58 protein-coding genes (2 of these 58 cut by a window edge) are annotated in these 54720 nt (G+C 72.3%); 18 read left to right on the top strand and 40 right to left on the bottom strand.

What is annotated here, in order from left to right; all coding sequences use genetic code 11:
* The 3 genes in view from F7Q99_RS35595 to F7Q99_RS35585 are tightly spaced (at most 42 nt apart) and all read right to left on the bottom strand, a layout consistent with a single transcriptional unit that may run on beyond the window.
* Positions 1–649 carry the 5' portion of a DNA alkylation repair protein gene (locus F7Q99_RS35595; RefSeq protein WP_230211241.1) on the bottom strand. Its footprint begins 452 nt before the window's first position, so the window shows 649 of its 1101 coding nt (coding positions 1–649); the start codon lies at positions 647–649; its stop codon lies beyond the left edge, outside the window.
* 42 nt (positions 650–691) lie between these two features.
* Positions 692–1609 carry a TauD/TfdA dioxygenase family protein gene (locus tag F7Q99_RS35590; RefSeq protein WP_153470100.1) on the bottom strand — a complete coding sequence of 306 codons (918 nt, stop codon included), beginning with the start codon at positions 1607–1609 and terminating at the stop codon, positions 692–694.
* A 27-nt stretch (positions 1610–1636) separates the two neighbouring features.
* Positions 1637–2530, bottom strand: a complete 894-nt coding sequence (locus F7Q99_RS35585; protein ID WP_230211240.1) for an amino acid--tRNA ligase-related protein — start codon at positions 2528–2530, stop codon at positions 1637–1639.
* Between the two features lie 437 nt (positions 2531–2967).
* On the opposite strand from F7Q99_RS35585, the gene F7Q99_RS42880 reads away from it, so the two are divergent.
* From F7Q99_RS42880 to F7Q99_RS35540, 10 genes are all read left to right on the top strand, one after another.
* A complete protein-coding gene (locus tag F7Q99_RS42880; RefSeq protein WP_268267712.1) occupies positions 2968–3102 on the top strand; it encodes a hypothetical protein in 135 nt (44 codons plus the stop codon).
* A gap of 116 nt (positions 3103–3218) precedes the next feature.
* Complete coding sequence (locus F7Q99_RS35580; protein ID WP_153470097.1) at positions 3219–4295, top strand: fatty acid desaturase family protein; 1077 nt, start codon at positions 3219–3221, stop codon at positions 4293–4295.
* Between the two features lie 113 nt (positions 4296–4408).
* Positions 4409–5548, top strand: a complete 1140-nt coding sequence (locus F7Q99_RS35575; RefSeq protein WP_153470094.1) for an inosamine-phosphate amidinotransferase 1 — start codon at positions 4409–4411, stop codon at positions 5546–5548.
* 75 nt (positions 5549–5623) lie between these two features.
* Positions 5624–6907 carry a hypothetical protein gene (locus F7Q99_RS35570; protein ID WP_153470091.1) on the top strand — a complete coding sequence of 428 codons (1284 nt, stop codon included), beginning with the start codon at positions 5624–5626 and terminating at the stop codon, positions 6905–6907.
* A complete protein-coding gene (locus tag F7Q99_RS35565) occupies positions 6904–7767 on the top strand; it encodes a DUF3865 domain-containing protein (RefSeq protein WP_326847499.1) in 864 nt (287 codons plus the stop codon). Before F7Q99_RS35570 ends, F7Q99_RS35565 begins: the two co-directional genes overlap by 4 nt.
* Complete coding sequence (locus F7Q99_RS35560; RefSeq protein ID WP_326847498.1) at positions 7767–8228, top strand: GFA family protein; 462 nt, start codon at positions 7767–7769, stop codon at positions 8226–8228. Before F7Q99_RS35565 ends, F7Q99_RS35560 begins: the two co-directional genes overlap by 1 nt.
* Positions 8229–8349: 121 nt before the next feature.
* On the top strand, positions 8350–9222 hold the full coding sequence (locus F7Q99_RS35555) for a dimethylarginine dimethylaminohydrolase family protein (RefSeq protein WP_326847497.1): 873 nt from the start codon (positions 8350–8352) through the stop codon (positions 9220–9222).
* Between the two features lie 162 nt (positions 9223–9384).
* Positions 9385–10488, top strand: coding sequence for an SAM-dependent methyltransferase (locus F7Q99_RS35550; RefSeq protein ID WP_153470088.1), 1104 nt, complete (start codon positions 9385–9387; stop codon positions 10486–10488).
* Between the two features lie 161 nt (positions 10489–10649).
* A complete protein-coding gene (locus tag F7Q99_RS35545) occupies positions 10650–11966 on the top strand; it encodes a cation:proton antiporter (protein WP_230211239.1) in 1317 nt (438 codons plus the stop codon).
* Complete coding sequence (locus tag F7Q99_RS35540) at positions 11963–12553, top strand: nitroreductase family protein (RefSeq protein ID WP_153470085.1); 591 nt, start codon at positions 11963–11965, stop codon at positions 12551–12553. The genes F7Q99_RS35545 and F7Q99_RS35540 overlap by 4 nt, the downstream gene beginning before the upstream one ends.
* Positions 12554–12597: 44 nt before the next feature.
* Here F7Q99_RS35540 and F7Q99_RS35535 read toward each other — a convergent pair whose 3' ends face one another.
* From F7Q99_RS35535 to F7Q99_RS35440, 20 genes are all read right to left on the bottom strand, one after another.
* On the bottom strand, positions 12598–13917 hold the full coding sequence (locus F7Q99_RS35535) for a transcriptional regulator (RefSeq protein ID WP_153470082.1): 1320 nt from the start codon (positions 13915–13917) through the stop codon (positions 12598–12600).
* 30 nt (positions 13918–13947) lie between these two features.
* The gene (locus F7Q99_RS35530; RefSeq protein ID WP_153470079.1) at positions 13948–15162 is read right to left on the bottom strand and encodes a hypothetical protein; all 1215 of its coding nucleotides are present in this window, start codon (positions 15160–15162) and stop codon (positions 13948–13950) included.
* Positions 15159–19727, bottom strand: coding sequence for a DEAD/DEAH box helicase (locus F7Q99_RS35525; RefSeq protein ID WP_153470076.1), 4569 nt, complete (start codon positions 19725–19727; stop codon positions 15159–15161). The genes F7Q99_RS35530 and F7Q99_RS35525 overlap by 4 nt, the downstream gene beginning before the upstream one ends.
* Positions 19724–20494: a response regulator transcription factor gene (locus F7Q99_RS35520; RefSeq protein WP_153470073.1), complete on the bottom strand. Its 771-nt coding sequence runs from the start codon at positions 20492–20494 to the stop codon at positions 19724–19726. Before F7Q99_RS35520 ends, F7Q99_RS35525 begins: the two co-directional genes overlap by 4 nt.
* A 154-nt stretch (positions 20495–20648) precedes the next feature.
* Positions 20649–20822, bottom strand: coding sequence for a hypothetical protein (locus tag F7Q99_RS35515; RefSeq protein WP_153470071.1), 174 nt, complete (start codon positions 20820–20822; stop codon positions 20649–20651).
* Positions 20819–21373, bottom strand: a complete 555-nt coding sequence (locus F7Q99_RS35510) for a hypothetical protein (protein ID WP_153470068.1) — start codon at positions 21371–21373, stop codon at positions 20819–20821. Before F7Q99_RS35510 ends, F7Q99_RS35515 begins: the two co-directional genes overlap by 4 nt.
* Positions 21370–23307 (bottom strand): glycoside hydrolase family 15 protein, encoded by a 1938-nt coding sequence (locus F7Q99_RS35505; protein ID WP_153470065.1) that lies wholly within the window; start codon positions 23305–23307, stop codon positions 21370–21372. Before F7Q99_RS35505 ends, F7Q99_RS35510 begins: the two co-directional genes overlap by 4 nt.
* A gap of 110 nt (positions 23308–23417) precedes the next feature.
* Entirely contained in the window at positions 23418–25541 is a 2124-nt protein-coding gene (locus tag F7Q99_RS35500) for a tetratricopeptide repeat protein (RefSeq protein ID WP_153470061.1), read from the bottom strand.
* Entirely contained in the window at positions 25538–26188 is a 651-nt protein-coding gene (locus F7Q99_RS35495) for a helix-turn-helix domain-containing protein (RefSeq protein ID WP_153470058.1), read from the bottom strand. Before F7Q99_RS35495 ends, F7Q99_RS35500 begins: the two co-directional genes overlap by 4 nt.
* A gap of 129 nt (positions 26189–26317) precedes the next feature.
* Positions 26318–27145 (bottom strand): hypothetical protein, encoded by an 828-nt coding sequence (locus tag F7Q99_RS35490; RefSeq protein WP_153470055.1) that lies wholly within the window; start codon positions 27143–27145, stop codon positions 26318–26320.
* Entirely contained in the window at positions 27145–27987 is an 843-nt protein-coding gene (locus tag F7Q99_RS35485) for a hypothetical protein (RefSeq protein WP_153470052.1), read from the bottom strand. Before F7Q99_RS35485 ends, F7Q99_RS35490 begins: the two co-directional genes overlap by 1 nt.
* The gene (locus F7Q99_RS35480) at positions 27984–28475 is read right to left on the bottom strand and encodes a hypothetical protein (RefSeq protein ID WP_153470049.1); all 492 of its coding nucleotides are present in this window, start codon (positions 28473–28475) and stop codon (positions 27984–27986) included. Before F7Q99_RS35480 ends, F7Q99_RS35485 begins: the two co-directional genes overlap by 4 nt.
* On the bottom strand, positions 28472–28996 hold the full coding sequence (locus F7Q99_RS35475) for a hypothetical protein (protein ID WP_153470047.1): 525 nt from the start codon (positions 28994–28996) through the stop codon (positions 28472–28474). The genes F7Q99_RS35480 and F7Q99_RS35475 overlap by 4 nt, the downstream gene beginning before the upstream one ends.
* Positions 28993–29178 carry a DUF5999 family protein gene (locus F7Q99_RS35470; RefSeq protein ID WP_153470044.1) on the bottom strand — a complete coding sequence of 62 codons (186 nt, stop codon included), beginning with the start codon at positions 29176–29178 and terminating at the stop codon, positions 28993–28995. Before F7Q99_RS35470 ends, F7Q99_RS35475 begins: the two co-directional genes overlap by 4 nt.
* Before the next feature lie 50 nt (positions 29179–29228).
* On the bottom strand, positions 29229–29720 hold the full coding sequence (locus tag F7Q99_RS35465) for a hypothetical protein (protein WP_153470041.1): 492 nt from the start codon (positions 29718–29720) through the stop codon (positions 29229–29231).
* A 48-nt stretch (positions 29721–29768) separates the two neighbouring features.
* A complete protein-coding gene (locus F7Q99_RS35460; protein ID WP_153470038.1) occupies positions 29769–30152 on the bottom strand; it encodes a roadblock/LC7 domain-containing protein in 384 nt (127 codons plus the stop codon).
* Positions 30149–31177, bottom strand: a complete 1029-nt coding sequence (locus F7Q99_RS43495) for an ATP-binding protein (protein ID WP_153470035.1) — start codon at positions 31175–31177, stop codon at positions 30149–30151. The genes F7Q99_RS35460 and F7Q99_RS43495 overlap by 4 nt, the downstream gene beginning before the upstream one ends.
* Before the next feature lie 56 nt (positions 31178–31233).
* The gene (locus tag F7Q99_RS35450) at positions 31234–31581 is read right to left on the bottom strand and encodes a hypothetical protein (RefSeq protein WP_153470032.1); all 348 of its coding nucleotides are present in this window, start codon (positions 31579–31581) and stop codon (positions 31234–31236) included.
* An 89-nt stretch (positions 31582–31670) separates the two neighbouring features.
* The gene (locus F7Q99_RS35445) at positions 31671–32291 is read right to left on the bottom strand and encodes a DUF6624 domain-containing protein (RefSeq protein WP_153470029.1); all 621 of its coding nucleotides are present in this window, start codon (positions 32289–32291) and stop codon (positions 31671–31673) included.
* On the bottom strand, positions 32288–32803 hold the full coding sequence (locus F7Q99_RS35440) for a LuxR C-terminal-related transcriptional regulator (RefSeq protein ID WP_153470026.1): 516 nt from the start codon (positions 32801–32803) through the stop codon (positions 32288–32290). The genes F7Q99_RS35445 and F7Q99_RS35440 overlap by 4 nt, the downstream gene beginning before the upstream one ends.
* Positions 32804–33681: 878 nt before the next feature.
* Between F7Q99_RS35440 and F7Q99_RS35435 the strand changes: the two genes are divergently transcribed.
* Together F7Q99_RS35435 and F7Q99_RS35430 are read left to right on the top strand one after the other, a co-directional pair.
* Complete coding sequence (locus tag F7Q99_RS35435) at positions 33682–34140, top strand: ATP-binding protein (protein WP_326847496.1); 459 nt, start codon at positions 33682–33684, stop codon at positions 34138–34140.
* Positions 34140–35180 carry an aldo/keto reductase gene (locus F7Q99_RS35430; RefSeq protein WP_153470020.1) on the top strand — a complete coding sequence of 347 codons (1041 nt, stop codon included), beginning with the start codon at positions 34140–34142 and terminating at the stop codon, positions 35178–35180. Before F7Q99_RS35435 ends, F7Q99_RS35430 begins: the two co-directional genes overlap by 1 nt.
* A 12-nt stretch (positions 35181–35192) precedes the next feature.
* On the opposite strand, the gene F7Q99_RS35425 is transcribed toward F7Q99_RS35430, so the two are convergent.
* Genes F7Q99_RS35425 through F7Q99_RS35405 form a run of 5 tightly spaced genes read right to left on the bottom strand, consistent with a single transcriptional unit; the run spans position 35193 to position 40018 of the window.
* On the bottom strand, positions 35193–35705 hold the full coding sequence (locus F7Q99_RS35425) for an NUDIX hydrolase (RefSeq protein ID WP_326847495.1): 513 nt from the start codon (positions 35703–35705) through the stop codon (positions 35193–35195).
* Entirely contained in the window at positions 35702–36955 is a 1254-nt protein-coding gene (locus tag F7Q99_RS35420; RefSeq protein ID WP_153470018.1) for a hypothetical protein, read from the bottom strand. The genes F7Q99_RS35425 and F7Q99_RS35420 overlap by 4 nt, the downstream gene beginning before the upstream one ends.
* 14 nt (positions 36956–36969) lie before the next feature.
* Positions 36970–37449: a PPC domain-containing DNA-binding protein gene (locus F7Q99_RS35415; RefSeq protein WP_153470015.1), complete on the bottom strand. Its 480-nt coding sequence runs from the start codon at positions 37447–37449 to the stop codon at positions 36970–36972.
* A 35-nt stretch (positions 37450–37484) separates the two neighbouring features.
* Positions 37485–38486, bottom strand: a complete 1002-nt coding sequence (locus tag F7Q99_RS35410; RefSeq protein WP_407697915.1) for an asparaginase — start codon at positions 38484–38486, stop codon at positions 37485–37487.
* A 38-nt stretch (positions 38487–38524) separates the two neighbouring features.
* Positions 38525–40018, bottom strand: a complete 1494-nt coding sequence (locus tag F7Q99_RS35405; RefSeq protein ID WP_153470010.1) for a hypothetical protein — start codon at positions 40016–40018, stop codon at positions 38525–38527.
* Positions 40019–40201: 183 nt separating this feature from the next.
* Between F7Q99_RS35405 and F7Q99_RS35400 the strand changes: the two genes are divergently transcribed.
* Together F7Q99_RS35400 and F7Q99_RS35395 are read left to right on the top strand one after the other, a co-directional pair.
* The gene (locus F7Q99_RS35400) at positions 40202–41107 is read left to right on the top strand and encodes a DUF5753 domain-containing protein (RefSeq protein ID WP_153470007.1); all 906 of its coding nucleotides are present in this window, start codon (positions 40202–40204) and stop codon (positions 41105–41107) included.
* The gene (locus F7Q99_RS35395; protein ID WP_326847494.1) at positions 41104–41415 is read left to right on the top strand and encodes a DUF397 domain-containing protein; all 312 of its coding nucleotides are present in this window, start codon (positions 41104–41106) and stop codon (positions 41413–41415) included. Before F7Q99_RS35400 ends, F7Q99_RS35395 begins: the two co-directional genes overlap by 4 nt.
* Positions 41416–41558: 143 nt before the next feature.
* Here the strand turns inward: F7Q99_RS35395 and F7Q99_RS35390 are convergent, their stop codons facing one another.
* The 6 genes from F7Q99_RS35390 to F7Q99_RS35365 all read right to left on the bottom strand — a co-directional run bounded on the left by F7Q99_RS35390 (position 41559) and on the right by F7Q99_RS35365 (position 45694).
* Positions 41559–42194, bottom strand: a complete 636-nt coding sequence (locus F7Q99_RS35390; RefSeq protein ID WP_153470004.1) for a hypothetical protein — start codon at positions 42192–42194, stop codon at positions 41559–41561.
* Positions 42195–42431: 237 nt separating this feature from the next.
* A complete protein-coding gene (locus F7Q99_RS35385) occupies positions 42432–42944 on the bottom strand; it encodes a hypothetical protein (protein WP_153470001.1) in 513 nt (170 codons plus the stop codon).
* A 128-nt stretch (positions 42945–43072) separates the two neighbouring features.
* Positions 43073–43630, bottom strand: coding sequence for a hypothetical protein (locus F7Q99_RS35380; protein WP_153469998.1), 558 nt, complete (start codon positions 43628–43630; stop codon positions 43073–43075).
* Between the two features lie 398 nt (positions 43631–44028).
* A complete protein-coding gene (locus tag F7Q99_RS35375) occupies positions 44029–44868 on the bottom strand; it encodes a hypothetical protein (protein ID WP_153469995.1) in 840 nt (279 codons plus the stop codon).
* An 83-nt stretch (positions 44869–44951) separates the two neighbouring features.
* Positions 44952–45164: a hypothetical protein gene (locus F7Q99_RS35370; RefSeq protein WP_153469992.1), complete on the bottom strand. Its 213-nt coding sequence runs from the start codon at positions 45162–45164 to the stop codon at positions 44952–44954.
* 71 nt (positions 45165–45235) lie between these two features.
* Entirely contained in the window at positions 45236–45694 is a 459-nt protein-coding gene (locus F7Q99_RS35365; RefSeq protein WP_153469989.1) for a hypothetical protein, read from the bottom strand.
* A gap of 452 nt (positions 45695–46146) precedes the next feature.
* Here F7Q99_RS35365 and F7Q99_RS35360 point away from each other — a divergent pair, with 452 nt between their 5' ends.
* Together F7Q99_RS35360 and F7Q99_RS35355 are read left to right on the top strand one after the other, a co-directional pair.
* On the top strand, positions 46147–46671 hold the full coding sequence (locus tag F7Q99_RS35360) for a hypothetical protein (RefSeq protein ID WP_153469986.1): 525 nt from the start codon (positions 46147–46149) through the stop codon (positions 46669–46671).
* A gap of 50 nt (positions 46672–46721) precedes the next feature.
* Positions 46722–48212, top strand: a complete 1491-nt coding sequence (locus tag F7Q99_RS35355) for a hypothetical protein (RefSeq protein WP_153469983.1) — start codon at positions 46722–46724, stop codon at positions 48210–48212.
* A 100-nt stretch (positions 48213–48312) separates the two neighbouring features.
* Here F7Q99_RS35355 and F7Q99_RS35350 read toward each other — a convergent pair whose 3' ends face one another.
* On the bottom strand, positions 48313–48882 hold the full coding sequence (locus tag F7Q99_RS35350; RefSeq protein ID WP_153469980.1) for a hypothetical protein: 570 nt from the start codon (positions 48880–48882) through the stop codon (positions 48313–48315).
* A gap of 303 nt (positions 48883–49185) precedes the next feature.
* Between F7Q99_RS35350 and F7Q99_RS35345 the strand changes: the two genes are divergently transcribed.
* Positions 49186–50079 (top strand): hypothetical protein, encoded by an 894-nt coding sequence (locus F7Q99_RS35345; protein ID WP_153469977.1) that lies wholly within the window; start codon positions 49186–49188, stop codon positions 50077–50079.
* A 222-nt stretch (positions 50080–50301) separates the two neighbouring features.
* Positions 50302–50892, top strand: a complete 591-nt coding sequence (locus F7Q99_RS35340; protein WP_153469974.1) for a hypothetical protein — start codon at positions 50302–50304, stop codon at positions 50890–50892.
* Positions 50893–50923: 31 nt separating this feature from the next.
* Here the strand turns inward: F7Q99_RS35340 and F7Q99_RS35335 are convergent, their stop codons facing one another.
* The 5 genes from F7Q99_RS35335 to F7Q99_RS35315 all read right to left on the bottom strand — a co-directional run.
* Positions 50924–51223 carry a hypothetical protein gene (locus F7Q99_RS35335; RefSeq protein WP_326847493.1) on the bottom strand — a complete coding sequence of 100 codons (300 nt, stop codon included), beginning with the start codon at positions 51221–51223 and terminating at the stop codon, positions 50924–50926.
* A gap of 30 nt (positions 51224–51253) precedes the next feature.
* On the bottom strand, positions 51254–51667 hold the full coding sequence (locus tag F7Q99_RS35330) for a hypothetical protein (RefSeq protein ID WP_153469971.1): 414 nt from the start codon (positions 51665–51667) through the stop codon (positions 51254–51256).
* Between the two features lie 138 nt (positions 51668–51805).
* Positions 51806–52111, bottom strand: a complete 306-nt coding sequence (locus tag F7Q99_RS35325; protein ID WP_153469968.1) for a hypothetical protein — start codon at positions 52109–52111, stop codon at positions 51806–51808.
* 60 nt (positions 52112–52171) lie between these two features.
* On the bottom strand, positions 52172–54028 hold the full coding sequence (locus F7Q99_RS35320) for an RNB domain-containing ribonuclease (protein WP_195911392.1): 1857 nt from the start codon (positions 54026–54028) through the stop codon (positions 52172–52174).
* Positions 54029–54168: 140 nt separating this feature from the next.
* On the bottom strand, positions 54169–54720 hold the 3' portion of the coding sequence (locus F7Q99_RS35315) for a hypothetical protein (protein WP_153469962.1). The gene runs 120 nt beyond the window's last position; 552 of the gene's 672 nt are visible here — the last part of the coding sequence; its start codon lies off the right edge, out of view — the gene reads right to left on this strand; the stop codon is at positions 54169–54171.

Here is a 54720-nt window from a genome sequence, read left to right as displayed (position 1 = left end):
TGCGCCACCTGGCCAGGGTGGCCAGGACGAGGTCGGGTTGGGTGCGGGCGATGTCGCGCAGATGGTTGGCGACCGACGTGGTCACGAAGCGGCTGCTGTCGGCGTGCAGCGCGTCGAGCAGCGGCAGGGCGGTGTCGACGGGCAGGCCGGTGCCGACGGACCAGGGCAGGTGGGGGCGCAGGGCCTCGCTGGCCAGGCGCCGCACCCGGTGGTCGGCGGCGGTGGCCCACGTCGCGGCGGCCGTCAGCGTCTGCTCGGGGTAGGTGGTGAGGAAGGCGCGGACGGCGTCCTCGGCGGAGAAGTACGGGGTGATCGTGGCGAGCGCGGCGAATGCCTGGCCGAGGCGCTCGGGGTGGAGATGGTGGGCGGCGACGTAGGCGGAGTGGGGGGCGTAGATGTAGAGGCCGAATTCGGTTTCCGCGCCGGCGGCCTCGGGCGTGGCCGGCAGGGAGCGCAGCACGGTGTCGAGGGCGGCCGGCCCGGTGACGGGAAGGTGCTGGTGCAGGCCCTCGGCGGTGCGGGCGATGCGGGCCTTGAGCTCCAGGCTGGGCAGATCGGCGGTGACCTGGGCGGTGAACGAGGCGGCGTCGAAGCCGGGGCAGGCGGCCTGCATCTCGCGGCCGATCCGGGCGATCCGATCCGGGTTCAAGGCCCGTTCCTTCATGGGCACTTGGGAACTCATTCGGCCACCCTAGTGGCGGTTCGATCGGGAGGCGGGCAGCTCGGCGGGGATTCCCCCGTCGGAGGGACCGGGGCGGCGTGTCGGCTGGCGGACGGCGGCGCGCACCAGCAGCCGCGGGTGGCGTGAGCTGTCGCAGGGGGAGGCGGTGTGCAGGACGGCGAGGTTGTCCCAGACGACCAGGTCGTCCTGCTCCCAGCGGTGGGTGTAGAGGTAGCCGGGACTGGTGGTGTGGGTGAGGAGGTCGGCCAGCAGCGTCCGGCCTTCGGTCTCGGGCAGCCCCTCCAGGCGGGGGATGACCATGGAGCCGAGCAGGAGCGCGCGGGCGCCGGTGGCGGGGTGGACGGGGGCGAGCGGGTGAGTGACCTCGGGCAGTTGCGCGAGTGTGCCGGCCTGGGTGGAGGAGCGGCCGTCGGCGGCGTTGGCCTGCTGCGTGGCGAGGTGCTGGATGGAGTGGACGGCGCTCAGACCGTCGATCCGGGCCCGGAGGCTGGTGGGAAGGTCGGCGTAGGCGCGGGTGGCGTCGGCGAAGCGGGTCTCGCCGCCCTTGCCGGGGGTGATGACCGAGTACAGCAGGGTGGCGGCGGTCAGCTGCGGCTTGAAGGAGTTGTCGGCGTGCCACTCCTCCTCCTGGTCGCCGTCGTAGATGCCGATCGGCGTGCCGTTCTCGTGGATGTTGGAGACGACGGTGAGGCCGGGGAAGCCGGGGACGGTGTAGCGACGGTCGGTGGCGGTGTCGACGGCGCCGAACAGGGAGGCGGCTGCGAGCAGGTCGGCGTGGCTGAGGTGCTGGCCGGGCAGGACGAGTACGCGGTGGCGGTGGAGCGCGTCGGTGAGTGCGCGCGCCGCGGCGGAGCCGGTAGTGCGGGCGAGATCGGTCTCGACGCGGGCGCCGAATCCGCCGGGCAGGGGGGCGATCGCAAGGTCCATCGTGCCTCCAGGGACGGGTGCTGGGTGTCAGAACTGGGGGGACTGGAGGAACGGGGTGATCTCGCGCCGTCCGGCGGAGGCGGCGCACAGCCGCTCGATTCCGATACCGAGGCCGGCGGTGTCCGCAGGTACGGCTCCGGCCTCGACGGCGTCCAGGGCGAGCTGCTGCTCGTCGTCGTAGAGGCTGACGGCCTTGGCGCGGTCGATGAAGGCCTTCTGGTCCGTCTCGTCGGTGTAGCCGTGGACGAGTTCGATGCCGTCGACGATCAGCTCGAACCGCTCCAGGACGGCGGTGGTGCCGGGAGCCAGGCGGGCGCACGGCTCGTCTCCGCCAGTCGGGTAGTCGGTCAGGAACACCGCGCGCCCCGTGGTGCCGGCCTCGAGTTCGAGGGCGATGTAGCGGCCGAGGACGTCGCGGAACGGCTCGCCCGGGTCGGCGCCGATCCGGGCGGCCATGCGCGGGTGCAGGTCGCCGATGGGCTCGGTGCGCAGGTCGATGCCGAACGCGTCGCGGACGTGGTCGGCGATCGAGAGCTGTTCGGGGGCGTAGGAGGGCAGGTGCGGGCCGACCAGGCGCCAGGCGAGGTCGATCAGGTCCTCGAAGCCGAGCCCGGCGGCGTACAGGTCGAGCATCGTGAACTCGGCGGCGTGGAGGGCGTCGGGCGGCTCGGGCCGGAAGCACGGACCGATCTCGTACACCTTCGGCCGGGTGGTGCTCACGTTGACGCGCAGCGCCGGGCCGATCATCGCGCGCAGGAACCGGCCCTCGTGGAGGCCGGCGGATGCGCGGCGGCCGGGTCCGAGGTCGGCGCGGCGAGCGACGGGGGTGACCAACTCGGTGAAGTCCTCGTCGTGCAGCAGGGCCCGCAGGCTGTGCAGCACGTGGGCTTTGGTGCGGATGGGATCGGACAGTGCGGACATGCGCTTTTCCTCTCAACTCGGCTGCAAAGAAAGGGAGTTGTCGAGTCAGGGCGCTGCTTGGGCGGTGCGCCCTCCCCGGAGTGCCTCAAGGTAGCCGCACGCCGTCGAAGCGCAGAAGACCGCGCGCACCGCCGAGGGGCCCGATGCTCGGCCGGTAGTCGCGATTCCAGCGGTGCGCGGGAGTGTTCCCCCAGGTCATCGGCAGGGTGGACGCAATGGGTACGCAACGCCCCGGCGCACCTGGCGCAACGTCACGACCTGTTGCCGCTGCCCTTGGTGCGGCCCTAGCGTGATGGCACGGCCACTCGGCGCGACGGTTTCACCAGCGCCCTCGGCGCAGCGCCCGGCCGGCCCCTTCGAGTCGCGCTCATCTTCGGCTCGACCATCCGATTCACCACGCGTGGCTGCGGCATGCCCGCAGCCCGAGAGGAGAACCCATGGACAACACCCTGAAGCTCGGCATGCGCCCGGGCGACGGCACCGTCAAGCTCGGCATGCGCCCCGGCGCCGCCGTGAAGCTCGGCATGCGCCCGGGCATCAAGCTCGGCATGCGCCCCGGCGCCGCCGCCTGACCCCGATCGTCCTGATCGGCTGACGTGCTGCTGCCGGTGGGCGGGGCGCCCCGCCCACCGGCAGCGGTTCACGGAAGGCCAACATCCAGTCCCCAGCGATGTCCGGAGGAGAGCAGATGGGCAGGCCCAGCCGGCGGTCGGTACGCCGGCGAGAGAAGACAGCGAGGCGCACCCGGCACTCGACCGGCGCGTCCGGTCCGGTCCGGCAGGCGCTGGGGCCGGAGCTGATCGGCGAGCTGGAGGGCCTGTGCGGCGCTCCGAACGTCGGCCTGCGGGACGTCGCGTTGGACGTCGGCGCGATCGTCGCGGCGGCAATCCTCGGATCCCTGGCCGGGCACGTCGTCGGGCCGCTGCTGGCGGTCCTGTACATCGGGGTGCGTCAGCGGCACATCTCGAATCTGGCGCACGAGTGCGTCCACGCGAAGCTGCTTGCCACCGCGCGCGGCAACCGCCTGGTGGGGTACCTGCTGACCGGGCTGCTCGGCGAGGGGCTGCGGCCCTACCGGGCCACCCACGGAGTGCACCACGCGCAGCTCGGCACCGGAGCCGACCCGATGTTCCAGTCCTACCGGGCCGGGCGCCTCCACACCGTCCGCGCCCCGATGACCAAGACCGCGTTCGTGCTGCGGGTCATCGTCAAGGCCGCACTGTGGCGGCTGCCGACATCGGCGCTGCGCACACTGGTCACCCGAGGCCCGCGGGAGAGCCGGTGGGCGCCGGCCGCCCGCGCGGTGCTGTGGGCCGGCGTCGCCACCGCGTGCTGGTCCTTCGGCGTCCTCGGCGATCTGCTGCTGTACTGGCTGGTCCCGCTGGTGTTCGTACGGCCGGTGGTCACCTGGATCACCGACCTCGGCAACCACGCCGGCCTGATCGAGGACGACGACGTGCTGCTGCAGACCCGCGGCTGGTCCTCGCACTGGCTCACCCGGCACCTGCTCGGCGGCCACCTCGACGACATGCACCACCCCGTGCACCACTGGTGCCCCAAGATCCCCTGGCGGCGCCTGCCCGAGGCCACCGCCCTCCTCTCTGGGCGCGTGGAGCGCTGGAGCGAGGTGCCGTGGTGCTCCGGCTACTTCTTCCGCCGCCGCTCCACCCCCGAGGTGCCGTGCGTGATCGAGGACGTCATCGCCCGCCTCACCGTCCAGCCCGCACGACGTCAGGCCCCGGCCGCCGAACGCACCGCCGCCTGACCACTCAGCCTCTTTCTCACCACCAACGACCGGCCCGCCGCAGCGCGGTCCGGGCGGCACCCCCTGCCCGCCCGGGCCGTGCCGGCACCCGCCGCCGAGGAGGCGGCCACCCCATGACCAAGCCCCAGTCCCAGCTCGACCCGCCCACCCAAGGTGCGCACAGCTACGACGACTTCACCCGGCTGCGCGAGGTCGTCGTCGGCCGCGCCGACCACTACACCGCGCACCACGCCGACAGCAGCTGGCGGCTGTTCTACTACGAGAACGTCGCCCCCCACCTGCCCGACGGAAACCGGCAGTTGACGATCCCGCAGCAGATCGTCGACGAGCTCATCGAGGACGTCACCGGCTTCGCGGACGCCCTGGCCGGCTGCGGGGTGCGCGTGCTTCGGCCCTCCGCCCCCGGCAAGGACGTCCAGGTCTCCTCCCCGTGGTGGAGCAGCGGCGCGACGCCGCCGCTCAACGTCCGCGACAACACGGTCATCCTCGGGACAACGATCGTGGAGACCGCGCCGCACATCCGCGGCAGGGTCTTCGAGAACGACCACCTCAAGCCCCACTTCAACCGCTACTTCGAGCAGGGCTCGAACTGGCTGGCCATGCCGCGGCCCGCACTCGCCGCCCACTCCCTCGACACCGCCTACTTCGACCGGCACGGCGTCGACGTCACCGCGGCGATGGCCGGCGAGGACGCCTTGCCCATCGACGGCCTGGGCCTGGAGATGATCTTCGACGGCGCGCAGTGCGTCCGCCTGGGCCGCGACGTGCTGGTCAACGTCGCCAACCACAACCACGAGCTCGCCTTCCAGTGGCTGGCCCGCACCTTCCCCCAGCTGCGCTGGCACCGGCTGCCGGGGATCGCCGACAACCACGTCGACTCCATCGTCGTCCCGCTGCGCCCGGGCCTGATGCTGCTGCGCGACCCGAGCTACCTCGAGCTCCTGCCGGAGGCGATGCGTGGCTGGGAGGCGATCTACCCGCCGCCGAGCTCGGTGCCCGAGCAGGACTACGACGAGTTCGGGTTCGTGGTTCCCACCGCGTCCCGGTACATCGACATCAACGTCCTGTCGATCGACGAGAACACGGTGGTCGTCAACTCCCTCTACCCGGAGCTGATCAAGGTGCTGGAGCAGCGCCGCTTCACGGTCGTCCCGGTCCGACACCGCCACCGGCGCCTGTTCGGCGGCGGGCACCACTGCTTCACCCTCGACACCGTCCGCGACGGCGGCCCCGAGGACTACCTCGCCGCGTAGTCCGTCCGGCCCGAACCAGCGCACGCCCGCCCGGCCGCTACCCACGCGGCCGCGAAACAGAAGGAGTACCCGGCCATGAGCAGCACCACCGGAGCGTGGCCCCCGCCCCGCGAGTTCTGGACCGACACCCTGCCCGAGAAGACCGACGGCATGAGGCGCCCGCACCTGTTCAAGGGCGTCGTCCCCACCTCGGCGGCGAACGCCGCCAGCGTCCTGGAGGGCTTCGCCGCGATCCGCCGGGCCCATGCCGCCGGAGTGGAGATCACCGCGAACGCCCGGGTGTACGTGGGGGAGGAGCACCGCCCCGACCTGGTGGACAAGGTCCTGGCCGCCGGCGCCTGGCCGCAGAGCGACTTCGTCGCGTGGATGCAGGAGCAGGTCGGCGCCGAGCGGTTCAGCCTGGTCCTCAACACCCTGGAGAGCGTCAGCGAACCGCTGGCCGCGGGCCTCGGCGAGTTCGTCGGCGCGCTGCTCGACGGCTGGGGCGTCCCGGCCGGCGGCGCCGAGCTGGTCGCCTTCGTCGGCAACTACTCCGGGACCGCGTTCGGCGTCCACGAGGGCTACGAGAACGCGTTCCTCACCCACTACGGCCCCGGCGTCAAGGACTTCTACTGCTGGCCGGCCGAGGAGTACCGCAAGCTCACCGGCGGCAGCGACCCGCTCTACGGCGACTACACGTGGCTGCTGGAGCACGGCGAGCACTTCGCCCTGGAGCCCGGCGACGCCCTGTTCCTGCCCGAGCGCGTCTTCCACGTCGGCCGGCAGAGCGAGTTCTCGGTCTCCGTCGCCATCCCCCTCTACACCTTCCCCGACGCCGCCGTCGCCCGCGGCTGGATCGCGCCCGACCTGCTGGAGAACCTCCTCGCCAGCGAGCCCGACACCGACGCCGGCCGGCCCTCCCCGATGCAGCCGCTGACCGCGGGCCCGGGCGAGCTCGCCCGCCGCCTGGGCGCGGTGGCCGCCGACGCGTTCAGCGCCGCCGCCGAGCGGGCGACGGCCGCCGCCGAGCAGCACGCCCACCAGCGCTGGCACACCGTCCTGAGCAACGGCGGCTGGCAGCAGACCGACCTCGACCTCGCCCGGGACGAGGCCGCCGCGGCGTTCGCCGCCGCCGAGCTCACTCCCGGCACGAGCGTCACCGTCCGCACCCCCTACCAGCTGATGGTCACCGGCCGGCAGGCGTTCCTGCGCGGCTGCGAGACGGCGGCCGACCCCGCCGTCCTCACCCCCGCCCTCGTCGAGCGCCTCAACACCGGCCCGACCACCCTGCCTGACGACCCGGCGGTGATCGCCGCGATCCGCACGCTCGGCGCCACCGGCGGCCTGAGCCTCACCACCACGCCCGAGGAGACCGCGTGACCACCACCGCCCCCGCGCCCACGCTCGAGACCCTGCGCGGCACCAGCCTCGTCGAGGCGTACCTGGCCGCGAACCCGGAGACCCGCGGCTACATCCACGCCACCCTCCAGGGCACCCGCAACAGCGGCGACGACCTCGTCGACAAGCACCTCAAGCCCATGATCGACGCGGTCTACCGGCAGATCCGCGCCCTGGTCGACCCCGCCACCCTCACCGTGGCGCAGGCCCGCATGTACATCGCCGAGCTGGCGGTCTTCGCGCGGCACAACGCCCAGTTCCTGCGCCTGGCCGCCGACCAGGTGGTCGGCTACTGCCCCGCGCTCGCCCACGAGCTGGACCGCAACTTCCTGGAGGAGGGCGGCGAACCGGGCAAGGTCCCCGCCCACTACATCCTCTACACCCGCGCGCTGCTCGCCGACCTCGGCCTGCTCGTCAACGGCCACGTCCCCGCTGACGAGACCGCCAAGCTGGTCCTCCAGCACCAGGTGCTGGTGAACTCCCACATGACCGGGCTCATTGCCGGCGGCTACTACGCCACCGAGGGTGTCGCCGTCGCCGAGACCGAGATCCTGCGCGACATCACCGACCGGTACGGCGAGCTGACCACCGGCACCAGCGGCGCGCAGCTGACGAACCTGGACTACTACTACCGGCTCCACCTCGACGAGGGCCACGAGGCCGCGCAGGTCGGCGGCATGAGCGTGGAGGAGGCCCACATCGAGGGCCTGGCCCGGTTCATCCGTCAGAGTGACCTCTTCCACCTCGACCTGCCGCAGGCCCTGGAGGGCTTCCTGCAGATCTTCAACGCGATGGCAGACTGGTGGACCCAACTGGCCTACCGTGCAAGGGAACTGAACTAGTGTCCGATTCCGTCGTCGCCGCCATTGCCACCGCCGCTGCCGCCACCGGCTCCGGCACTGAGGTCCGCTCCGGCGGCTGCCTGTGCGGGAAGATCCGCTTCACCGTCACCGGCCCGGTGGACGACCCGCACGTGTGCAACTGCGTGCACTGCGCCAAGCGCTCCGGCGCGCCGTTCCAGTGGTGGGTCGGGTTCCCGATGGACGGGCTGGAGTGGACCGGCGAGGGCGAGCCGACCTGGTACGACACCCACCCCGGCAAGACCGCCCGAGGCTTCTGCGGAACGTGCGGCACCCACCTCGCCGCCCGGGACTACGGCGACGACACGATCATCGGCTTCCTCGCCACCGCCCTGGACGACTACGGCACCGATCCGGCCCTGGCCCCCACCAACCTGAACCGGGTTGCCGAGGCCGCGCCCTGGCTCGCCCAGTGCGACACCCGGCCCGCCACGGCCGGCTGACCCCCGCACCCTGCGGGGGCGGGCGCACCTGACAGCGCCCGCCCCCGCAGACCCACCGGGCCGTGCCGGGGCCACCTCCACCCCGCACACCACCACGCCCGCACCGACACCAGGAGGACCCGTGGACCACGACGTCCATGTCGCCACCGAGTACGGAACCCTCAAGCGGGTGGCCCTGCGTCACGCCGGCGACTTCACCCGCCCGCTGGATGGCCCCGACGTCCACCCGGTCCTCGCCCGCCAGCAGGCCACCAGCACCTGGACCACCTACGACCCGGCCACCGTCCGCGCCCAGCAGGACCAGCTGATCGGCCTGCTGCGCGATCGCGGCACCGACGTGGTCCTGCTCCCCGCCGCGCCGGGCTGCTCCGCCCAGCACTACCCCCGCGACATCGCCTTCGCCGTCGACCACGTCCTGTTCCGGGCCCGCTTGAACTCCGAGCACCGCCTGGCCGAGGCCAGCGCCCTCACCGACCCCGCCGTCGGCGGGCAGCCAGTCGACCTCACCCGCGGCACGATCGAGGGCGGCGACATCCTGCTCCCCGACACCGACCGGGTCCTCGTCGGCCTGAGCGAGGAGACCAGCCCCGACGGTGCGACCGCCCTCCAGGAGGCCCTCGCCCGGCACGGCATCGACCGCGAAGTCGTCCCCGTGCCCTTCGCGGTCAAGGGGATCGTGCACCTTGACGACCACCTCGCCGTGGTCGCGCCCGGCACCGCCCTGATCCACCGCGAAGTGTTCACCGCCGACCAGAATCGCTGGTTCAACGCTCACTTCGACCACCTCGTCCCCGTCACCGACGCCGAGGCCCGCGCCGTCCAGGTCAACGTCCTGGCCATCGCACCCACCACGGTCGTCGTCGCCGCGGGCAGTGACCGCATCGCCGCCGCCCTGACCGCCCTCGGACTCGAGGTCCTGACCGTCGACTACTCCGAGGTCACCCGCATCCCCGGCTCCCTGCGCTGCACCACCCTGCCCCTGCTGCGCACCTGACGCCGGCCGCGCACCGCCCGAGCCCGGCAAGCACGGCCGCCGGGCCGAGCCACCTTGCCCGAGCGGTGGCCTGCCGCCGATCCCGGTCGCCGGAGCGGCGGTGGCAGCCGAGCCCCCGAGCGCAGGCCCCGCACCGTACGACACACCCGCGAAAGGCGGACCATGCACGAGACCCGAGAGCTCAAGGCGCACGGACACACCGTGCGGGTGAACGTGGACCCGGAGCCCGAGAGGGAGGGACGACCCGCTCTGTGGCCGACGGTCGGCGAGTACCCCATCTACGACCGGTTCCTGTACGCGACCATGACCACCGACCACGAGCGCAACCAGCGCTTCCTCGCCGCGCTGGCCAAGCTGGCGCCGGGCCGGCGCGTCTTGGACATCGGCACTGGAGAAGACCTCCTGTGGGCCCGCGAGAGCGTGCAGGCCGGAGCCCGTAACGCCGTGGCCGTCGAGGTCATCGAGGACGCCTTCCACACGGCCGCCGGCACCCTGGCGGCCCTCGACGAGCACGACCTGATCACGCTGCTGCACGGCGAGTCGACCACCCTCCAGTTCGCGCCCAAGGCCGATGTTTGCGTGGCGGAGATCATCGGCTCCCTGGCCGGCGCCGAAGGCGCGGCAGTCGTCCTGACCGACGCCCGCAACCGCCACCTGGTGCCCGGGGGCATGGTGGTGCCGCACCGCGCGGTGACCCTGGCCGCCCCCGTCCACCTCTCCGACCTGCTTCCCGGCCAGCCCGTCGCGTTCGCCGAGGCATCCCTGCCGTACCTGCAGAGCATCTTCGACTGGCACAGCCGGCCCTTCGACATCCGGCTACGGATCGAGAACCCGCACGCCGACGCCCTGCTCTCCGACGGCCAGCCGGTCGAGGTGCTCGACTTCAACGGCGAACTGCGAACGGAGCAGCGCACGATCACCCGCCTGGCCATCACCCGGGCCGGCCACGTGGACGGCGTGCTCACCTGGCTCAACCTCTGGTGCCTGCCGGACGAAGCGCCGCTCGACGCGCTCCGCATGAGGACCAACTGGGCCAGCATCTACTTCCCGCTCTTCGACCACCCTGTGCCGGTCGCGCCCGGAGACGTCCTGGAACTCACCGTCGAGACGGCCCTCAGCGACGACGGCATCCACCCGGACTACCAACTCGCCGCCACGCTGCACACCGCCAGCGGGGAGGAGCACCACGGCTCGCTCGCGTCCCCGCACCACGGCGGCCCGTTCAGGGCCCACCCGCTCTACCAGGCCCTGTTCCCCACGACCTGACCGGACATCCGGCACGGGGCGGCCCGAGCAGCGCTTGCTGCGGCACTGCTGCTGGGCCGTCGGCATCGGTGCCACCACCGTCGCGCACCGGGCCGCCCCGTTCCCGATCCCTCACCGTGGCCCGGCGCGTCCGAACCAGCGGGTCGCCGAGCCTCTCGCGCATGCCCGCGCCCACGCCGACCTTCGCCCGGAGACCGCTGATGTCCAGTCCGCTCTCGCTCGTCCTCGTCGCCGTCCCGACCGTGGTACTGGCCTGCCAGGCCGGCGGCTGGGCCGCCCGCCGCCTCGGGCAGCCGCCCGTCATCGGCGAGATGGCCGTCGGTATCCTCCTCGGTCCCTCCCTGCTCGGCTGGCTCGCCCCCAGCGTCCAGCACACCCTGCTGCCGGCCACCGTCCTGCCCTACACCTCGGTGCTCGGCAACGTCGCCCTGCTCGCGTTCCTCTTCCTCGTCGGCCTCGAACTCGACTTCCACTCCCTGCGGACCACCCGCCGCGCCGTGGCCTCCGTCGCCGCCGGCAGCATCCTGCTGCCCCTCGGCCTCGGCGCCGGCCTCGCGGTCATGATGTACCCGGCCCTGGCCCCGCCCGGCGTGCAGCGGCTGCCGTTCGTCCTGTTCGTCGCCACCGCGCTGTCCATCACCGCGTTCCCCGTCCTTGCCCGGATCCTCACCGACCGGGGCCTGGCCACCACCCGCCTGGGCGCCTTCGCGCTCGCGTGCGCCGCCACCGACGACGCCCTCGCCTGGTGCCTGCTCATCGCTGTCACCGCCCTGGCCACCGCTGGCTCCCCGCTGGACGCCCTCACCGCCCTCGCCCTGACCGCCGCCCTGACAGCCGCCCTGGCCGCGGCCCGCCCCCTCGTGAAGCGGACGCTGGAGCGCGCCGCCCGCACCTCCGAGGACCTGGTGACGGTGCTGCTGGTCGCCGGGCTGCTTCTGGCGGCCTGCGCCACCGACCGGATCGGCGTCCACCCCGCCTTCGGGGCGTTCCTGTTCGGCGCGACGGTGCCGCGCGGCCTGCCGGCCGTCGAGCGCAGCGCCGCCCGCCTCCAGGCGGTCTTCGTCCCGGTGCTGCTCCCGCTGTTCTTCGTCGACACCGGCCTGCACACCGACCTCGCCCACCTCCCGGCCGGCCAGTGGGGCTGGGCCGCGCTCGTCCTGGCCGTCGCCGTGGCGGGCAAGTGGGTCGGTGCCGCCGGGGCAGCCCGGCTCGCCGGCTGTGACTGGAGGTGGTCGGCACTGATGGGCACCCTGATGAACTGCCGCGGGATCACCGAGATCGTCGTCCTCGGCATCGGCCTCCAACTCGGCGTCATCTCCACGAACCTGTTCACGATCATGGTCCTCATGGCCGTCGTGACCACCGCCGCCACCGCACCCCTGCTCGACCGCCTCACCCGAGGCGCCCCCGACCTCACCGTCCAGGCCCCCGCCGAGCCGGTCACCGCACAGACCGGCACCCCGGGAGCAACCCGATGACCGCCGCCTCCGACACCCGGCCCGTCGCGGGCGACGCCGAGACGGCGATCCGCACCCGGCGCAGCACCATCCGCCTCACCGGGCCCGCCCCGGGCCCGGACGAACTCCTCGACCTGCTGGCGGCAGCGGCCACCGCGCCCGACCACGGGCAGCTGCGCCCGTGGCGCGTGATCGCGATCTGCGGCGACGCCCGCGTCCGGCTCGGCGAAGCCGCCGCCGAGGCCGCGCCCACCGCCGACCTGGCGGAGCGGATCGCTGCCAAGCACCTGCGTGCGCCACTGATGCTCGGCCTCGTCTTCCAGCCCCGCGACCACCCGACCATCCCGCGCTGGGAGCAACTGGCCGCGACGTCCGCGATGGCCACCACCCTGCTGCTGCTCCTGGACGTGCGCGGCTGGGGCGGGGTCTGGTTCGGCGGCCCGTACCCGGACGCGCCGCAGGTCCGCAAGCACCTCGGCCTCGGCGGCGACGAGCAGCTGCTCGGCTACCTGTACGTCGGCACTCCCGTCCCCGGGGAGGCGTCCCGGCTCCGCGCGACGGCCGACGTCCGCGCCAAGCTCAGCTGGCTCGGCGGCGCCACGGCCTGACCGGCTTCATGGGCACCGAACTGCCCGACTCGGCCTGCCTGGGGTCAGAAGTCGTGGAGCGGGCCGCCCGCGGCGGCGTCGGCCAGGCGCCGCGCCAGGCGGCGGCTCTTGAGGTGCTGCGCCGTCGTCTTAGCCTTCGCCAGCAGCTCCTCCCGCTCCGCCCGGTCGCCGCGCAGCCGAGCCAGCTCCGCGCCGGTGATCAGCAGCTCCACGCTGTCGCGCGTGCGCTCCGGCGACAGGCCCATCGCCACCTTCAGAGCCTGCCCGCCCTCCTCAGCCAGCCCAGCCATCGCCAACGCCCACGCGGCCTGCCCCTCCAGCTCCGGGCGGTCCAGCCACGCCAGCCACCGCGGATCTGCCCCGCGCCCGGCCCGGTCGAACGCGGCCCGCGCCCGCTCCACCGCCGCCCGGCACTGCGCGCCTTCACCGTTGTAGGCCCACGCCCTCGCCTCCGTCACCGCGACGTAGGCCCGCACCAACGCGGGCGAGCCGGTCGCCGCGACCACCGCGCTGCGGGCGTGGGTCAGCACGTCCCGGCCGTCGCCCCGCACCGCCGCCAGCCGCGCCTGGTGAATGCAGCCACGGGCAAGCCGGCCGCGATCCCCGATCGCCTGCGCCAGCCGCATCGCCTGCAAGTCGTAGCGCTGCGCCAGACCCGGCAGTTGGTCGTCGTAGGCCATGCTGGCCAGCGCGAGCACCGCGTCGGCAACGCTGCCGTACAGCAGCCGGCCGCGCCCGGCGTTGAACCCGCCTTCGAGCAGCGGAACGGCGTGGGCGGCGAGGAAGCCGGCGAACACGGAGCGGAACTGCCCACCTCCGTGCCGGGCGTCCGTCCTGCCGTACAGGTCGGTGTGCGCGTCCAGCAGCTCGATGTCGGCCACGGTCACCCGCCGCAGTCCGTACCCGGCGATCTCCGTGTCGGGCAGCATGACCAGCGCCTCCATCGCGGACGGCGTCGCGGCGAACGGCATCTCCCGCACCGATGCACTCCTGGGGACGGCGTCCATCTGCCACAGCCGTCGCAGCATCCGCACCGCGTGGCTCAGGTCGCCGTACTGGAGCGCCTGCTCCGCGACCCTCATGTCCTCGGACGGCCACCCCAGGCTCTCGGGCGTCACCTGGCGCTTGCACGCCTGGGTGAGGACGTAGCACGCCGCGGCCGCCAGCTCCGGCCCCGGCCGTGCCCCCGCGCACCATCGCGACACGGTGCTCGTGCTGACGGACCGGGGATGGCCGGTGGCCGCGCAGCGCTCACGGATCCGCTTGGCGAACCCCGACATCGACCACTTGAGCTCTTCCAGCACGATCCGCTCGAGGTCCAGGTTTCTCTGCGAGGTGCCGCTCAGCGACGCCGGCCCGCTCATGTCGCTGCCGGGATCTGGGTGACCGTCAGCTCACGCATGCCGGCCTCGGTCCTGGGAGAAGACCTTCGTGCGGCTGCGGCGGGACGCCAGAGCGCTGCGGTACGCGCCCGCGGCATCCCGGGCCGCCGGCCCGGCGAGCCTCCAGTCGCCGTCGTCCGCCGTGAACGGGTGCCAGTTCCCGTCAACGTCGACGCGGACCTGGACGCCGACGAGCGTGTCGGTGATCCGGTTGCCCTCGGCCGACAGGGGCGCTCGGCTGGCGGGCCGGAGCGGGCCGATGGCCTGCTCCGCTCGCTCCAGCAGAGCCGGATCGGCGGGGAAGTCCGCCCGGGCGGCCCGCACTCCGGCCGCACCGCCCACTTCGTGGGCTGCCAGCAGCAGGCGCAGTTCGTCGGGTTCCAGACCGAGGCGGTGGGCGAGGTCGGGTACCTTCTGGGCGCCGGGCAGGGCGGCGGCGATGCGGACGGCGTCGCTGACCGGGTCGCTGTCCAGCGTGCCTCTGCCCGCCAGGAGGTTCTGGGCCTCGTCGGCCGCGAGGGCGGCGAGATGGCGTAGCTGGGCGAGTGCGGGGGCGGGTTCGGGCGGAGCGGGCAGCGGAGCGTCGGCGAACGTGACGGCGTCCGGCTCCGGGAGGGGGCCGGATGCCGCGGGGGTGCTGGGCAGCGCGGCCGACCGGGTCTGGAACGCCTGGTGGGCGGGGACGAACGCGGCGTACTGGCGTTGGCGCTTGGGGCGGGCGGCGGGGGCGTGGTCGTGGAGGAGCTGGGTGAGACGGTGCCCGCGGAGCCCCCGTAGGAGAAGGAGGAGGGCGGGGTCGGCGTTGAGGCGGTCGGTGACGGCGTGGGCGAGGGCGGCGGTGTGCCGGCAGGGTGCCTGGCCGCAAGAGCAGTCGAACGTGAAGTGCGCGGGGTCGGGGGCGATGGCGACGTCGCCGGTGTGGTGGGAGTCGGTGAGCGCTGCCGGGAGGTGCCCGGCGAGCAGCAGTTCCCGGTGCGGGCCGGCCGCGAGGGCGGCGCCGAGCGTGGCCAGTTCGTCTGCGGTGAACGGCAGGAGGTCCAGCCGGGCGCGGGCCGGCTCGTCCTGGTGCGCGATGACGAGCCCGGTGGCCCTCCCGGCGGCCAGGTTCAGGTCGCCGACCCCGCCCGCGAGGTGGATCGCGCTTCCTTGGAGGAAGGTGTGCTGGCGGGCGGAGGCCTGCTGGGCGGCGAGCTGCCAGGCCTGGGCCCACGGGCCGTTGGGGGTCATGGGCGCGCTCCGAGGGTGATGAGGTCGGCGAGTTCGCCATTCGAGAGCTCTCCGAGCGCGGTCTCCGCGGCATGGGGCACGGCGGCGTCGGCCAGGGTCCGCTTGTGGTGGAGCAGGGCGTCGACGCGGTCTTCGACCGTCAGCTCGGTCGCCAGCCGGTGGACGCGGACCGTGCGGTCCTGGCCGAGGCGGTGGGCGCGGTCGGTCGCCTGGTCCTCGACGGCCGGATTCCAGGGGCGGTCGTAGAGGATGACGTCCGCGGCGCGGGTGAGCGTCAGCCCGTTGCCGCCGGCCTTCATCGTGCTGATCAGGACCGGGCTGCGCCCGTCCTGGAACGCGTCGACGAGGTGCTGCCGCTTGGGGCCGGGCGGGATCCCGCCGTGCAGGAACAACGGTGCGATGCCCTGCGCGGTGAGATGGGCGACCAGCAGGCGCCCCATCACGGCGTAGTTGGTGAACACCAGCGCGCCCCCGCCGCTCTCCTCCTGGACCTGTTCGACGAGTTCGTCGAGAGCCGCGAGCTTGCCCGAGCGGCGCCGTGCCGCCGGCACGTCGTAGGTGCCCGGGTCCTGGGGGTCCTCCCGCAGGTAGTGGGCGGGCGAGTTGCACACCTTCCGCAACTCGGACAGGAGCGTCAGGACCAGTGCGCGTCGGAGCGGTGACTCGGCGGTGCGGATGCGCTCCATCGCCTCCTGGGCCACCCGCTCGTAGAGGTCGGCCTGTTCGGGCGTCAGCGGGATGTAGCGGTGGGAGATGATCTTCGGGGGGAGTTCCTGGAGGATGTGGGCGTCGCTCTTGCGGCGGCGCAGGAGGAACGGGCTCATGAGCCGGGACAGGCGGCGGGTCGCCTCGCCGCCGGGGTCCGCCTCGATCGGCCGGGCGAATCGCTCGCCGAAGGCGCGCACCGTCCCGAACAGTCCGGGGTTGGCGAGGTCGGCGACCGACCACAGGTCCAGGAGGCGGTTCTCCATGGGGGTGCCGGTGAGCACGATGCGCCGCGTGCTTCGGATGCGGCGCAGGGCTCGGGCGGTGAGGCTCAAGTGGTTCTTGGTGAACTGCCCCTCGTCGACGATGAGGAGGTCGACCGTGAAGTCGGCCAGGGCGTCAATGTCGCGCAGCAGGGTGCCGTAGGTGGTGATGACGACCGTGTCCGCGGTGACGCCGTCGAGGGTGCGCTCAGGGCCGTGGTAGGTGTGGGTCGGGGTGCCGGGGGCGAAGCGGGCGATCTCGCGCTGCCAGACGGTGATCATGCTCGCCGGTGCGACGATCAGGTCCGGGTACGGCCGGGCAGCCTGTTCCCGGCGGTGAAGCCGTAGCGCGATGGTCTGGACGGTCTTGCCCAGGCCCATGTCGTCGGCCAGGACGGCTCCAAAGCCGAGGTTCAGGGTGTGGGCCAGCCAGCTCATGCCGCGTTCCTGGTAATCGCGCAGCGCGGTGGTCAGCGCGGCGGGCGCGGGCACGGGTTCGCGGGCGCCGGGGCGCAGCGCTTCGACCAGGTCGGCGAGCGGTCCGGCCGGATCGCAGGGGTGTTCCACTCCGTCGACGGCGGCGGCGCCGGTCAGCGCGGCGTCCAGAGCCTGGGGGACGTCGAGGGTGCCGATGTCGCGGTGACCGGCGCGGTGGGCGGTGGGCGAGTCGAGGAGGACCCAGCGCCGCCGCACCTGTTGCAGCGGCCGGGCCGAGGCAGCGAGGGCGTCCATCTCCGCCTCGGTGAGGTGGTCGCCGTCGAGGGCGAGCTGCCAGCGGAGGTCGAGCAGGTTGGCGAGGCCGAAGCGGTGCGGGGCGTCGGTGGCCTCCGGGACGGGGCGGGAGCCGACGACGGTGCGCAGCTGCAGCCCCATCGCCCAGTTCTCGGGCCAGGCGACCTCGACGCCGGCCCGGGTGAGGCGCTGGCCCATCTCGCCCAGGAGCAGGGCCGCTTCGGCGGGCCGGACGGTGAACCGGCCGGGCCGCTCCTGCTCAAGCAGCCGGCCCAGCGGCGGCCAGGCGGGCTCAGCCGCCCGCAGCGCGCTTCGGACCCGCTCCAGCCGGGCGGGGTCGCAGCCCGCGACGGGCAGGTACTCCGCGGCGGGGACGATATGGAGGCGCCCGCCGCGCGTGGTGGCGGTGCGCACGCCCAGCTGAGCCCACAGGAGGTCGGTGTCCAGGGGGCTGCCCTCGGACGGCTGCCTGATGGTCAGGACCAGCGGCGGCAGCCGGTGTCCGATGCTGCGCTCCACCTGGTCGCACCAGGCCCGAAGTCGCGGTTGGTGCGGCCGCGGGACCGGGCCGCTCCACGGACCGGTCCCCAGGACGGCGGCGGCGCCGGGCCCGCGGACCACCGCCTCGGCCACGGCGTCCAGGTACTGGCGCAGCACGGTACGCGGCGCCCACAACCGGTACGGCGCGCGGGCAGCCGGCGCGCAGTGGGCGTGGGGCGGCATGGCATCGGCCAGCCCTGCGGCTTCGGCGGCCAGCGCCGCGGGGAGCGGGCCCAGGCGCCACACGTCGCGTTCGCCGGCGTCCAGGGTTGGATAGAGCAGTCCGGCCGCGATCGCGGTCAGCGCGAGCCGGGTCGCCCTCGCCCACAGCCGCACCGACGGATGCAGGCCCTGGTCCGGCAGCTGGGCCAGGACACCGGTCAGCAGCCGCACCGGTGCTCGCCAGATGGGAACGGTGACCGCCCGAACGCCCACGCCCATGTGCGGAAGGACCAGCTCGAGGTCGGCCTCCAGCAGAGGCGCGGGGCAGCCGCCCGGAAGCGAAGCGCCGTCCACCCGGAACAGGGCCATCGCCACGCCGCCGTCCACCAGCTGGGCGACCAGCGCCGCACCGTCCAGCAGGACGTCGCGCACCGCCCGCTCAGCCGCCACCGCTTCGGCGGTGCTCGCCGCCGGCGCGCGGCGCTGCGCCGGGACGTGCACGGGAGCGGGGGCCGGTGGCGTGGAAGGTGTACCGGCGGCGGTGGGTGCGGGGACGGTGCTGAGCCGCCTCAGCAGGGCGCGCGCGGCTTCGCGCCGGGCAGCCTGTTTGCCGACGGCGCGGGCGGTGGCCGTGTAGGCGGAGTCCTGAATGCGGCAGGAGATGGTGCACGAGAACATCGGGCCGGTCGGGACGCCGAAGTCCACCTTCAGGTCGGTGATTGTCCGCTGGTCGCGCAGCACTTGCACCACCCGCAGCGGGTCCCGGCCGTCGGTGCGCTCCGGCGGGGCCACCATCCTCACCGGCGTTCGCTGCGGTTGCCGGGCCTGGAGGGAAGGAAGGTCGAGGACGCGCCGCAGCATCGCATCGGCCGCCTTGCCCCGGGCGCTTCCTGTGCTCGCTCCGCTCCCGGTGCTGTCGAGGTCCTCGCCTCCGGCGCTGCACGAGATGCGGCAGGTGAACAGCGGGGAAGTGCCGGTCAGCGTGTCGGACTCCTCGATCCGTAAGCCGGTCAGGAGCATGGCCTGTTCCATCTCGCGCAGCGTGGCGACGCTGCCCTCGTCCCCGCCTGGAGTGCCGGGCTGCGGGCCCGCGGCGGCAGTCCCGTCGAGGTCGGGCGCCGGAAGACCGGCCAGGTTGGCCAGCAGGCGTAGTGCGGCAACCGACCGGGCCACCGTCGGTGAGCGGTGGGCACCGCTGGTCACCTCGTGCACATGCTCGCCGACGCCGTGGACGACTCGGACGGCAAAGCGCTTCGCGTGGCCGGCGGAGTCCGTGGCCAGCCTCTCGTGGTAGCGAGGCCCGCGGACTCCCGCGGCCTTGGCATGGACCTTCAACACCGCCTGAGCCTTGCCGGGGGCTGCCGCGGCCTCCAGCGCGTACCGGCGTACCGGCTCCCACTGCGGTCCGGCGGCACGGAACAGGACCTGGTGGAGGTCGCGCGCCGTCAGGGCACCCGCACGGGCCCGGGCGGAGATCTCGGCCAGGACCGCTGGCGCCACCGTCTCCAGCGCGCACAGCCGCAGCAGCTCGTTGTGGAACGCGCCCGGACCAGCGGCCTGCGGTTCCGGCACCGGCTTGGCACCGTGCGGCGACCAGTTGTCCCCGTCCGGCTCGTCCTGGGCGACCGGGTGGGCTCCGCTGAGGTGTCCGAGCAGGCTTAGGAAGGCCAGGTCCTGCGCTGCCTCCAGGTTGTAGGCGAAGGCGGCGGCGCCGTGCGCGAACCCGCCGTCCGAGCGCCGGCCGGCCTGGACGGCCACTCCGTCCCCGGAAGCCGGGACCTGGCGGACCACCAGCCGAGCGGACTCGTCGGTGGCCTGGTTGTGGGCGGTCAGCACGGTGACCGCCTTGCGCGGTGTTGCTGCCATCGCCTCCCACGCCGCGACAGCCAGCGGCATGACGCCAGGCGTCTTGTCGCCGAGCAGCAGGGTGCGCAGGTACGGCGCGCGGATCCGGCCGGCGCTCACCCGCAGCACCAGTTCGTCCCTGAACGGCTCCGGAGCCCCACCGTCCGCGCAGACCCTTCGCAGCAGCCGACCGAACACGCGGTCCTGGAGGATGCTCAAGTCCGTGACGGGATCCGCCAGGAGCGTCGTTTCCTCCTTCTGCTTCTTGATCCGGAGGAACTCCGCAAGCTCGGCCGGGCCACCCGTTCCTCCTGTCATGTTGTGCGTTCTCCTTGCAGGGGTGGAGCGGCAGGACGATCGGCCAGCAGGCCGTACCGGTCGGCGATGGCGGCCGCGCCCAGGCGGGTGGGGGCGTCGAGCTTGGCGAGGAGCCGCTGGATGTGGGTGCGGGTGGTGCTGACCGTGATCCCGAGCCGGGTGCTGATCTCGTCGGTGGTCAGGCCGTCGCAGATCAGCCGGAGGACTTCGAGTTCGCGGGCGGTGAGTGCGCCGAGCAGGCGCTCCCGCTCCTGGTCGTGCGGCGAGGCTGCGCGGCTGAGGGAGGCGAGGGCGTCGCGGAGGAGGTCGGCGGTGATGACGGCCCGTCCGGTCCGGACGAGCCGGCAGGCGTGTTCGACCTCCTCCAGGCCGGCGCTGATGGGCAGGAAGCCGCAGGCGCCCGCTCTCAAGAGCTCGAGCACCCCGGCGGGGTCGGGCGGCCCGATGGAGACCACTGGCACGGCGGGCAGGACCGCGCGCAGCTCACGGACTTGCGCGGCCGCGGTGTCGTCGAACGTGGCCACGGCGAAGAGCAGCGCGGTGAGCGGCCGGGCCGGTGTCGCGGCGATCGACGCAGGCCCGGGGTAGGTGGCTGCCTGGTGCCCGCGGCGGGTGAGCGCGGAGGCAAGCGCGGTGATGTGCAGCGCCGGGGCGCCGAACACCGCCAGCCGCAGCGGGTTCGCCGCGTTCACGGTCAGCCCTGCGCCGCGCGGCCCCCCGGCGGGGGCCGCAGCGGGGCGCCGGGGCGCGAGGTCGGCTGTGCTCATCACGCCCGCCCCCGGCTCTCGCTCTGGCCGCCGCCCCCGACTGCGGTGTCCGCCGCGGCCGTCCGGCGCGCCGGACGGCCGGAGCCGGAGCCGGAGCCGGCGGTGGCGGTGGCGGTGCTGTTCTCTCCGGGGCCCATCCCGGGCCTGCGCCTGCTCATTCCGCTCCGGTGCCGATGGAGACCGTGCGGGGCTGGCCGTGGACGAGCTCGGCGGTGACCGCACGGGTGCGGGCGCCGATGAGTAGGACGTGGCCGGCCGGGTCGGTCAGCGGGAGTTCCGCCCGCACCGGCCACAGCGGGCCGGTGGGCAGGGTCGGGTTGCCGGTCACGCGCTCTCCTTCGGTGCCGCCGGGCCCTCGCCGCCGAGGTAGGCGGCGAGGGTGAGGTCCGGGTAGCTGGGGCGGATGCGGTTCAGGGTCAGCAGGCCGGTCGCGATCGCGGCGTAGCCGGCCTGCCCCGGGGTACGGGCGCCGAGTTCTCGGGGGCGCCAGTACGCGGTGACGGTGTGCTCGGTGACGCCCATGGCCGCCGCCGTCTGCTCGGCGGTGTGCCCGCCTACGGCGAGGACGAGCGCTTCGGCGGGGCGCGCCGTGGGGTGCCGGGGCAGGATCTGCCCGATCTCGAGCTGGTCGGCGCTCAGCAGTTGGTGGGCGGCGACGAGGGCACCGGCCTGGACAAGGGTCGCGGCGCCGACCAGGCAGCACGCCCGGTCGCCAGCGTCCTTGATGTCTGCGGGCCGCAGGCCGGTGGCGGCCAGGCGGGTCTGGCGTCCGCCGGGCAGGATCGCGTACCGCAGCAGCGCCAGCTCGGCGGCGTCGAGCAGCGGCGCGGGCGGCATTACGGCCGCCGACGCGACGTCGGCCAGGGGGATGGTGCTCATGCGGCCACCGCCGCGGCATCCTGTTCGGTGTCCGCGGTGCGCTGGCCGGGCAGCGTGACCCGGTCGCCTGTGCCGGGGACGAGGGACAGTCGGAGGGCGGCCCCGATCAGGGCCCACAGGGGGAAGCCCTGCAGCGTGTTGCCGAGCGGACGCCGCCTCGTGGCGTCCCACATCTCGGTGAACACGCCGTGCGGGGTGCGCAGCCCGAGGAGCCGGTCGAACAGGGCGTGGGCCTCGTCGGTGCGGCCGATGTAGGCGAGCGCCTCGACCAGGTGGAAGGAGCAGGCGAGGAAGGCGCCTTCGTCGTCGGTGAGTCCGTCGACCCTCCCGGTCGGGTCCGGCAGGTAGCGGCGGATGAACCCGGCGGGATCGGTGAGTTCGCGCTGGATGGCGTCGATCGTGCTGATCAGCCGCTTGTCGTCCGAGGGCAGGAAGCCGCTGGTGGCCATCAGCAGCACCGCGGCGTCCAGGTCGCGGCCGCCGTAGTACTGGGTAAATGCCTGGGCCTGAGGGTTGTAGGCGTGCTGGAGGACGTCGTCCTTGATGGTGTCCCGCTCGGCCGCCCACCGGGCGATGGTCGCGGTGTCGGCGACCGCGGCGCCGGTGGTCGCGCGGGCCTGGGCCCACTCGACCAGCAGATGCAGGCCCTGCCAGCACAGCAGCGCGGAGTGGGTGAAGCGCCGCTTGGGTCCGCGGACCTCCCAGATCCCGGCGTCGGGCCTGCGCCAGATGCGCATGATCTCCTCGCCGAGCGCGACCATGAGAGCGTCGACGCCGGCGTCGGCGGGCAGGCCCGCGCGCTCGGCCGCCACCAGCGCCTCGACGACCTCGCCGTAGACGTCGTTCTGCACCTGGGTGGCGGCCGCGTTGCCGGCCCGCACCGGGCGGGAGCCCTCGTAGCCGGTCAGCCAGTCCAGCTCCCGCTCCGTCAGCGTCCGGGAGCCGTCCAACTGGTACATGATCGCCAGGTTCTGCACGTCCCCGGCGATGGCGCGCAGCAGCCATCGCCGCCACCTCGCCGCCTCTTCCAGCTTGCCCAGCCGGACCAGGGCGAGGATCGTCAGTGCGCTGTCCCGTAGCCAACACGCCTCGTAGTCCCAGTTCCGCTCGCCGCCAAGTGCCTCGGGCAGGCTGCGCGTCAGCGCCGCCGAGACGGCGCCGGTCAGGCGGATCGTCAGGGCTCGCAGCAGGATGGCGCTGCGCCGCACGGGTTCCTGGTAGGGGCCGGTGTAGGAGAGTTCGGCGGTCCACTCCTGCCAGTCGCGGCGGGTGGCGAGCAGGTCGGTGTCGGGATGCGGGCGGTTGCCGGGGTCCGGGTCGCCGATGGTCAGCGTCAGCGCCGTCCGACTGCCCTCGGCGGCGGTGAAGGCGGCGGTCCAGCGGCCGAAGGCGTCGCGGGTGTGGTCCGGGCCGTCGAGGAGAAGGGTGACGGGGCCGGCGGCCAGCCGCAGCGTGCGTCGGCCGTCGGGCCGTTCCAGGATCTCGTGGTGGCCGGGCAGCCGCCCGTCCTCGAAGCGGGGCTGGAAGACGGAGTGCATCTCGACGGCGCCGGTGACGCCTTCGACGATCTGGTGGAGGCGGCTGGGGGCGCCGCCGTGGGGCTGCGGCGGCATGAAGGTGATGATGCGGACCGTGCGGACGGGCCGGCCGGCGTCCGACCGGATGTCCCACTCCTGGGTGAGGACCAGGTTGTCGCCGTCCCAGTGGCTGCGGTCGGCCCGGCCTGCCCCGGCCGGTGCGAGACTCCACTGTCCGTGCCGGTGGTCGCCGAGCAGCCGGGCGAAGTGGAGGCTGCCGCCGATCTCGTGGGCGCCGTACTCGACGACCCCGCTCGTACTCAGCAGGACGGCGGCCCGGTTGTCGCTCAGGGGGACGAGCTCCTCCAACGGGGTGCTCGGCGCGACGGCGGGCGGGGCGAAGGTGGTGGTCTGCACGGTGGTGGCTGTTCCGTTTCGGTATGGGTGGGAGCGGCTCAAAGACGGGGAGGCTGACGGCCGGGGCCGCGCGGGAGCAGCGCCGCCGCACCGGGCGGCGCCCGGCCGGGTCACGGCGGGCCGGAGCGTTCGTCCGCACCCGCCTGCTCCAGGCGGGTCTGGAGCCGTCGGGCGTCGCGGGGGTTTCCGCTGTAGGCCGCCAGCGCCGCGCGCAACAGCTCGACGACCTTGTCCTGGTGGCCGGCGGCCGAGGCCGCGTCCGCGCGCCACTCCAAGGTCAGCGCCTGCCAGGCGCGCGAACCCGCCGCGGCGAACTCCGACTGTGCGTGGTGCAGGGTCCGGGCCGCTTCGGCGGCCTCGCCCGTGAGGAGCTGGATCCGGCCGTGCCAGGCGAGGGCCCGGGCGGCGTCGTGGAGATCGTGCACGGCCAGCAGGGCGTCACGGGCCTCGTCCAGGTGGGCCAGCGCTTCGCCGTGGTCTCCGAGGGCGGCGTGCACCTGGCCGAGCAAGATGTCGGTGACCGCCACACCGCGCCCGTAGCCGATCTGCTCGCGCAGTCGCCGAGCCTCGTCCAGGTGCGGAAGGGCGGCGGCGGCCCGCTCGGCGGTGGGGAGATCACCGGGGCTGACCCGGTCGATCTCGATCAGGGTGGCGCCGATCTCGTGCCGGTGCTGACTCTCGCCGCGCAGATCCGCATCCCGGAGAGCCAGGTCCAGGGCCTCCTCGAACAGGGGGAGAGCGTCAGCGGGGCGGTGCAGGCCGCGCAGAGCCACCCCGTGTTGGTTGAGCATCTCGCGCAGGACCAGCCCATCGCCGATGCGGCGGGCGGCGCCGACGGCCAATTCGCAGGCCCACAGCCACAGCTCGTAGGGCCGGAGCCGGTGCCACAGCGGCCACAGTGCGTGGACCACCTGCCAGAGGAGGTCGTCCCATCCAGCCGCCGCGGCGGCGGCCAGTGCGAGGCGGATCTGGTCTTCCTCGCCGGCCAACCACGTCCACGCCTGCTCGCGGGAGCCGAGGTCTGGGCCGACGGCGACCGGGTGGAGGTAGGTGCGGGCCAGTTCGCGGTGGTGAGGGGCCAGGTGCCGTTCGGCGCGGGTGAGGGCGGCCAACCACCATTCCAGTGCCCGGCGCCGCTGATCGGTCAGCCGCTCCGGGCTGTCGGTGAGTTCGGCAAGGTCGGCGGCGGCACGCCGGCCGTGGCCGGCCGGGACCAGAGCGAGGGCGTTGCCGGTGGCCGCCGCGAGCCCGGTGCGCTCCAGTTCGGCAAGGCTCCGCCGGGCCGTCGCAGCGTCCGTCCCGAGGACGGCGGCGAGCATCGGCCCGGTGACGAGGGTGAACGGCACGGTCCCCGCTGCCCGGTAGGCGGCGGCCCCTTCCTCGGACAGGGTCCGGTACGACTCGTTGAGATGCAGGGTGATCACGTCCGGGGTCTCGTCGGGGTGTGGCACCGGATCGCCGACGGCGTGCTCCAGTGGCCGGGCGCCGGGGTTGGTCTGCAGCCGTGCCGCAGCCAGGGCGATCAGTAGTGGGCGGTGCTGGCATGCCTCGACGGTCGCGCGGGCCGCGGCCGGATCGGATACGCGCTGCGCTCCGGCCAGGAGCATCAGCAGCTCCATCGCCTCGGCCGACGGCAGGGGCCCCAGCTCGTGGTGCTCGGCGCCGACGGTGACGAGGCCGGGCAGTTTGGTGCGGGTGGTGACCAGCACGGTGGATCCGGCCGCGGGCAGCACGGCGAGGACCTGCTCAGCGGTGGCAGCGTCGTCCAGCAGCAGGGTGATCGGGCGCTCCGCGGTCGCGCTGCGCCACCACGCGGCGGCCTCGCTCAGGTCGTGCCACGGGCCGTCCCAGCCGAGCGAGCGCAGCAGCCGGGCCAGGACGTCGAGTTCGCGGGCCGGCCCGTCGATGGCCGCGCCGCGCAGATCCGCGTACAGCTGGCCGCCGGGCGGCAGCGGCAGCGCGGTGAGCAGGTTGGTGGCGAGGGCGGTCTTGCCCATGCCGGCAGGGGAGTGGAGGACGTGAATACGGTCCGGAGTGCGGCCCAGCTGGTCGGTCAGGCGCGCGGCAATGTCGCGCCGGTCAAGGAAGTGCGCTCCGGGACGGGGAAGTTGGCGCTGCACGGGAGGCCGGGCGGCCGGAGCGGCGGAGTTGATCGTCAAGGTCTCGATCGAGCGGGCTTGCACGGCCGCGCCGAAGACTCCGCCGCCGATCTCGTTACGGCTGTCGGTGCTCACGCGGCTCCTGCTTCGGCGAGATCGGCCGCGTGGGCGGCGAGATGCGGGTGGGTGTCGGGCAGCAGGCGCAGGCGGTGGCCGAGGGTGACGGCGTGGGTGGTGTCGCGGGCCAGCAGAACGTCCCGGACCGCGGCCAGGACCTTGTGCACCCGCCCGGTCGAGATGCCCAGGTCCTTCGCACTGGCCTCCGCGCTCGATCCGGCGGCGGCGTTCGCCAGCGCGCCGCGCTCGGTGGCCTTCAGGTCGCGGCTGAGCCGCCCCGGGCGGATCGGGGCGACGGATCCCGGGTCGATCAACCCCCACCGGATCGCCGAGTCCACCAGGTGCGGGATCCGCTCGACCCCGAAGACGGTACGCAACGCCTTGATGCCCGTGGTGACCTGCTGCTCCTTCAGGCCGAGCTGGCGGGCGATGGCCGCCGTGGTCAGGCCGTGGGCGAGGGGCAGCAGCAGCGCCGCCTCGTCTGCGGCCAGCACGATGGTGTGGCCGCACGGGCACGGCTCGCTGGCCACCCCCTCCAGGGCAGCGGTCTTGGCGTCCGCGCCCAGGAGGACGCGCGGTGCGGCAGTCGGCAGGGCGGCGGTCCGCTCATTCGGGGCGTGGATGCCTATGGGTGCCGGACGAGCGGCGGTGGGAACGGGGGGCACAGCAAGGTCTCCAGACAGGTGCGGGGCGATGGAACTTCGGTGTTCCTCGCCGCTACGGCGGGCGAGCCCGGCTGATCGGCGGGTGCAGCACGACGGGGCCCTCTCGGGGCGCGTGGACGGTGTTCGGCATCAGCTCGACACCTCGGAGCAGGCGGCGGTGACCTGCTTGGCAAGCACGGCTGGGGCAGAAGACTGGTCGCTGGGCGACTCGTTGCCCTTCCGGTTCGGTGAGGTAAGCGGCGGCAGCTCACGCAGAACGACGGGGTTGCGCAGCTCGGCAACCAGTTGCTGGCCGACCATGAACTCGAGGTCGGGGTGGTCGAGGTCGAGTTCTTCCCAGCGCGGGTCCGCACCGGGGCGGTGCACGGTGCCGCGGACTGCGACGATCTCGACTTCCGGCACCACCAGCACTAGGCATTCGACCGCGAGGCGGCGGCAGTGCCGCTGTGCTTGGTGGGCGTGGCGTAGGCAGAGCGGCGGATTCGCGGTCCGGATCGCGGTAGTAGAACGCGGGTCCGCCTGGGTGGGATCGGTCGGCAGGAGCCAGAGGAGTCCGCTGCGCGTGCGGTGGGCCGGGCCGCCTCCGACCAGGCATCGGGTCCTGGAGTCCATGAGCTCCAGTTGCCTGGCCGGGTGGTGCACCGTCCACAGAGGCTCTCCCTGCGGCTTGCCGGTCCAGGTCTCCCACCGGACGCCGTCGATGGAGCGGATGTCCGTCTCGCGGGGCGGGGCCGGCGCGGGCGGTTCCTCCCCCGTCCAGGCCAGAATCAGCGGGACCGGCTTGCCCTGGAACCGCACCGGGTCAGGACACTGCAGCACGCCGTCGGCGTAGTTGATCCCGGCCGCTGTGGGACCGTTCATGGTGTGGATGGCCGGGGGCCTCTCCTGCTCCTCGTCCCGACAGGCCATCAGGTACGGGACCGGCGCCTGGGCCGGGGACAGCGGTGCCCGCGCCATCAGGCCACATCCGCCACGGTGAGAGCTGATCCCAGTGTGGCCAGAGCGCCCAACCCGGACACCGGCCTCTCCGCACGGCCGACGCCGATCCGGGTCGCAACCGGCAGGCCGGTGCTACCGAGCTGGATCAGCAGCCGGGCCCGGACCTCCGGAGCCTGGCCTGTGCCGTGCGTGGCCGGGCGGACGACGGAGCTGCCAGGGCGCGGCAGCAGGGTGAGTCCGCAGACCCGCAGATGGGCCGCCTGGTGGACGGCGGCATTGACCAGAAGCATCCGCTCGGCATCCCCGGCACCGGGCGGTGGTGCTTCGACGAGGAGCTGGACAGGCAGCCCGGCGTCGACCGCTGACCGGATGCCGCTCAGCGACTGCCGGTAGCTGGCTTGGTGCGGCAGGGCCGCTCGGTCGTGCTCGTACTCGGTGGCCGCGTGGAGCTGCACCCGAAGGGCGTGGACGACGCCGACCAGTTCCTCGGCCAGGCTCGGCAGGCCGGGCCGGTTGGTCGTCACGGTCACCAGCAGCCCCGCGCGGTTCAGCTGCTCGGCGGAGCGGACCAAGGCCTCGTCCAGCCGGGTCGCCAACAGGTTCACCGCGACGATGCCGACCCGGTCGAGTGCGGGCAGCACCTGGTGCTGGTCGGTGAACAGCCTGCTGGGACCGCTGACCGCGAGCACAGGAGTCCGCCGTTCCTCCGGCCAGCCGGTGACCTGCTGGTGGTCCATGATCACCCGGCCAGCGGGTACCGGCTGCGGGCCGCGGTGGGCGGCGCCGGTCAGCGGGTCGAAGACCAGCGGCCGGTTGCCGGTGGTGTCCCCCCTAACGGCGAAGGTTCGCGTCTGCCTCATGCGGCGGCCCCCCGGTCCTGGCCGACGGGGTGCACGAAGACCAAGTTGGGGGCGCTGCCCTTGCCGGCGCGGTCGGGCACGACTGCCAGCACCAGCCACTGCCCGACGACGTTCGCGTAGCAGCGCCACGTCCCGTCGGCGCACACCGTGGACTCCTGGAGCCGCCCCTGGAGGAAGACGCTGAGGAAACCTGCGGCCTCGCCGTCGGGCACGGTGGCGGCGAGCATCGCCCGGACGAAGCGCTCCCGGCCCCGCGCGGATCGGACAGCGGAACCCGACAGGGGATGGACCTCGGTCCGGCTGCCATCCACGTACCGGCAGATCGTGAACGCCGGACCGGCGACGTCGGCTGCTTCGGCCGTCGTCCAGCGGGTGTCGGCGGAGGCCAGGAGCGCCACCGGCAGCCCGGATGTGTCCGCGACGACCTGGGCCTGGGCCGCGCCGGGAAGACTCCCGACGTCGTGGTGGAAGGCGGTGGTGGCGGTCATGCCGCACCACCGGGCGCCGGGGCGTCAGCGAGCATTGCCTCGACCAGGTCAACGGGCCGGGTGAGCAGATCGGCCGATGGCACGGACAGCCAGTACCGGCCCCGTGCGGTGCGGCCGGGACGAGGGCACCGCACGGAGTGCGCCGCATGGACGACGCCGTACAGGGCAAGGCCGCAGGCGGTGCCCGGTTCACACAGCAGCTCCAGGCAGTGCCGCGGGGTGGTGGCCAGTACCGGGCCGACCGGGGCACCGGCCAGCAGCAGTCGGGCAATGGCGGCGACAGCGACGGGCTCGAGCAGGCGCACTACCTCGAACCGACCCGTGCCGTCGATCTCCGCGGGCACGGTGGGGTTCGCCCACGGGTCGGCGGTCGTCTCGGAGTGTGCGAGCCAGGCGGCGAGCCGGTCGTGGGCGGCCGGCCCGCCCTTGAGGGCAACCCGTTGCTGCTCGGTGAGCCGGGGGGCGGTTGCCGGGACGTGGGAGAAGCACCCCGCGATGCGGCCGGGAACAGCGGCTCTCACCAGGTCACCCGCTCGTACACGGGAGGCACGACCTCGCCGCCGGGACCCAGCTGGCCGCCGTCGTCGAAGACCAAGGTCCCGCTCTTCAGCCGCCCCCAGCCCTGGGCGGGGGCGAAGAAGACGAGCTTGTCCACCTTGGTGTCGGGCGTCGTAGTGCTGGACGCGGGCGCTTCGGGGGGCATCACGGGCTCCTTCGGGTGATCGGGGTGAACGGAGCAGAGGCGGGTCGCGGTCATCTGACCGGCCTCCACCTGGGCGCAGCAGCGAGGGCCGCGTCGCCGGGCACCGGACGCTCGGTGAGGGACGGGCCCGGGCGCGTGGCGCCCGGCGCGGGAGGGCGCAGCGCTGCGGCGACGTCGGCGAGCCGGGTGAACCCGGCGCCCGGCCGGACCCGCCAGTACAGGCCGTCCGCGGGGGTGGCGATCAGCGGCGGCACATCGACTTGGGTGCCCTGCGGCATCATCCGCACCCCGCTCGCTCGCGGCACCGCCTCCCGAAAGTGCTCTCCCGGCGGAAGGAGGAAGTCGGAGTAGCCGAGCGCCGAGGTGATCACCGGCCCGCAGGCGGGGCCGATCGCGGCCAGTACCCTCTCCGCCTCCTGTGAGTTGCACCGCAGCACCTCGAAGGCACGCCCGCAGTAGAGCCGGATCGTGTGGCCCGGCAGCCACACCGGCTCGAGCGGGAACGAGGCCTGGTCCTGGGCAGGGACTCGGGTGGTGTGCATCGGGTTCTCCAGCGGTCGCGGACGGCGTGCGGGACTCGGCACCGGGGGTCAGGCCGGCAGCACGGTGGCAGGAGCCAGGCGGTCGGCCAGCACCACGAGTTCCCCGGCGATCGCTCCCAGGTCGGCCTCACCAGTTGCGAGGACAGCGAGCAGTGAGCCGTCGCCCGCGGTCACGATCAGCAGCTGGGCGTCGTGGTAGTCGATGGAGATGTGCTGGGTCGGCGATCCCTCCAGTACCCGGGCGACGCCGGCGGCGAGGTGGCCCATGCCGGTGACCGCGGCGGAGAGGGGGTCCGCGATGTCGCGGGGCATGCCCTTGGTGGACGCCAGGAGGAGTCCGTCCCGGCTGACCTGGAGCGCGTGGCGGATACCGGGGACCCGTCCGGCCAGGGCGGTCAGGGGCTCGGAGAGGTCGGTGCGGGCCTGAATCATCGGAGCGTGTCTTCCAGGGTCTCGGCGTTGGGTGTGGGGGCGAAGGCCAGCGGTGCCGGCGGAGCGTCAGCGGGGGCGAGCAGGTGGACGGGCACGTGGACGGTGACGCACGTGCCGCTGCCCGGGGCGGACTGCAGCTGGACGTGGAGACCGAGCGCGGCCGCCGCCAAGGCCACGGTCCGCAGCCCGGTCCGGGGACGGGGCTGGCGCGGAGCCGGTCGTACGGTCCCGGGCGCGGGCGTCGCGTCGGACGCCGGGTGGAGCCGCCCTTCGACCAGCGCGGTGGCCGCCGCCAGGGCGAGATCATCCATACCGGGGCCGGCGTCGGTGATGGTGACCAGCGCGCCGCCATCGACGGTGCGCCCGACGTGCAGGTGCACGGGTTTCTCACCTCCGGCGGAGGCAAGGACTGCGTTGTCGAGCAGCTCGGCCAAGGCCGTCATCAGCGGCTCGACCACACCGCCGTGAACCTGAACAGCGGAGTCTCCGGCCACCTCGACGCGCTGGAAGTCGGCGATCGCGCACTGGGCGCCCTGTGCGACCTCAAACAGGGCGGCGGGCCTGCGGCGGCTCTCGGGCCAGGCGCCGCCGGCCAACACGAGCGCACGCAGCACGCCATGGTGGGCCATCGCGTTGGTGTGGTCGAGGCTCATCATCAGGGCGAGCTGATTGGGGTCGGTGACCGACTGCTGCTGCCGGGCGAGCATGCGGCGCTGGTCGGCCAGGATTTCGAGGAGGGGCTCGATGCTGGCCCGCAGGTCCTGGCGGTCCGCGTTCTGGAGCTGACCGAGGCAGTTCGAGATCTGCCATGCCGCCTGCTGCAGCTCCGGTGGGGCACTCGGGTGCAGAGGAAGACCGCCGGGGCGGACCGTGCGGAGCACACGGGGCAGGCTGCCGCGGACAAACTCGGCCACCGCCGTCCGGCCGGCCTCGGCGAACTGGTGTCGAAGGCCGTCCTGCTCGGCCTCCGGCGGGGGTGTGGTACGTCGGTGCTTGCTGCGGCCGATGATTGACCTGGTACTCACGTTCACCTCCAAGGGCGGTGCTCGTCATCGGGTGGGGGCGGAGCGGATGGGGGTGGTCAGGTCGGCTCGGGTACTCCGAGGGCGGCGAGAAGGGCGCCGGGCGCCGTGGCCGCCAGCCGTCCGGGCGGGACCGCCCAGTGCACGTCCCGGCCGGATCGCACCGCCGCAGGCGGCACGCTCAGGCGGCCGTCGGCTCGCCGCAGCCGGGCTCCGCAGGCTCGCCAACCCGGGTTCAGGACTCCGGGCTCGACCAGGAAGTCCATGCTGTCGGCCAGACCGCTAGCCAGGACCATCCCGCACTCGTCTCCGAGCGCCGCGATCACCCGGCGTCCGATCGCCTCCGGCATCCGGACAACGTCGAAGTGGTCGCCCACGACAACGGATTCGACCTGGTCTCGGGGCACCCAGTGCGGGATGGAGCCGTAGCCATCGCGCGTCCTCGGCACCGTTGTGGCCCTCGTCCGCGCGGTGCGGCGAGGCGCAGTGGTGTCGGTCATCGGGCCTGCCCGCTTTCAGCTAGGACGGGGTCGGCTTCGTTCTCCGGGTCCGGTAACGAGTTGCTCTTGCCGGACAGGCGTTCGCGTAGTAGCTGGAACTGCTCGGCGTAGACGCGTAGGCCGACCTGTGCGCGCCGGGAGTCGAGCTGTTCTCGGTCTTGGACAGGGTGGAGCTCCAGCTCACCGTCGGGCCGGAGACGATGTTGTGTGCCGTAGACCTGTGGCCTCCCCCCGCGTGCCAGAGTCCGGTCGTACAGACGCGCCCACTGGCCGGGCGTCGCCTCACGGTGCTGGGCGGCTTCGTGGACTGCGCGAAGGAATTCGTCCTGGGCACGGGGATCGTGCTCGGCGTGCAGCGCGAGGGTTAGCGCGGCTCGCGCGGCTTCCTCTCCGACGAGGCTGAGGCCGGGCCACCCATGAGCAGAAATGATGCGCTGGAGCACCTGGGTGTTGGCCCGGTCGGTGATCAGCGCCGCGCTGAGCCCTGCAGACACCTGCCCCTGTAGGGCCGCCGTCGTGCGGGCAGCCCGCCAGTTCCCGTCGGCGGCCTTGGCTCGCTGGATCAGGTCCTGGGCAAGGTCGGGACGCTGAGGCACGGCCTGGAACGGCGTCGTCATAGCGTGCCCCCGGTGGCAGGACGATCCGACCGAGTGGGGGGCGGTGCCCCCGGTTGCGTGGCCGTGTCGGTGCCCAGGAGCTGCCAGGTGTGCGCCAGGCCCACCAGGTGGCTGGGGTTGAGCGCGCCGGCCTTCTCGACCAGGTCGCGGATGCGCGAGGTAACCAGAGCCAGGGCCAGGTGCGCGGCCGCAGCAATCTCCTCGTTCTCCGAGTGGGTAGCGAGTGCGTGGAGCAGCAGGAGCTCTTCGGCCGTGAAGTCCGGTGCAGTGTGCGGCGCCTCTGGGGCGGGGGCCTGGCCGCTGGCCAGTGCCGCGTGAACCTTGGCCGGGCGGGAGGTGACCCCGAACCTGTAACCGATGCTCATGACGTGCTGGTTCAGCGTGCCGGCTTTGATCCCGAGCGCGGCGGCGGCTTGCTGGTTGCTGAGGCCGGCCGCGATCATCCCGGCGACGGACTTCTGAGTACGAGTCAGGACGCCCAACTCGGTTGCTGAGCGCAGGATGGCGGGCATGAGCTCTTCCTTTGTCTCTCGGGAAGCGGGCTGAGCCGTGATGGCGGAGGAGCAGCACGAGCGGGGCGTGTCCGTGGCCAGAACAGGTGGCCTGGCGTTGGGGCGATCGTTGTGGGAGTGACGCGTTCGGCGCTCACGTCACCATCCGAGGCGAAGCGGCCGAGCTACGAGCCGCCGCCCTACCGAGCTGACTGCCCGGCCTTTGACACCGGGCAGGGTGCCGAGAGCCAGCGAAACGAGAGGGATCACGGGAACCTTTCCGTGTGCGTCGAGGCGGAGGAACTGCGAATAGCGTTGCCGCTTCTTGGCGTGCTCCGATAGCGGAATCGGCCCCCACTTCTCCCCACTTAGGCGGCATGGAGAACGACCGAGATACCTGTTCACCTCCCGCCAGAGCGCGGACAATAGTGCCGAATTCGGTCACCGATCCTGGTCTGACGCCCACCCTGGAAGTCCCTCCAGTGGAGATCGACTTCACCACCCCACTTCACCCCACTTCCCTGAGAGTGCTTGACCGAATTCAGGGTCAGTGGTAAGGGCCGCTTGGTAGAGCGCCAGGGGTGGCGACGGGGAATCCGGCCAGCTGAGAGCGGCTCCTGGCGCTTGAAATGATTCCAACCGCTGATGGAGCGGGCGCGCGGGGGCACACTTGGCAACGTGTCGCTGCGTGCGGAGAGTGCGCGAATATCGCCCTTTTGTGCGACGCCCAACCCGCTGGCGCTTCCTCCCAGCCCGAAAGTCGACGGGGTCGGCGGAGAAGTGGGGAGAAGTGGGGACGGGTTTCGCTATCACCTGCGCCGCGACATGGGCCACGGTATTCAGCAGGACTTGCCAGTCCGTGCCCCCGGGCATCGCGAATGCAGCGAGGAGTGATCCCCGTGCTTGGTCCCACCAGCACTGTCTTGCCATCCGGCCAAGTCCGCGATGCCGGCCGCCCCACGACGCACGCTGCGATCGACCTCTGCGACCTTGATGCCCCGCAGCGCGCCGCCCGTGGCATAGTCCGCACGACCCTCGCGGGGAAGGCCGACAGCGGATACATGGACGACGTGGTCCTAGTGGCCGACGAACTGGTGGGCAACGCAGTCGAGCATGCTGGAGCGGCGCTCGACATTTCCCTCGACGTGTACGACTGGGGAGTGGCTGTCCAGGTTCGGGACCGCGGTGAAGACACCACGGCGGTGCCGGGGAAGCCTCTGGCTGCCGATGAAGACGATGAAGGCGGGAGAGGTCTGTTTCTGGTGGATGTACTGGCAAGCGCCTGGGGAGTCCAGCGCGACGACAAGGGGAAGCGCGTCATCGCGATCTTCCTCTACCGAGCGGGAGACGCCGAGTGATGACACCGAGCGATCTCGTACCCCGCCGCCTCGCCCCCGACCTGATGGTGCACCCGCTGGGCGTCAGCAGCGGAACCTCTCGTTGGGCGCCGAGCGCCGTTCAACCGGACGACGCACGGCTGCTCGACGGGCTCCGTCGCGCCTTGGAAGCGGGCGGCGGCGAGGCCGGAGCACAGCTGTTCGACACGGCCGACGGCTACCGGTGCGGCCACGCCGAGAGGCTCCTCGGCAAAGTGCTCAGGGAGCACCGCGGTCACCGTGCGCAGGTTGCCAGCAAGGTCGGCCAAGTCCAGGGATCTGCTCCACACCCCTACGCCGGCCCACGCGTTCGCCATCAGCTCGAGCAGACGCTCGAAAACCTGTACTTGGACGAGTTGGCCCTCTATACCCTCGAGTCCTGGGACTTCGGCCCCGGCGACCGGTACCTCGACCCGGTCATCGAGCAGATACGAGCGCTGCGCGATCTCGGCCAGATCCGATCCATCGGGCTCCGTGGTCCGGGCTTCCGCTCCTCGGCCCGCTCGATACGACGCTTCCTGGATCTGTTCAACCGAATCTGTCCCGACGTGGTCTGGACGCAGGCGAGTGGCTTGCTCCCGCTGGCCGACCTGGGAGACGAAGACCTCGGTGCCTTCACCGCCCGCCACGGTGTCAGCCTGGTCATTGCCTCGCCGCTAGCCCACGGCGCGCTCGCAGGTGGCCGTGTGGACCGCGCTCTGGCTGCGTGGGGAGGCTCGGCCAACTGTGCGGAAGCGACGAAGTCAGCACTCAGCCATGGTCTCGCTGAGCTGGCTGGCCTCTTCGGCCCATCCCCAGACGCCCTGGCCCGGGTGGCTTTGCGGTTCATCCTTCAGCAGGTGCCGAACGCTGTGTTGGTCGCCGGCGCTGGTACCGGCGACCAACAGCGGGCCGGGCACGACCTCCGCTTCCTCGGCCAGCCGCTGTCCGATCACGAGCTCGCGGTGATCGACGAAGTGTTCACCCGCATCCGGACCGTCGTGATCCAGCCCGAGGAGCGCATCCCCTCCATCAAGGTGTGACGGCCGCGTTACTCAGAGGGCAACTCCGTTGCGGAGGTAACGCGGGACACCGTTGTCCAGGACCTTTAGGGCGTGGACGGCCCGGGCACGCTGGCGCTCCGGCAACAGTGGCAGGGCCTGTGCGACCTCGAAGAAGTGGTGCTCGGAGATCTCCTCGTCGCTCGGCTTCAGCTTGGCGGCCTGCTTTGGTGACAGGACGCCGGCATCGAAGACGAACCCGAGGAGGTCGTCCCACGGGCCGTGGGGCCCGACCCAATCGACACAGAGGAACCGTAGGCTGGCAACCGTCAGGCCGAGCTCCTCGCGGAGCTCCCGCCGTAGGGCGTCCTCCGGAGCCTCGTTGTCCTCGGCCATGCCACCGGGAAGGTCCCACCCGTCCTTGTAGGTCGGGTTCACCAGAAGCAGCCTTCCGGCCTGGTCTCGGATCAGGGCGTCGGCAGCCGCCCGCTTCCGGGCCTGCCGAGCGTTTCCCTCAGCCAGGTAGGCGTCACGGCCGGGGTCGCCCGGCCTGGGTGCATCGTTCACTGCGGACCTTCCGGGAGCGCGAGACTGCCGAGCAGCAATCTACGGTGCTGCGCCGTGGTGGTCATCCGCGAGAGAAGCTCACGGACCTCGGAAACCTGATGATGCCGATCGAAATCGTTTTGCAGTAGCGCGAGTTGACTGCTGAGCCGAAGAGACGTCACTGACTGGCAGGCGTTCAGTAGTTCCATGCCGACCGAGCACGCCGCATCGAGCTGCCCTTGCGCGAGCAGGACTCGCGCCAACGTGACCTGCCCGAACGCCCTGCTGCGGACCCGGCTCGCGTCCCGCAGTGCCAAGGCGCGCTCTGCCTCCCTGGCCGCGGCCTTGAGCGCGCCGAGATCCAGGAGCACGGAGGCGCCCTCGCTGGCAAGCGCCGCTTCGTCGAATGGAGCCACCCACCTGGACGCCGGCGCGGTCCGCGCGAGCACCAGGGATTCACGTGCCGCGTCGAGTGCTCGCTGCGCCTCACGTTCGGCGTGGAACTGGGCGAACGCCCGAGCCTCCATGGCGTGGAGGCGGGCCTCGAGAGTCGGCACCCGCGGACCGCTGGCGAGTCGGGCGAGCCCGCTGCGGGCGAGATCAGCCGCGACGTCGACACGGCCGGTTTGCAACGCCAGGTGGCTCATGCCGGCCAGCACGTTCGCACCCGCAGTCCCATCGGTCAGGCTCTGCGACAGCCGAAGGGCGCGGTCGAAGTGCCCGGATGCCAGGTCGTCGCGCCCGGCGTCGTGAGCCATCCACGCGGCCATCTCCGTTAGGACGACCGCCGCACCGAAGGCGACCTCACCGTCTTCGCTGCTGCCCGCCGAGCCGAAGAGGGTCGGCGCGACCGCCGTGTTGAGGTAGTGCACCACGGACCGGTACACGTGCCCACCGCCGAGCTGGCGGTCCGCGAGCCGGAACGACTCCATGGCGGCCAGATGCGGCGACCCCACCGAGTCGACGACCGTTGCTGGCCCGGCGCCGACCTGATGTACGGCCTCCGGCTCCAGCGGGCCGAACAGCTGCTCGGCTGGCTCGCCGAAGAGGTGCTCCAAGACCCGGCACGTCGCTTGCCGCGGAAGACCTTTGATGTCGCCGGCCATCCAGCGGTCCCAGGCGGACCGTGAGACGTACACGGAAGCGAGGGAAGCGTTGCCGTCGAGCTGGGCCACCTCCCTGGCCGCCCGCTCGAAGTGCACTGTGAACGTCTCGTAGATGCGCATGCGGTGAGCCTCGACCACCTCCGGGAAGCGGATCGCCCTGCGCATCTTTGTCTACTCCCTCAGCTGCCCGTGCCGAAGCCGAGGAGGGGCACGTTATACAGATCCGCGCTGCGTTGGCGCGTCAGCGCCGGCCCCGCGGCGTCGCTGACGACTTCGACGATGGGGATCTCGCAGATGAACTGCACCTTCGCGCCGAGCAGGTGCGACACCCGCCCCTCGGCCGACTTCGCCTTGATGCCGGCCGCGACGTGGATGTGCGGGGCCAGGCAGTCCTTCTCCGTATCCCAGGCGAGCGTTCCTCCGCCGAGCGCTTCGAGCACCTCGACGGTGATCTCCTCCCACAGGGGGGCCTCGGGGTCGTCGAGGGGTTCGCATGAGCCCACCAGCCGGGCCGAGCGGAGGCCACCGACAAACGTCGGGATGTACCCGGCCCGGATGCCCTGGTCCGCGCAGAACTGCGTGAGACCTTCCAGGAGGTCTTCCCCGTGGTCGAGGGCGAGAACGAACTTCCTGCCGGTGCGGACCTGGGCGTAGCGCATGATCGGGGGCATCCTTCGTACTGGTCGGGGCGGGATCAGGAACGGTCGAGGAATGCCTTCGCGATGTCCGGGCGGGGCATGCCTGCGGCCAGGAGGGAGATCAGGAGCAGGCGGGCCTTGTAGGGGTCAAGGGTGCCCGCACTGATCAGGCCGCGCGCCAGCAGGTCGCTCTCGGAGCCGGGGAAGGCGTAGGTCGAGGTGAGGACGGGCCCGGTGCCGATGCGGGAGGCGAGGATGACGGGCATCGCGGCCGCTAGCGCTTCAAGCTGGCCGCACCAGCTCTCGGGGACGTGGCCGGCGCCGAACGCGGCCACCACCAGTCCGCTGACTTCACCCTCCAGCCCCTTCAGCAACGTCCCGCTGCTGCCCAGGGACGCGGTGACGATCTCCACCTGCGGCAGCGGGCCGACCGGCAGCGGTACGGGCGCGATCGGACTCAGCGAGCCGTGGAAGCGGGCCATTCCCTCAGCCACGTGGCCGAGCGGTCCGGTGGTCGGAGATTCAAACGCGCCCGGGCTGGTCGTATGCATCTTCCGGACGTTGCGGGCAGCATGGATCTCGTCGCCCAGGACAACCAGGACCCCGGTCCCCCGAGCCTCCGCACTCACAGCGGTCTGGACGGCGGCCAGGAGGTTCGCCGGTCCATCGGCGCCCGCCGCCGCGGCATTGCGCATGGCGCCGGTGAACACCACCGGCATGCTGCCCTGGTGGTAGAGGCCGGTCAGATACGCGGTCTCCTCAAGGGTATCGGTGCCCTGCGTCACCACGACCCCGTCGACGCCATCCCTGTCGGCCTGCTGCAGTCGGTCCACGAGGCTGACGATGTCGCTGATCGCCAGGGAGGCCCCGGGCATCTGCCGGAAGTCCTCCACAGTGACCTCGGCGGCGCCTTGGAGGCCCGGCACAGCGCCCACCAGGTCAGAGCCAGTCAGCGTGGGCGTGACGCCGGATGCCGCAGCGGTGCGCGTCATGGCGATCGTGCCACCCAGGGTGAGCACCAGGACGGTGCGGTTCGAGTCACGGTCAGCGGAGAGCACAAAGGGCCTTTCGGGCAAAAGGGCGGATGGGGCGGGGGTCATCGGGACGAGCCGAGCTTGCCGAGGAAGAGCAGGGTCTCATCGAGCGCTTCCACGGTTAGCAGACGGCTGCGGGGCCGGACAAGGCCGGCCACGCCGTACTCGCCTAGAGCGTGAGACCGGGCGGTCAACCAGCTCCAGTCCAGGCTCAGGTAGTCCGCGAGCGACCGCAGACGGCTCGCCGGATCCTCGCCCACCAACACATCGGCGCCCTGCGCGTCGGCGAAAACGGTGGCGTAGGTACGCAGCTCCCCGCGGGTCGACGTACTGCCGGCTGCCCACAGCGCTCCGCCGCTCGCCCGCACCCAGTTGGCAACGACGGCTCGCTGACCGGGGACGAAGGCCACTCCGTCCACCTCCGAGTACTCCCTCTGCGGCACCACCCTGACGCGGATCCCGCAACGCTCCATGAGGGCGATCGCCAACAGCAGCAGCACCCTCTCGTACTTCTCGGAGCGCGCCACCTCGGCTTCGGGCAGACAGAAGACGCGGACGGTCTGCGTCGCAGTGCCGTGGAATCGTTCGAGGGCTTGGAGATAGTCCAACTTGTGCTTGAAGAACAGCCAGCAGGCCGCCTCTTCCCCAGTCTGCTCACGCGTCCAGAAGATCGGAACCTCGCTCGCATCGGCCAGTTCCTGTTGGATGTGCCGGGCGCAGAACGCTGATCCCATCCAACTGCTGCCGACGGTGGTCAGATCAACGAGCAGCTGACTGGGCGCGGAGCGAGGCAAGGAGAGGTAAGTGTCGAGAAGGTGCTGCTCGGCGTCGAGGGCCTGATCGTCGGACAGAAGGCCGTCGTCGAGCTGGGTGAGTGCCCAGAGAATCCCGTAGGAGAGGTCGTCCAAGAGGTAAGCCGACGGAATTGACAGGGCCCCAGTGGAGGGCGGGCCGGGCGGAGCAGGCCGGCGAGCGGCTGCGGCGTCGCGGACGTACAGGTCGAAGTCGTCCTTTTGCTCCTCGACGCCGACGAGGAATCCGCGGCGCGCCGGCCGTAAGAACCGCTCCAGGTCCTGCAAGCCGTCCTGGGTCAGGTCGTGCACGTCGGCATCCACACCTCGCCTCCTTACCGGAAGGAGGTGCACTGCGGCGCTGGTGCCGTCCAGGCGCTGACGACCGGCGATTTCCCAGATCCCTGCCGGACCGCCTGCGGGGAGCAGCAAGGTGGATGTGGGCCAGCGCGAGCCGATCCGGGCGGCCACCGAGTCCAGCACTGCCGCTGACTCGCTCGCGCCGGGCGCCGGGCTGAACAGCTCCTCGACTGTGTGCCCGAGCATGTGTTCCAGGATCTGCGCTGCCTCACCGCGGGGACGGCCGTACCACGTGCCTGAGGACCATCTGTCGAACGTGGTGCGCCCTACACTGGCCGTGGCCAGACGGTGGTTGCCGGCCTCCTGAGCGAGCTTCCGGCCGGTGGCCGCGAAGTGGACGCAGAACGCCTCCCAGCCGAGAAGGTCACGGTCTTTCAACAGGAGGCTGAACAGCGTCCGACGCATCGCGGCGGCTCCTCCCTGGGCGAGTACGGGCAGCAGAACGGCCTCTACGCGTGGCGACGAGCGCTCCACACTTCGTGACCCTCGTTAGGATGCTCCCTCAGGCGAGCTCTTAGCAATATGGTCGAGCAAATTGCTCAACCATATTGCTTGTAGGCAGCGTTACGAGCCGTCAGACTGGCCACCATGCCAGAAGCGAAGACGCCGTGGTCGTTGACCCTCAGCGAAGTCGGCCTGCGGCTTGAGGAGTTGCGGGAACGCCGCGGCCTCACCCAAGGAGACGTCGCAGGCCACGAAGTGCTGCGCCGCCGTGGCATCAAGATCGACAAGAGCGGGCTGAGCCGACTGGAACGCGGGCAGCGCCGACGTGTCGCCCGCGACCTCGTCGAAGCCCTGCTTGAGGTCTACCAGGCCAATGCCACCGAGAGCTCCGAGATTCTGGCCCTCTTGGGAGCCGACACCACTCCCGCCGGCCGGCCCCGCCCCGCGCTGTGGCGGCGCAATGCCCACCTGCTCGGCCCCATGCAGTTCGAGGGCTTCCTGAAGATGGAGCGTCGGGCCGCTGCGCTGTGGAACTACGAACGGGACGTCTGCCCTGGGCTCCACCAGAACGAGGAGTACGCCTACCTCGTCATCGCCCTGATGCGGCCCGATCTGCGTCGCTCCGAGGTCAAAGCCCTCGTCGATGTCCGCATGGACCGGCAGCAGCAGGTGAGAGAAGGCGCACTTGCGGAGCTGCGCGCCCTCGTGGACGAGCGTGCGCTCCACCTCCTCGTCGACGACCCGGCGGTGATGCGACGGCAACTGGAGCGGATGCTCCAGGAGTCTGAGGACCCCCGGAACACCATCCGCGTCTTGCCGGAGGCAGTCGGGCTGCACCCGGGGTCCGCTGGCCCCTACGTCGTCATGGGCTTTCCTGAGGCTGCCCGTCGGGTCGTGTGGGTGGAGACGATGGTCAGTTCGCTGTACTTCGACGGGGAAGAAGATGTGCAGCGCTACACAGCGGCTTTCACCAGTTTGTGGGAGCGAGCGCTGGACCCCGACGAGACGCGCAGGCGTCTCAAGAAAAAGATCAAGGAGCTAGAACAGTGACAGAACAGCCGGACCCGTCCTCGTTCGACCTGACGTCGGTCGAATGGACGGTGTCCAAGCACAGCGGCGGCGGCGGAACCCGCAAGCCGGACCCGTCCTCGTTCGACCTGACATCGGTCGAATGGACGGTGTCCAAGTACAGCGGCGGCGGCGGAAACTGCGTTCGAATCGCCGTTGTGGACGGATACGTCCTGATCGGCGACTCGCAGAACCCCGACCGCCTGCCTGGGGTCTTCACCCCGGCTGAGGCCAAGGCGTGGCTGCTCGGCGCCAAGGACACGGACTTCGACTTCCTGCTCGAACTCTGATCCCGTCCTGAAGCACCGCACGACAACAGGCCGGCCTCACGGGAGATGGGGCCGGCCCTCGCGTTTCTGCCGGCTGCATCATCGCGGGAGACGACTTCGGGTCCAGACCCCAAGATGGCCCGGACCCGAGGACGTGAGGCTGCCTAGAACAGCTGGCGGCCTTCCCGGAGTGCGTGGACGATCCGGTTCAGGGCGTGCGGGATGCGTCCGGACCCCGCAGCCGAGGCATCCGAGTCGGGTCCTGAGCTGGAGTACACCCGTGCCTCTTCGCCTCGGGTACGGAAGACGTGGAACTGCTGCTGATTGATGTCCACGCCGTAGACGCACCTTGTTTCGATGCGGTCTGGTGCGAGGTGGTTGACCCTCAGTCCCAGTTCCGCGGCCCGCTGCTCGTACTCGGTGAGCGCGCGGTCGTTGGGGCGTCCCCAGCCTTCGAACATCAGCGCAGCGCCCGCCACGGGGGAGTCGGCGTACTCGCGCCGCCGGAGGTCGGCCGGGGGCTGGGGGAGGTTTCTGGCGACGCTGGTGAGTGCGTCGGCGGGGTTGATGTCCCGGCCGTTCCATGACCGGGTGGGGACCATGCGCAGTTCGATCGAGCGTGAGTCGACGCCTTCCAGGTGCACGGTGAACAGGCGGGCGGGCCGGTCCCACCCGCGTCGTTCTCCCTCCCTTGCCTCGATGGCGTGCAGCGCCGTGGCCATGGCGTCGGCGAGACCGTCCTGGAAGAGGCCCAGGGGCTTGCTCGGCATGAGGACGGTGCGCTTCTCCCAGGACTGCATGATCGCTCTTCTCTGTCGGCCCGGCGAGAGGGCGGGTGGGGACCGGCGGACGCTGGCCGGGTGATGGGGCGCGCCGGGCCGATCTACGCCGGGGGAAGGCCGGGTGATCGCGGCCGGCATGAGTACACCCTACCCCGCATTCATAGCGTTAAGCAATTCTATATAGGGCTTGATCTGCCTGTCTGCGCCGAGAAGCGCGGCTGCTCCGGTCGTAGCCGGAGCAGCCGGGAGGGGTGGTCAGAAGACGGGATGCCCCTCGCGGAGCGCGTGGGCGATCCGGCCTAGGCCGAGGGGGACGAGCCCGGCACCTACCGTGGTCTGGTCGTGCTGGGCGGTGGAGAGCACGTGGGGCTCGTGGCTCGTGGCCGCGGCGGCGTCGGACGTAGAACTCCTCCTGGTTGATGTCCACGGCGTAGACGAGGCGGCTTTCGATCCGGTCGGCTCCCGGTCGGCGGGTCGGCCCCAGCCTTCGAGCATCACGGCGATGCCGGCCACCGGGGCGTCGGCGTACGAGCGGTGCTTCACCGTGGTCAGCACGGCGGGTAGGCGCCGGGCGGTGTGGGTGATCGCGACGGCGGGGTTGCGGACCTGGGAGCCCCAGAGCCGGGCCGGGACCACGCGCAGCTCGACCGAGCGGGTGTCGAGGTCGGCCAGGTGGACGGTGAACAGCCGGGCGGGCTTGCCCCATCCCCGGCGTTTCCCTTCTCGCTGTTCGATGGCGGCCAGGGCGGTGGCCATGGCGTCGGCCATCTTGTCCGCTCAGAGGCCGAGGGGTGTGGCCGGCATGAGGGCGGTGCGCGTCTCCCAGTTCTCCATGGTGCTTCCTTCGGGTGCTGGTGTTGTTCGTGCGGGTGGGCGGTCGCGGGCCTGCGCGAGGGTCAGGGCTGGTCGCGGTACCAGGTGAGGAACTTCTCGGCGTGGCGCTGGTCGAAGGTGACGGTCAGGGTGCCGTCGTCGGCGAGGTTCTGAGTGACGCCGTCTGCCGGGCTGGTGGGGGAGGTGGTGCGGGGCCAGAGGGCGACCAGGGCGAGCAGCGCTCCGGCGGTGGGACCTGCGGCGGTGAGCTTGAGGACGACGGTCAGCGCCTCGTCGTCGATGCCGAAGTCGATCGTGCTGCCCAGGAGGTCGGAGCGCAGTCGGCCGATGAGGTGCTCCTGGTCGGGGACGGCTGCGCCGAAGGCGTCGGCGTTGGCCTGGGCCTGGGCGGTGCGCTGGTAGAAGGTGTCGATCAGCCTCTGTGCGCTGGCGCGCAGTTCGGGGTCGGTGATCTCGTCCAGTGTGTGGACGGTGTGCTCCGTGGTGTCGGGCGCGGTGAGGGGGTGGAAGCCGGTGTCGCGGTGGGCTCCGTCGCCGTCGAGGAGGGTGAGGATCGCCAGGTTGGCGACGGGGTGGACGTTGATCGCCCACCGGGTCGGGAGGGGATGGCGAGTGGTCACGGAGGTCTCCAGGGTGGGTGCGGGTGCGGATTGATGGCGGGGCGGGGCGGCGGGGTGTGTTGCCGCCCCCGCCCCGTGCTCGTCGTCGGCGCTGTGGTGGTGCCGCGGCGGTGGGTGGGAGTGCGGGGCTGCCAGCTGCTTTCCGCAACGTGGTCGGGTGCGCGTAACTGGTCGCGCGGGAGCGGGTCGCCGGGGAGTGGGACACGGTGCTCGGGTGCGTTCACGGGGGTCGGGCTCCGGGTGGTGGGGTCGGCGGGGCCGGGTTCAGAGGAGGCCGAGGGTGGGGAGCACGCCCCAGCCTTCGTGGCGGATGTGCCAGGGGAGCTCGGTGTCGGCCGGACGCCAGTGGCTGGCGGCGCGGGCGTGCTCGGTGTAGGTGCGGACGCGGGCCTGCGAGGTCAGACGCCGGACCGCAGCGCGAGGCGCAGCGCGTCGTAGACCGCGGCGCGCCGCTCGGCTTCGACGTGGTCCGCGAAGGCGACGTGGAGGCGGATGGCGGCTTCGTCGTCTTGCCACCGGGTGAGGGGCTCGGGCTCGGGCACCAGGTCCTCGGCGGCCAGTCCGATGGCCCATCTGCCGAGGTCGGGTGCCTTGTCGAGGAGCTTCCACACAGCGCGGTAGGCGGTGCTGGCCGACTCGTCGCCGAGGGACTGCCATGTGCGCGGCTCGTCGGTGTTCGCGGTGTGGGGGATCGGCTGGTCGCAGAGGCTCTCGCCGACGCCGGACTGGGCGTCGAGGGCGAGCAGGAGCATGTGGTGGACCGTGGCGGCGGCGTGGTGAAGATCAGCGGCGGTGTACGGCGGGAGCGCGGGCGGCCCCGGTGGGGTGCCGGCGTCGGCCTCCTCGGTCTCTGCTTCGCGTTCGGCTTCGGCGCGGTCGGCGCGGTCGGCGCAGTTGCCGCACAGCCCCTCCCACCCTTCGCCGTCCGCGGTGGACTCCTCGCAGTCCTCGGCCGCGCAGAAGTGCTCCTCGTAGGTCGCGGTCGGGATGAACCGCATGGCCGCGCTGGGGCTGGTGAGGGTGAGGACGCCCTCTTCGAAGAGGTGCACGGCGGCGTCGTAGCGGCGACCGCGCCGCACGGTGTGCCAGACGTCGATGCCGTGGAGCTGGTGGTGTTCGGCGGACTCGGGCCGGGCCCAGATGTTCCCGTCGCGGAAGTGGACGACGTACTCGGAGTCGAAGTCGATCGCGGCCCGGACCTCGGCGGCGGTTGCGGGGGCGGGGGTGTTCGCGGGCATGCAGCGTCTCTCAAAAGGGGTTCGGAGTGAGCGGACGGGCGGGGGTGCTGCCGGGCGGCCTCGGGCCACCCGGCAGCGGGCGGTCAGATGCGGGTGACGCTGTCGCCGCCGTCGGTGAGGACCAGCATCAGGCGGCGGTGGTCGTGCGGGGTGTCCCAGGCGACGCCGAGCTGCCGGATGAGTGGGTGGGGGTTCCAGTGGGTGACGGTGCCGGTCGCCCCGGCGGGGATGGGGTCGTGCTCGTCGGTGCACAGGATGACCTTGATGCGGTCTCCGGGGGTGAACTCGGGCTGCACGTCTGCTCCTTCGATGAGAGGTGGCCGGGGCGCTGCGGGCGGCCTGGTCGCGGGCGCGGTGGCGGTCGGGTTCAGCGGTGTTCGGTCTCGCCTTTGTTGTCGACTTCGACGAGCAGGAGCCGGGGCCGGTCGGCCTCGTGGTCGATGTGCACGTACGGGACCAGGTGCTCGCCCTTCCAGTCCTGGCGGAGCCGTACCAGCACGCTGACGCCGTAGACCCGCAGCTCGTAGGTGTCGCTGGGGCTCCCGCCGTCAGGGTCGGGGTCGGCTTCGACGATGGCCAGGGTGGCCCGGCGTGCCTGGTAGGTGGTGCTGCGGCGGCGCAGCGGCATGGTGGTGGCGAAGAGGTAGACCGCGACGCTGGAGAGGGTGGCGGCCATGAGCGTGTCGGCGGCGGTGTGCGGCTCGTAGACCCAGGAGCTGCCGAGGGCGACGGCGGCGCTGGGCAGGGCGCACAGGACGCTCCAGCGCCACCAGCGGGCGGATGGGGTCCGGCCGGCGGGAGCGGAGCGGCGGGCGGTCTCGGGCACGGATGCCTCCAGAAGTGGGCTGGCCAGAAGGCGCGGAGACGAGGAGGAAGTCGCACGGCCCGGGCCCGGATGGGGCACTCGTTCGCCCGGCGACACCTCAAACACTACATCGACTCATAGAGTTAAGCAATACTCTCGACATCAAGCCCCGCCTCCTCTCGCATCCGGCCGAGCCCGGTCGGTGGCACGTTGCGCGGCCGGCCTCCGTCTGGCCGGTGGCGCTGCGCTCGGTCGGTCGCGGCGGGTGCTGCGGTCGCGGCGTCCGGCCCGGCACTGGTTGCCGGCGTCACTTCCTGGCGTGCAGGGCGGTCGCCGACGGCGGGGGCGGAGTCGGAGCATCAAGCGCATTGCTTAACACTATGAGTTGCCTTATGCTTGAGGAGGAGCGGCTCCCCGAGTTGCACGCGCTCCTCCCGGCAATCACGCACTCACCATCATGAGGAAGATCCGTCATGCCCGAGGCGCCCGAGTACACGCCCTACAGCATCTACGTGCTGGAGCCACACGCCGACTACGCGACCGCCGACAACGGCCACATCCCGATCGGAGCCATTGCCGAGCGCGTCTACGGCAAGCCCTACAGCTCGCTGAGCGGCTGCCAGCGGGACGACGAGCACATCGGCAACGACAGCGTGAAGCTGTACGAACTCACCTCCGACGATGACTACCTGGAAGCACTCGAAGCGTTCGACGACACCGAGCTGTATCTGGGCTGGGACTCCCGTACCCACGAGAGCGTCCGCAAGACCGGCATGACTGAGCTGGACTACTGGCTGAGCATCCGGATCGCCGACGAGAGCACCCCGGCCACCGTCGAGGCGAACCCGCCCAAAACGCAAGACCTTGAGAACGCCGTGTTCGAGGACCGCTTCTTCGCCGATCGGGCTTTCACTCCGTCGCTGAAACTGGTCCTGGCCGATCTCATCCGTCGCGGTGAACTCCCGCGCGGCGACTTCCTGTTCCGGCACTGGTGGTGACCGGAACGGAACGAAGACCGACGCCACGAAACCCACCTTGGAAGGCCCCGATGTCCCTCACTCTTCCGGTCGCAGAACTCCGGGCACTGCTGCACGACGCGCTCTCGGCAGCGCTCGCCACCGACGCCCTCACCCTCCCGGCTCCACTGATGTACACCCCGTCCGTCCACCGCCCGGCTCTGTACCTGGAGAGCACCGTCGTCCGCGGACGGCCCGGCGAGGGCAAGACGTTCTGGGCCCGGGCCCTGACGGACCCGCAGCTGCGCGCCATCGCCGCGCGGGAGTACCGCATGCCCAGGCTGGAGCGGACGGAGGCGGTCACGGCCTTCGGCGCGCGGCCGGACGCCGGCCAGCCGACCGCAGGGGAGCTGCGCGCCTTGACGGGGTGGGGTGTGCCGCCGACCGTCCTGTGGAGTGCCGTCGCGCTGACCGCGCTCGGGGTGCCGGACCTTGCCGCCCTCACCACGTGGACCGAGCGCGTCGACTGGCTTACCCGCAACCCGGGTGCCATCGAACGGTCCCTGGCCGAGTTCGAAGCCTCCGCGAAGGCCACCGACACCGTGCGGCTCGTCGTGTTCGACGCCCTGGACCAGCTCCACCCGGACCGGGCGGTGGCCGAGCACCTCGCCTCCGGCATGCTCAACCTCGCCGTCACCCTCTCCCGCCGCACCACCCGGCTGCGCGCGAAGGTGTTCATCCGCCCGGACATGCTGGACGGGGCCCTGACTGGTGTCCCGCGCCCGGACCGCGGCTTCCTGACCGGCCGCGCCGCCGACCTCTCCTGGGGCCGGTCCGACTACCTCGGCCGCACCGCCAGGACCGAGCTGTACGGCCTGTTCATCCACCTCCTGGGCAACCACGACAGCGCAGGGGCCGCCGCCTTCCGTACGGCCTGGCCCACCTGGGAGCAGAGCGAGGGCGGCCGGTATCTCGCGCCCTCCGGGCTGAGCGGCGACCCGAAGAGGCAGGAGGAGTTCTTCACCACCCTCGCCGGCCGGTTCATGGGCGCCAACGCCCGCACCGGCTACACCTACAACTGCCTGTCCAACCGCCTCCAGGACGCGCGGGGAGTGATCACTCCGCGTCCGTTCCTCACCGCGCTGGCCACCGCCCTTGAGGACACCGGCCGCAACCACCCCGGACACGACCGGCCGCTGCACCACGACGGTCTCCGTCGCAGCGTGGGCTGCGGGGCGCGGGTCACCGAGCTGCACCAGGCGCTGCCGTGGGTCCGCCTGGCCATGGAGCCGCTGGCCGGGCAGCAGGTCCCGATCTGGGAGGAGGACGTCTTCGGCCTGTGGGAGCGCAGCGGCCTGGCCGGGCGGCTCCAGGAGTCGGCGCGGCAGGCCGGGAACGGCACCGGCCGCTTCCGGACCGGCCCGCGCAGCACCGCCAGCCTCCCGCAGCTGCTGGAGGAGCTGGTCGACGCCGGGGTGATGAGCCGCCGCACCAGCGGGCAGCTCGACATGCCCGACGTCTACCGGGTCGTGTACGGCCTCGGCCGACGCGGGGGAGTCAAGAGGGCCGCCACCGGCGTATAGCCCCGGCCCGCCCGGCCCCGGTCACCGCGCCGGGGCCGACCCGTTCTCCGGACCGGCACGCCCCCTGCGGAAGCGCCGAGGGTGCCCGGCCGGCGGCGGTTCACTGCGGCTCGCCGCTCTCCGGCTCCCGGCGGGTCCAGGCCAACAGCCGGTCCATCTCCTCGCGCACACCCTCCGGCAGCGTGGGCAGGAAGAGGAACGGGTCCAGCTTCCGGTCCCGCTCCGCGCGCATGGCGGCGACCACCCGCTCCTTCTGCTGCAAGGCCCGGCGCCTCTCCATCGCCTCGTGCGACACGCGCATCAGCTCGCCCAGGTCGACCGGCAGCACCTGGTGCCCCCCGGCCAACGCGCTGATGTCGCTCACGGCGACCGTCTTGTCCAGGCCCCCGCGGACCAGCCCGAGCACCCTGGCGGAAGGCTGCTTGTCCACTGACGGAACTGGCGGAGCGCTCGCTGCGGCGGGCGGGGCCGGGATGGGCTGGGGGTGGCTCTCGGTGAGCATCCGTACGGCTTCTTCTCGGCCGGCCCGGTCGAGCCTGGCGGGCAGCTGGCCCGCGTCGGCCGCGGCCTTCACCCGCTGGAGGGCCCTCTGGTAGCCGCAACCGGTCGAGCTGTTCAGCGCTCGGGCGATGCGCTGGTGGTTGCTGGTGTTGGGCGAGGACGGGGACACCGCTTCTCCTTCGTCGCGTCCTGACGCTGCGGTTCGTCCCACCACGAGCAGGCCAGGGTGCGGTTCGGAAGAGGCACCGGTCGTCACTCGCACCCGCGCGGCAGCACGATTCACCGAAATCCCGGGGGTGGGCCCGGGCCGGCGCGCACAAGCGAGGTGCGCTGCCCCGAGCATAGCGACCGGCGCCGACACCACCCAGAGCCCGAATCCCACCGGGCTGCGGACAGCTGGTCACACCGCCGGCCCTTCTCACACCTCTAGTGGGCGTACCCGCTCCTCACCCACCGGACGAAGGGCCCTTCCATGACCGACACCGTGCTCGACCTCCCTGGCTCCGAGGACTGGCTCGACGACGCCGTCGCGGCCGTAATCGCCTACTCCCGGCTGCCCGCCTCCTCGGCCTGGGCCCGCAGGGAGGCCGCCCGGCGGCTGCTGCGCTCACCCAACATCCGCCCCGTCCTCGAGCGGGCGGCGTTCACCTCGCTCACCCGGGGCGCGGTACTGGAGATCTCCGGCTACGACATCGCGGACCACCTCGATCAGCCGTGGACAGCCCGCGCGGAGCACTGGGCGGAGGTGATCCGCCCCTCCTGGGAGGAGTCCGCCGAGCTTCTCACCGACCTCGCCTGGAAAGGCCGGCAGACCGGAAGCAGCGCGCTCACCCACCTCACGGCCGAGCAAGTCCTGGGCGCCGCGCCGCCGCTCACCGCGCGGACCCGACTGCACCTGTACGGCCTCGGCCTTCGCTACGACTTCCGCTGCCAGGCGCTGGCTGACCTGTTCGCCCGCCGCGGCCGGACCGCGGACCTGGACCCCTTCAGCCGGTCCCTGCACGCCTTCGCCCTGCTCGGCCGCTCCGATCCGGCCGCGCTCGACCTCATCGACCCGCTGCTGGAGGAGTCCGGGAACCACCCCAAGGTCGCCCACGCGCTGCTGCACGGCCTGTGGCTCGGCCACGACCTCCCCGGCCAGCCCCACCGGATCCTCGACCTCCTCGACCGACCGCCCCTCAACCAGCACCCGGACGCCGTCGCGCTCTTCCGCCAGGCCGCGGCGCTGCGCCGCCTGCACCGCTTCGACGAAGCCCTGGCCTCCATCGGCAAGGCGATGGAGGCCCTGCCGGTGGACACCGACCCCGGCGTCCACAGCGACCTCGTACGCGAACGGGCACTGATCCTCAGCGCCCGCGAGACCTGACCCCGGGCGCGCGCCCGCTGCGGCCCGCCCACCGGATCGTTCCGGCGCGCGGGCCGCACCCATGTCCCGGCCTTTCCCTACCCGCTCCACACGCCCCGTCGCGGCGCCGGCCGTCAGGCCGGGGCAGCGCCGGAATACCGGCCGGGCCTGACAGTGGGGTGCCGTAGGGTGCAACGACCAGCACAACCAGCGGAGCCGGCCCGGCCGGGCCAAGGGGGAGAAGTGACCTTCAGCTCGCGAATCCAGGTCTCGGCCGACGCGCAGGGCGAGCCGGACTACACCGCGCCGGCCGGCGGGATCGCGGTCGGCACGATGTGGGTCGTCATGATCACGGCCATGTACTTCGCGCTGGAGTCCCGGCTCCTGCACGACCACCGCAACGTGGCCCTCGCCGTGGTGGTCGCCGCGACGGTCACGGCATCGTGCGCGGTGTTCCTCGCGGCCAGGGCGTTCTTCCGCCGCTTCGGCGCGCACTGGTGGCACATCATCCTCGCCACGGTGGTGCTGTGCTGCGTGGGAGCGAAGGCTCCGGAAGCCGCCGCGTACGTGTTCCCCGACCAGATGGAGCGCTACCACCGGGAGCTGGGCGGCCCGGGCCAGTGCCTGCACGGCACCCCGTACGGCAGCGAGCGGGAGTTCCCGAAGGCCTCGCAGGTCACCTACGACAACCAGGCCCCGGGCCGGATGACGGTCACCCCGCTGGACAGGAGCTACCCGCCGCTGGTGCTGGACCATGCTGTCCGCGGCGGGCTGCACGCGTTGACCCCGGCCGACGCGAAGGCCCGGCAGATCTTGGAATCGTACGGCTGCTGACCTGCCCTCGGCCCCACCAGGCGTCTACCGGTCAGACGGGATCGGTGAACGAGACAGGCTTGCCGGCGGCTTGAGCGTATGTAATTTCCCTGCTCGTGGACTCGCCGACATACCCGCCGGGGTTGACGACCAGAACCCGGTCAGCCAAGTCGATCTTGCTCAGGTGGAGGGCGTCCAGCACGGTCTTCTGCTCGTCGGTGACCGGCCCATCCGCTTCACCTGGCGCGACGACGATGACCCCCGCGAAGGTCAGATCACGGTTCGCCGCACGCATCTCGGCCGCGAACCGGGCAGAGCCGCAGATGCAGACAATCTCAGGTCGGTCGGGCACGGCTTGGTCCTTCGGTCGAACGGGAAACTGCTACTGGCCGGCCTGCGGGGCGACGCGCCCCTCGTCGAGCGCGGCGAAGCGCTCCTGGAGCTCGCCGGTGGTCTCAGCCTGGGCGATCCGTACGGGGAACGCTGCCCACAGCGCAGTCCCACCGACCTCCCGCTCCACGACGCGGCCCGCGGCGAGCTCGTCGAACTCCGGCCCGGTGAGCTCGAGCACGGGGCCGATCGCCATCAGGCCCATGTCGGGGTGGGCCGCCATCCAGTCCCCGTCGAGGAGGGCCAGCGGCCTCGGGCAGACATCGAACCGAGCGAGGTCGAGGTGGACCGGCGTGCCCGCGCGCAGCTCTGCGACGGTGGCGGACTCCAGGCCCGCCAGGACACCCCGGCGCCCGTCGGACGAAAGGTAGTCCCTGCCAACGGCTGACGGCTGCGCGGTCACCATGCCCCCCAGGAATCGTGCCGGTCCCAAGTCACCGGCCGGCTGCGGCCCATCCTATGGGCTGGAGCCCGGCCGCCGGGCCGGTTCCGAGCCCCCGCCCCTGTCGGGAATCGCGTAGAACGCCGACGGACTGTCACATCGTCATACCGCGAACGGCAGCGGGTGTTGGCCGCGGTCCGCCGCCTGCTGCGCACGACGCTCGGCGGCCGCGATCCGCCACCGCGCGGGGTCGCGGTCCCGCCCGGCTCGCTCGGCGCACCGGGCGCACTCGGTCTCCCGCAGGTCGTTGTCCATCGCGCTGGCCAGGCAGCTGCCACCACAGGCGAGGTCGAGCCACCCGGTCGGCCGGCCTGCCCGGGTCACACGAGGACGGGCCCGGTGGTTGATCCGGCCGCCGGTCACCCGGACCACGAGCGGCCACGGATCTGCCACGGCTGTTGCCGTCATGTCTCGCCTCCCCTCGCGCACGGGCCCGGCCCGCGGAGTTCCGGGCCCGGCATCAACGCATCAACCGGCGTGCTCGGCCCGCGCTGCGTCGACCCGCTCCAGCAGACCGGCCGCCGCTGCCGTCTTGGCCGCAGCCTTGGTCGAGGCCGACGCGGAGGCGAGGACGGTCTCGCCGTCGCGGGCGGCCTGGGCGCTGCAGGTGAAGGTCGGAAGGTGGCTGGGGCCCTCGGCGCTCATGGTGAACTTCAGGCCGCTGATGACCTTGACCTGCTGGTACTCGTTGAGGACCGAGATCGGCGATCGGCCCTCCACCGTTTCGGCGTCGGGTTCGGCGGACGGGGACTGCGCGGCCTTGGAGGCGGGCTGCGCGAGGTCGAGGGAGGGGTCGGGCAGGTCGGTGAGCGCGGCGAGCAGGCTGAGGGCCGCCTGGTGCCGGGCCGCCTTCTTCGTCGACGCGGAGCGCCGGGCTCCTTCGACGGGGCTTCCGCCGGCCAGCCACGACGCCTGCGCGGCGAAGACGGTGGTCGGGGCCTGGCCGAAGGTCTGGACCGTGAATTCGACCGGCGGCAGGCTGTTGACCTGCGCGTGGGCGGACAGGATGGACACGGCCGTCTCGGGCGTGGCCGCGATGGCGTTCAGGCAGGCGGTGCGCCCCGCCTCCCAGCCGGGCCCGCCGGCGACGAGCAGCACCATCTGGAGCTCCAGCGCGGCGAGCTGCCCTTCGGCGGCCCGCCGGGCGGTCTCGGCGACCAGGGGCGCGCCGGCGATGTCCTCCTTGCAGCCGCGCTTGAGGAGGGCGTGGAACGCCTGGGCGTCGAGGCCGGTGTAGTCGGCCTCCGTTGCTGCGGCACCGCGGCGGGCGGCGGAGTGCGCGGCCGACTTGCGGGAGTCCCGTTCGGCTTCGCGGTCCTGGCGGGCGCCGGTGGTCAGCGTCTCGGCGATCGCGGCCAGGGCGTCCTCCCCGTAGGGGGAGTCGTCGCCGTCCAGGTGGCTGGAGATGACCCGCTGCACGACCAGGTCGGCGTAGCGTCGCAGGGGCGAGGTGGCGTGGAGGTAGCCCGGCAGGTTCAGGCCCCAGTGGCCACCCATGAACGGCGCGTACTCCGCTGCCTTGAGGGTCATCAGGGTGCGTTCGCGCAGTGCCTCCAGCCGGGCGGCGGAACCGTCGGCGAAGGCTACGTCGAGGTCGTCCAGCAGCGTCTGGCGCGGGGCGGCGACGCGGCCGGCGGCGTGGTTGCGGAACAGCAGCGGGAGGTCGCGTTCCGCCGCCCAGGAGGCCAGCGCGGTGTTCGCGGCGATCATGCACTCCTGGACGATCTTGTAGCCGACGGTCCGCTCGTAGGAGGCGAGCCGGACCACGACGCCGTCCTCGCTGGTCGCCCACCCGCTGAGGAGGTCGTACAGGGCGAGCGCCCCCTGCCGGCGCCGGCGGGCGAGCAGGACCTCGCTCATCGCCGCTGCCTCGCGCAGGACCTCGTGGAGGGGGTGGGCGCGGTTGCGGACCGCCTCGGCTGCCTGGGAGTGGCTCAGGGCCACCAGGCCGCTCACCGTCGCGCGCTCGATGTCCACGTTCCCGACCTGCCCGTCCGCAAGGACGTGCACGCGGATCGCGATCGCGGGGCACGCCCTCCCCTCGGCCAGGGTCAGGCGGGCCTCCACCGGCTCGGGGAGCATCTTCTGGGTGCCGCGCCAGCCCCCGTACGCCGATTCGCGCCGCGTGAACGCCTCCCGGTCGACGGCGCTGCCCGGCTCGACGCCGGAGGCCACGTCGGCGACGTAGACGGTCAGGCGCCAGCCGTCGTCGACGCGCTCGACGCCGATGGCGTCGTCGCGGTCGACGGAGCCGGGGCGGTCGATCATGACGGCAGGGGCCGGGCCGAGGAGGACGGAGGGCTGAGCGGTCAGAGGCTGAGACAACGGTTCGATTCCTTCGTGAACGGAGTGGTTCGGCTGTGGTGGTGCTGCTTCCGGGTAGCCCGCCCTTCGCATCATGCTCAACGGCGCTGTCGGCGTCGGGGATTCGGCTCCTGGCGAATGGCGAAGGGCGGGGCCGGGGATCAGCTGGAGGGCGTGAGGCGGAGCGGTCCCGCGGATCCGGTACGGCGGCGCGCCGGGTGCGGGAGCGGCCGGCCTATGTCGGCGACCGCGTCCGCAGGCAGACCCTCGCGCAGGATCGGGAGCAGGGTGGCGTACTGCTGGAGGATCCCGTCGCCGTACAGGGGATGTGGCCACATCTCGGGGTCCGCGAAGGGGATGCCGAGGTAGGCGCAGCCCGAATCGGCGGGCCAGGTCGGGTCGATCGCGTGGGTGCCGTCGGTGGCCCAGGCGTGGGGGGCGTGGTGGACGGCGCTGTCGACGGTGCAGCTGCCGTACCCCTCGACGTACACCAGGTCCGGGTCCTCCTGGTCCTCGATCGTCTGCGCGGCGTTGGTGTAGCAGAAGGTCACCATGAGCGGGCCGGCTCCGGGCGGCAGCGGGGCCGGGGTGAAGAGCCGGCCGACGTCGAGGAGCAGGTGGAAGGGGGAGGGGTACCTCCACCCGTCCAGGACCGGCTCGGAGGTCGGGTCGACCTCTGCGGCGCGCTCTCGCAGGTAGCGGATCAGGGCGGT

The organism is Streptomyces kaniharaensis (assembly GCF_009569385.1).
In the GTDB taxonomy this organism is placed as follows: Bacteria; Actinomycetota; Actinomycetes; order Streptomycetales; family Streptomycetaceae; genus Kitasatospora; species Kitasatospora kaniharaensis.
The sequence above is the reverse complement of the archived record's forward strand: the minus strand, read 5'-3'. Positions and strand labels throughout refer to the sequence as shown.

What these genes read in the sequence shown, in the direction of transcription:
- F7Q99_RS35590 (WP_153470100.1), bottom strand. Translation starts at nt 1,609, where the DNA reads ATGGACCTTGCGATCGCCCCCCTGCCCGGCGGATTCGGCGCCCGCGTC.
- F7Q99_RS35585 (WP_230211240.1), bottom strand. Translation starts at nt 2,530, where the DNA reads ATGTCCGCACTGTCCGATCCCATCCGCACCAAAGCCCACGTGCTGCAC.
- F7Q99_RS42880 (WP_268267712.1), top strand. Translation starts at nt 2,968, where the DNA reads ATGGACAACACCCTGAAGCTCGGCATGCGCCCGGGCGACGGCACCGTC.
- F7Q99_RS35580 (WP_153470097.1), top strand. Translation starts at nt 3,219, where the DNA reads ATGGGCAGGCCCAGCCGGCGGTCGGTACGCCGGCGAGAGAAGACAGCG.
- F7Q99_RS35575 (WP_153470094.1), top strand. Translation starts at nt 4,409, where the DNA reads ATGACCAAGCCCCAGTCCCAGCTCGACCCGCCCACCCAAGGTGCGCAC.
- F7Q99_RS35570 (WP_153470091.1), top strand. Translation starts at nt 5,624, where the DNA reads ATGAGCAGCACCACCGGAGCGTGGCCCCCGCCCCGCGAGTTCTGGACC.
- F7Q99_RS35550 (WP_153470088.1), top strand. Translation starts at nt 9,385, where the DNA reads ATGCACGAGACCCGAGAGCTCAAGGCGCACGGACACACCGTGCGGGTG.
- F7Q99_RS35545 (WP_230211239.1), top strand. Translation starts at nt 10,650, where the DNA reads ATGCCCGCGCCCACGCCGACCTTCGCCCGGAGACCGCTGATGTCCAGT.
- F7Q99_RS35540 (WP_153470085.1), top strand. Translation starts at nt 11,963, where the DNA reads ATGACCGCCGCCTCCGACACCCGGCCCGTCGCGGGCGACGCCGAGACG.
- F7Q99_RS35535 (WP_153470082.1), bottom strand. Translation starts at nt 13,917, where the DNA reads ATGAGCGGGCCGGCGTCGCTGAGCGGCACCTCGCAGAGAAACCTGGAC.
- F7Q99_RS35530 (WP_153470079.1), bottom strand. Translation starts at nt 15,162, where the DNA reads ATGACCCCCAACGGCCCGTGGGCCCAGGCCTGGCAGCTCGCCGCCCAG.
- F7Q99_RS35525 (WP_153470076.1), bottom strand. Translation starts at nt 19,727, where the DNA reads ATGACAGGAGGAACGGGTGGCCCGGCCGAGCTTGCGGAGTTCCTCCGG.
- F7Q99_RS35520 (WP_153470073.1), bottom strand. Translation starts at nt 20,494, where the DNA reads ATGAGCACAGCCGACCTCGCGCCCCGGCGCCCCGCTGCGGCCCCCGCC.
- F7Q99_RS35510 (WP_153470068.1), bottom strand. Translation starts at nt 21,373, where the DNA reads ATGAGCACCATCCCCCTGGCCGACGTCGCGTCGGCGGCCGTAATGCCG.
- F7Q99_RS35490 (WP_153470055.1), bottom strand. Translation starts at nt 27,145, where the DNA reads ATGGCGCGGGCACCGCTGTCCCCGGCCCAGGCGCCGGTCCCGTACCTG.
- F7Q99_RS35485 (WP_153470052.1), bottom strand. Translation starts at nt 27,987, where the DNA reads ATGAGGCAGACGCGAACCTTCGCCGTTAGGGGGGACACCACCGGCAAC.
- F7Q99_RS35480 (WP_153470049.1), bottom strand. Translation starts at nt 28,475, where the DNA reads ATGACCGCCACCACCGCCTTCCACCACGACGTCGGGAGTCTTCCCGGC.
- F7Q99_RS35470 (WP_153470044.1), bottom strand. Translation starts at nt 29,178, where the DNA reads ATGCCCCCCGAAGCGCCCGCGTCCAGCACTACGACGCCCGACACCAAG.
- F7Q99_RS35465 (WP_153470041.1), bottom strand. Translation starts at nt 29,720, where the DNA reads ATGCACACCACCCGAGTCCCTGCCCAGGACCAGGCCTCGTTCCCGCTC.
- F7Q99_RS35460 (WP_153470038.1), bottom strand. Translation starts at nt 30,152, where the DNA reads ATGATTCAGGCCCGCACCGACCTCTCCGAGCCCCTGACCGCCCTGGCC.
- F7Q99_RS35445 (WP_153470029.1), bottom strand. Translation starts at nt 32,291, where the DNA reads ATGACGACGCCGTTCCAGGCCGTGCCTCAGCGTCCCGACCTTGCCCAG.
- F7Q99_RS35440 (WP_153470026.1), bottom strand. Translation starts at nt 32,803, where the DNA reads ATGCCCGCCATCCTGCGCTCAGCAACCGAGTTGGGCGTCCTGACTCGT.
- F7Q99_RS35430 (WP_153470020.1), top strand. Translation starts at nt 34,140, where the DNA reads ATGACACCGAGCGATCTCGTACCCCGCCGCCTCGCCCCCGACCTGATG.
- F7Q99_RS35420 (WP_153470018.1), bottom strand. Translation starts at nt 36,955, where the DNA reads ATGCGCAGGGCGATCCGCTTCCCGGAGGTGGTCGAGGCTCACCGCATG.
- F7Q99_RS35415 (WP_153470015.1), bottom strand. Translation starts at nt 37,449, where the DNA reads ATGCGCTACGCCCAGGTCCGCACCGGCAGGAAGTTCGTTCTCGCCCTC.
- F7Q99_RS35405 (WP_153470010.1), bottom strand. Translation starts at nt 40,018, where the DNA reads ATGCGTCGGACGCTGTTCAGCCTCCTGTTGAAAGACCGTGACCTTCTC.
- F7Q99_RS35400 (WP_153470007.1), top strand. Translation starts at nt 40,202, where the DNA reads ATGCCAGAAGCGAAGACGCCGTGGTCGTTGACCCTCAGCGAAGTCGGC.
- F7Q99_RS35390 (WP_153470004.1), bottom strand. Translation starts at nt 42,194, where the DNA reads ATGCAGTCCTGGGAGAAGCGCACCGTCCTCATGCCGAGCAAGCCCCTG.
- F7Q99_RS35385 (WP_153470001.1), bottom strand. Translation starts at nt 42,944, where the DNA reads ATGGCCGACGCCATGGCCACCGCCCTGGCCGCCATCGAACAGCGAGAA.
- F7Q99_RS35375 (WP_153469995.1), bottom strand. Translation starts at nt 44,868, where the DNA reads ATGCCCGCGAACACCCCCGCCCCCGCAACCGCCGCCGAGGTCCGGGCC.
- F7Q99_RS35360 (WP_153469986.1), top strand. Translation starts at nt 46,147, where the DNA reads ATGCCCGAGGCGCCCGAGTACACGCCCTACAGCATCTACGTGCTGGAG.
- F7Q99_RS35355 (WP_153469983.1), top strand. Translation starts at nt 46,722, where the DNA reads ATGTCCCTCACTCTTCCGGTCGCAGAACTCCGGGCACTGCTGCACGAC.
- F7Q99_RS35345 (WP_153469977.1), top strand. Translation starts at nt 49,186, where the DNA reads ATGACCGACACCGTGCTCGACCTCCCTGGCTCCGAGGACTGGCTCGAC.
- F7Q99_RS35330 (WP_153469971.1), bottom strand. Translation starts at nt 51,667, where the DNA reads ATGGTGACCGCGCAGCCGTCAGCCGTTGGCAGGGACTACCTTTCGTCC.
- F7Q99_RS35325 (WP_153469968.1), bottom strand. Translation starts at nt 52,111, where the DNA reads ATGACGGCAACAGCCGTGGCAGATCCGTGGCCGCTCGTGGTCCGGGTG.